The organism is Streptomyces sp. NPDC058289 (assembly GCF_042880975.1).
Taxonomy (GTDB): domain Bacteria; phylum Actinomycetota; class Actinomycetes; order Streptomycetales; family Streptomycetaceae; genus Streptomyces; species Streptomyces stoeckheimensis.
The window spans coordinates 1-57,671 of sequence record NZ_JBHVYI010000043.1 but is presented as its reverse complement, the minus strand read 5'-3'; the positions used below and the strand labels follow the sequence as shown (position 1 = coordinate 57,671).

The window sequence follows — 57,671 nt, the reverse complement described above, 5'->3', positions numbered from 1 at the left end:
GCTCCGGCTCGGCGGGGAGTTCGGCACAGGTGGACCAGATGGTGGTCTCGGTGGGCCCGTACACGTTGAACAGCCGGGCGGTGCGCGCGCGCAGTTCGCGGGCGAGCGGCAGCGGCAGTGCCTCGCCGCCGGCCAGGCCGGTGACGGCGGTGAGCGCGTCCGCGCCGCTCCCGGCCGTGAGCATCACCCGCCATCCGGAGGGGGTGGCCTGTACGTGGGTGACGCCCTCGGCGCCGATCAGTGCGAGCAGGCCGGGGCCGTCGACGGCGAGGCCGTCCGGGGCCAGGACCAGGCGGCCGCCGGTGATCAGCGGCAGGTAGAGCTCCAGCGCGGAGATGTCGAACGAGAGCGAGGTCAACCCGAGCCAGGCGTGCTGCGGGCCGGAGTCGAGCCGGTCGGCGAAGGAGGTGAGCAGGTTGACCAGCGCCCGGTGGCCGACCGAGACGCCCTTGGGGCGGCCCGTGGAGCCGGAGGTGTAGAGGACGTACGCCACGTCGTCCGGACCGGGGCCGGCGTCGGCGTCTGCGTCCGTGGCGGAGGCGGTGGCGGAGGCGGTGGCGGGCTCCGCCGGGTCCTGCGCCGACGGCGCGGGGATCCGTAGGACGGCGGGGGCGGCTGCGGCGACCTCGGGCGAAGGCTCGCGGTCGGCGAGCACCAGAACGGCTCCGGAGTCGCGCAGCACGAGGGCGAGGCGCTCGGACGGATAGCCGGGGTCGAGCGGCAGGTACGCCGCACCGGTGGCGAGGACGGCGAGCATCGCGGCGGGCAGGTCCGCGGTGCGGTCCAGGTGGAGGGCGACCAGGTCGCCCGGCCGGACGCCGGCAGCGCGCAGTGCTGCGGCCAACTGGTCGGCGCGGCAGATCAGTTCGCGATAGCCGAGATGACGGCCGGCCGTGCTGACCGCGATCGCCTCCGGAGTGGCGGCGGCCTGGGCGCGGACCAGGTCGAGCACGGTCCGGTCGGTCGGATAGGGCCGGTCGGTGGCGTTCGGCGCGGTGGTGACGGCCCGGAGCTCGGCGGCGTCCAGTAGCGGCAGGTCGAGCAGTCGGGCCTCGGGCGCGGCGACCGCGCCGGCGAGCAGGGTGCCGTAGTGGCCGGCGATCCGGCGGGCGGCGTCCGGGGCGAGCACGGCCGGGTCGTACTGGAGGCTGAAGTCGATGCCGCCGCCCAGGGGGCCGTGGCCGCCGGGGGCCTCGACGACCTGGAGGTGGAGGGTGTTGCGGGCGGTGCGGTTGTGCACCGCCCAGGCGATCAGGGCACCCGTGCCGGCGAAGTCCAGGTCCGGGCCGCGCCGACGGTAGCCGAGCGAGACCGCGGTCAGGCCGACGCGGGGGCCGAGTCCGGCGACGGCACTGCCGAAGGGGACGCCGCGGTACGGGTAGCCGGCCCGCAGCTCGGCCCGGACGGCGGCGGCGAAGGCGGCGAAGGTCTCCGACGCATCGGCCGCGGGCGCGTGTACGGGCAGCTCATTGACGAACAACCCTATTTCATCGGCGAGTTCGGGTGTCCGGGTGGAGAGCGGCACGGAGACAGGCACCGCATCGCCGCCGTAGCGGCGCAGCAGCCCGTGCAGGGCCGCGAGCAGGAACTCGAAGACGGTGGTGCCGGCGAGGGCGGCCGCAGCGGCCAACTCCCCGGCCTCGGCGCCGTCGAGGCGCCACTCGACCGCCTCGCCGGCCCCGGCAACGGTCGGCGTGCGCGGCGCGCCGGGCAGCACCGGGTCGGTGGCGGCGGCCCAACGCGGCCCGTACCACTCGGCAGCCCTCCGTACGGTGCCCGGATCCGCTGTCGAGGCACCCGGTGTGGCTGGTGCAGTCGTCACGGGTAGGGGTGCCGCGCCGTACGCCGCTGCGAGGTCCCGGGTCAGGACGTCCTTGGAGTTGCCGTCGAACACAGCGTGGTGGGCGGTGACCAGCAGCTCGGCGCTGCCGTCGGCGCGCCGGTGCAGGGTGAAGCGGCTGAGCGGGCCGGTCTCCAGGGAGAACGGGCGAGCGGCCTCCTCCTCCAGCAGCTTCTCCAAGTCGGCCTCGTCAGCGGGTGCTTCGAGCTGCACCAGTTCGGGACGCTGCGCCGCGGGTTCCTGCCAGACCCGGCCGTCACGCTCCACCAGCCGGGCGGAGAGGGCCGGGTGGCGCTCGGTCACGGCGGTCACCGCGCGGGCCAGCGCCGCCATGTCGATCCGGTCGAAGGAGATCCGCACCGGCATGTGGAACGCCTCGCGGGCAAGCCCCAGTCGATCGGTCAGCCAGACGCCCTGCTGGGCCGGCGAGGCCGGTCTGCAGTCGGGCAGGGGGAGTACTTCGGACATCGGCGGCTCACTTAGGACGTCGGAGCAGGGTGGAAGAGCAGCGCACATCAACGTGCGGACGCGGCATGGAGCGCGGAGTAGCGCACGTCAGGACTTCAGAGGTCAACGGCAGGCTGCGGCGAACGGGTTCGGTGACGGCACCGGCCACCGTGTGGACGTCCGACCCTCCCCCGGGGGCCGGCTGATGGCCGTGAGTGGTCAGGACCGCCGGAAATCCGAGGATCGCCGGAGGTGTCCGGTAGCTCGGGCCCCCACCCGATGAAGACAATTGGTCCAGACCTGTCGAGAGATTCGCACAACGCCCATGTACCGTCAAGAGCCGTCCACGGCCCGGAATCAACCACCATGTACGGGCCGAGCTCTACCGACGTCCACCCAAACGTCCGCAGGTGCGCCCATCCCTGACAGTTCGTCAATGCCCAAGCGCCTGACGGTAGATCGCCCGCTGAGCGGTGGGCGGTCGTTGCGACTGCCACGGAAACCGTGTCACGGGCGAGGGGTGGACGCCCTCGGCCTGTCGGCCGGGCGGTAAGGACGGCGACTCGGCGGTTCCGGGTGCCTCGCAGTCGGCTGCCGGCGACAAGAAGAGCGCGCTCGCGTATGCGAAGTGCGTGGAGTTCCGGTCCGGAGGGACGGGGACCCGCGCCGCGGCAACCGGCCCCGCCGGCCGGTGGAAACCCCCAGCGCTTCCCGGGTGAGTGGCCAGACGTGTTCCGCCACGTTTCACAACGTTTTCGGCGCGTGTTCACGCTGCGAGCAGCATCTCGGCAAGGGGTTGCCAAATTAGGCAAATGACTGTCACCATTCTTGCCATGAAGCCTCGTGTACTTGTCCTCGGCGATCAGCAGACCATGGTCGACGCGGCGGTCAAGCTGGGAGCCGAGGTGTGGTGGGCGCAGCGCCCCGAGCGGGTCCGGGCCGAGGAGGCCGTCGCTCCGGTCGTGACACTGCTGACCGACTACACCGATCCGGCCTTCGTCGACCTCGTCGCGCATCTGCACGCACTCCGGCCCTTCGACGCGGTGGTGAGCATCCAGGAGCACGCGCTGCTGTCCCTCGCAGCGCTCAACGAGCGGCTGGGGCTGCGCGGGCCGCGCAGCGAGACTGCGCGGCTGGTCACCGACAAATGGGCCATGCGCGCCAGGCTCGCCGAACGCGGGGTGAGTCCGGTGGCGGCCGCCCTGGGGCGGACCGCGGACGACCTGCGCGCGTTCGGCGCCGAGCACGGTTACCCGTTCATCGCCAAGCCGGTGGCGGCGACCGGCAGCTTCGGCGTGGTCCTGGTGGACCCGCCCGGGGTGGACGCGGTCGCCGCGGGATTCTCGGGCACCGGGGTGAGCGCGTTCCTGATGGAGGAGCACCTCGACGGCCCCGAGATCAGCGTCGAGACCTTCAGCTTCGCCGGCCGCCACGTCGTCCTCGCCCTCACCGACAAGTCGACCGGCCACGGCTTCGTGGAGAGCGGGCACACCATACCCGCCACCCTGGACGAGACCGTCCGCGCGAAGGCGGTCGAGGTGGTCGGGGCGTTCCTGGACGCCGTCGGCCTGACCGACGGGCCGTCCCACGTGGAGGTGAAGCTGACCTCCGCCGGACCACGCATCGTCGAGGGCCACTGCCGCCGCGGCGGCGACCGGATCAACGAACTGGTACGCCTCGCCCACGGCGTGGACATGGAAGAGCTGACCGTGGCATGGGCGCTGGGCCGGACCGAACCCCTGGCCGGACCGCCGCAGGCCCTGCGCGCCTCGGCGATCGCGTTCGCCGAGGCCCCTTGCGGCGAACTGACCGCGGTGACCGGGGAGTCCGAGGTCCTCGCCGACCCGGACGTGGCGGAGGTCCGCGTCCTGCACGAGGTCGGCCGACGGATCGGCCCGGTCCGCTGGTCGGGCGATCGCGCCGGATACGTCATCGCCACCGGGAGCACCCCCGCCCGGGCGGCGGCCAAGGCCGAGGCGAGCGCGGCACGCCTGGTCTTCACTGTGACCCCGCCGTCGGACACTCCGCCGTCGGACACTCCGCCGTCGGACACCCGGCCGTCGGGCACCCGCCCCCAGGAGTCCGCGGCGCCCCCGGCGTCCCCGCCGGCCACGACCGGACCCTCCCCAGCCCCAGCCCCGGCCGCGGACCGCGACCTCAGCCGCGAGAACGACCTCTCCCGGCACGTCGGCTACGAGCGGACGGACGGCGTCTGCGATGACTGAGGTGATCGAACGCAAGGGCGCCGGGCCCACGATGGGCGAGTCGGCCCTGCGGCGCGTCGTCGCCGCCAACTACCTGTTCTGCCAGTTCGGCAAGTTCTCCCTGATGCCGGTCCTCGCGGTCATGCTGACCCAAGGGGGCAAGGGGAACGCGTCGCTCGCCGGGCTCGGCATGTTCGCCTTCCTCCTGTGCATCGGCCTGTCCTCGCTGCCCGTCAGCCGCTGGCTGCCGAGACTGCCGTACTCCGTGACGATGGCGGCCGGCATGGTCTGCTCGGCCGCCGGCTTCGGCGCCCTGGCCTTCACCACCCGCCCCGTGCCGGTCGTGCTCGCGCTCTGCCTCGCAGGATTCGGCAACAGCGTCCACGGTGTCCTCGTACGCGTGCTGGTCGCGGAGAACCTTTCCGCCGAGCCGGCCCGCAACATCGTCTACGCGATCATGCAGATGGCGACCAACGCGGCAGCCGCGCTGGGCCCGTTCATCGCCGGCGCGCTCTACGTCTCCGGTGACAACCGGCCGTTGATCGCCCTGGTCTCCGTCGCCTACCTGGCCGCCGCGGTGACGCTCCTCGTCGGCGTGCCGCGCGGACTGCGCCCGCCGAGCACGGTCCGGCCCGCCGAGGGGTCCCCGGCGAGGCTCCGTGCACTGCGCGACCCGGAGTGTGCGCGCGCCATCGCGCTCACCGTGGCCGGAGCCTTCGTCTACGGGCAGTTCTACTCCGCGTTCGCGCTGTACGTCAGCCTCGCGATCGACTCCCCGATGCTCCGCGCGGTGCTGCTCGGCGGCCCCCCGGTCGTCATCGTGCTGCTCCAGTCCGGGGTGACCGTGCTGGCCAATCGCAGACTGCGGGCCGGCGTGGCGCCGAACACCCTCCTCGCCTTCGGGGTGATCGCCTTCGGGAGCGGGATCGTCCTCCTGGGCGTCGGCCTGCCGGCCGTTGCCGGTGCGGCCGTGGCCATGGCGGTGTTCGCCTTCGCCGAGATGCTCTACGCGCCGATGGTCAGCATCGCGTTCAACCGGCTCACCAAGGTGTCCCCCATCGCCTCCTCCAACCTCCAGGGCGTCTCGCTGACTTCGGGCGAAGCACTCGGCTCGCTGTTCGGCGGCGCCGTCTTCCTGACCAGCTACCACCACGGCGCCGGCAACTGGTACTGGCTGGGCCTCGGCACGGCCGCGATCGTCGGCGTCTGCATCCACCTGGCCAAAGCCCACAGCCCGGCGAAGGCCCGCGGCCAGACGCACATCCACACCGGGGCTGAAGCCCACACCACCACCGCACCTCGGAACGAAGGGCATTGACATGGACCATCTGAAGCGCATCGCGATCCTCGCCGACGGCGAGATCACCCCGAGCACGGCCAAGACCGTGACCGGCATCCTGCGCTACCGCTCCGACCGCGTGGTCACGGTGGTCGACCGCGACAACGCCGGCCGCGACGCCGGCGAGGTGGTCACCGGCGGACTCGGCGCCGGCATCCCGATCGTGGCGGACATCGCCGCCGCGCTGGCCTTCCAGCCGGACGCGGTCCTGCTGGGGACCGAGCCCACCGGCGGCATCCTGCCGCCGCACTGGCGGCCGATGGTCCTGGAAGCGATCGGCCACGGCCTCGACGTGATCAACGGCCTGCACACCATGCTGGCCGAGGACGAGGAGATCAGTGCCGCCGCCGAGCGCAGCGGGGCCCGGCTCTGGGACGTCCGCCGGGAGCCGAAGGAGCGCTACGTCGTCGAGTTCCACGACGACGGCAAGCCCGTCTTCGAGATACAGACGCACCGGCCCGGCTCGCGGACCGTGCTCACGGTCGGCACCGACTGCGGCATCGGCAAGATGACCACGATGCTGGAGATCGAGAAGGAGGCGCTGCGCCGCGGACTGGCGCCCGCCTTCGTGGCGACCGGGCAGATCGGCACCATGATCACCGGCCGGGGCGTGTCGATCGACGCGATCATGGTCGACTACGTGGCCAAGATCATCGAGGAGGAGGTCTGCGCCGCCGTCGAGAACAGCGACCTCGTACTGGTCGAGGGACAGGGCGCGCTCAACCACCCCCGGGGCTCCGGCGGTCCGCTGTTCCTGATGCACGGCAGCCGCGCCGACTCCCTGATCATGTGCCACGACCTGAGCCGGCCGGCCATCAAGTACCTGCCGGACCACCCGCTGCCCTCGCTGGAGCGGGCGATCGAGATGCACGCCGAGGGCGCGAGCTGGGTGTGGCCGGAGGGCCGCTGCCCGATCGTGGGCCTCTCCCTCATCACCGCGGGGCTCTCGGACGAGCGGGCGCGCGAGGAGATCGCCGCCATCGAGGCGGCCACCGGCCTGCCGGCGACCGACGTGGTCCGCTACGGCGCCGAGAAGCTGCTGGACGCGATCCTCGCCGGCCCCACCGCCTGACGCCACCCGGCGCAGTCGCTTTCCCCGGCGGCCGGGGCGGCCCGCAGCGTGATCCGCCGCCGCCCGCCGGGGTTCGCGAGGCGCCACCGAGCTCCCGGAACCGACCGCGCGACGGCGCCCTTCCCCGGCGGTTCCGGTCCGCACCGTGCTGCCTCTTTCGGCCGTGCTGCTCTTTTTGGCCGTGCTGCTTTTTTGTACCTGGAGAGGAAACGTGACGACCACCGTACAGAACGACCTCCGCAGCCTGGACTTCAGCAGGCTCGACCGCACCGTGCGCAAGGAGCTCCGAGAGCTGTGCACGCTGGACAATCACCACGCCCCGTTGGCGCTGCTCTCCGACTACCTGATCCTGGCCGCATCGGTCTGGCTGAGCGTGGGCGTCTCCTACTGGTTCTACCCCGTCGCGCTCGTCCTCATCGGGTCCACGCAGCGGGCCTTCGTGAACCTGCTGCACGAGTCCTCGCACAAGGTGCTCGCACGCAACGGCCGGCTCAACCTCGCCCTGGGCACGGTGTTCTCCGGCTATCTCGTCCTGCACATGTACAACCCGTACCGGCACTCCCACATCGGCTTCCACCACCGGTTCCTCGGCGACCCGGAGAAGGACCCCGACTACAACTTCCACGTCGGCGTCGGCCTCTACGACCACACGCAGTCCGACCGGACGTTCTTCCTCCGCAACATCGCCCAGGCGATCCTCGGCCTGCGGGCCGCGGAGTACGTGACGTACGTCGTCCGCGACCGCATCCTCTTCAAGGCGGACGCGGCCACGGTGTCCATGCCGATCCGCCAGCGCACCGAGCTCGTGCTGATGCTCCTGCAGTGGGCCGCCATCGCCACCGTGTGCACCTGGCAGGGATGGCTGCTCGAACTGCTGCTCTTCTGGTTCGTGCCGCTGTTCACCACGGCCATCGCCATCGGCTGGCTGTCGGAGCTGGCCGAGCACTACCCGCTGCCGGAGAGCGAGTCGCGGCAGATCCTGATGACGCGCAACCGGCACGGCTGGGCGATCGAGCGGTTCCTGCTCGGCCGGCACCACGACAACTACCACCTGGTGCACCACCTCAACACGGGCGTGCCGTTCTGGAACATGAAGCGCGCCCACCGCGTCCTGCTGCGGGACCCCGCATACGCCCGCTGGGACGGACTGTGGGCGGGCATCCTGACCCGGTCCCGCGGCCGGCGAAACCAGGAGACCCTGCTCAGCTACGCCTCGAAGTACCGCAAGTGGCAGCGCGCCGGAGGCGACCCCGAGCAGCTCGGCGTCGCCGACGGATCCTTCGCCGAGGCCGCCGCTCTCGCGCGGGCTTCCTGACCCCGTACGCACAGGACCCACGAGGAGAGCCATGCCCGTACACCTCAATACCGCGGGCGCCGGGCTCATGCCCACCGCCGTCGTGGACGCCATGACCGGCTGCCTGAGCAGGGAGGCGCAGGGCGGCGCGTACGAGACGGAACTGTGGCACGCGGACACGCTCGACAAGGGCGTGTACGAGAACCTGGCCCGCGTGCTCGACGCACCGGCCGAGGACCTCGCCCTGTTCGACAGCGCCACGCGCGCATGGACCGCGGCCGTCACGGCCCTGACCCTGTCGGCGCGGGATCGGATCTGGATCACCCCGTACGAGTACGCGGGCAACCTCATCCTGTGGACCGAGCTGCGGCGGCGCACCGGCGTACGGATCGAGGTCGTGCCCCTGCTGCCCGGCGGCGACCTCGACCTGGACTGGATGCGGAGTTCCATCCGGGAGGACGTGGCCGTGGTCTCGGTCCCGCACGTGCCTTCGGGATGCGGCATCGTCAACCCCGTCGAGGAGATCGGACGGTTCCTGGCCTCCTGGCCGTGCCTGTATCTCGTCGACGCCTGCCAGTCGGTGGGGCAACTGCCCCTCTCCGTAAGGGACATCGGCTGCGATCTACTCACCGGCGCGGGCCGCAAGTTCCTCCGCGGGCCGCGCGGCACCGGCTTCGCGTACATCGGACCGCGCCTGCGCGCCCGGGCGCGACCCCCGTTCCACGATCTGCACGTCGCCGACATGACCTCCGACACGACCTACGAGGTGCACACCGACGGCGCACGAGGGTTCGAGTACGCCGAGCGCTCGGCGGCCGCCGTCCTGGGGCTCGACGCGGCCCTGCAACACCACCTCCGCCGCACGGAGAGCAACGTCGCGCCGTCGGGAGGCACGCTGCGCGACCTGGTGCGCGCGGCGGTCGAGGAACTGCCCGGAACCCGGCTCGTCGACCCCGGAACACACCACGCGTCCATCGTCACGTTCGTGTGCGACCGTGCGCCGGCGCCGCGCCTACGGGACGAACTCGCCGCTCGCGGCGTCAACGTCTGGGTGGCCCAGGGCAGTCACACACCCCTCTTCATGCGCCGCGAGGGAATCGACCACGCCGTGCGCGTGGCGCCCCACTACTACAACACCCCCGAGGACGTCGCCGTGTTCACCCGGGAACTACGGGCGATCGTCGACTGACCGAAGGACCGAACGCAGAGCGCACAGCACAGAGAGCCGAACACAGAACACGGAAGGAATCACGGTGACCACACCGCACGAGGCGATCGACCGGGAGGCGCTCCGGGCCCTCGGCGACGAGCTGATCGACTGGCGTTTCAAGGGACTGCCGGTCTCCGCGGAAGGCGGCACGGTGGCCGAGCTGGCCGCCCGGGGCCTGAACCTCTTCGACGACGGGTTCGTCGGGCCCGTGCTCACGCTCGACGCCGACGCCCTGGAACACAACGTCACCACCATGGCCAAATGGTGCGCGGAGCGCGGCGTCGAGCTCGCCCCGCACGGCAAGACCACGATGGCGCCCCAGCTCTGGGCCCGCCAACTCGACGCCGGAGCCTGGGGGATCACCGCCGCCAACACGGCGCAGCTGCGCGTCTACCGCCACTTCGGCGTCGCGAACGTCCTCTTCGCCAACGAACTCGTCGACGCCCCGTCCCTGCACTGGGTCAGCGCCGACCTGGACCGCGACCCCGGCTACCGCTTCAGCTGCTTCGCCGACTCGCCCGAGGTCGTCCAGCGCATGCACGACGCCCTCACCGCGCTGCGGCCCGCGCCGTCACGGCCGATCGACGTCATCGTCGAGATCGGCCGTACGGGCGGCCGAGCAGGCGCCCGCACCGTGGCCGACGCCCTCGCCACGGCACGCGCGGTCGCCGACAGCCCGGCGCTGCGGCTGGCCGGCGTCGGGGGATACGAAGGCGTCCTCGTCAACGACCCCTCGCCCAGCAGCCTCGGCGTGATCGACGGCTTCCTGCGCCGCATGCGCGAGGTGACGGAACTGCTCCACCGGGAGCGGCTGTTCGAGACGGACACCGTCGTGGTGACAGCCGGCGGCAGCTGCTTCTTCGACCAGGTGGCCAAGGCCCTCACCGAGCCCTGGCCGGACGGGCTGAACGTGCTGCCGGTCCTGCGCAGCGGCTGCTACATCGCCCACGACGACGGCTTCTACCGCTGGATGTCGCCGTTCTCCCGGGAGGCGGCGGGGGAGGGACGGCTGCGACCCGCACTGCGGGCCTGGGGCCGGGTCACCTCGCAACCCGAGCCGGGCCTCGCCCTGGTCACGGCCGGCAAGCGCGACCTGTCCTTCGACGCCTGGCAGCCCGAGCCGCAACTGGTCCGCCGGGACGACGGATCCACGCAGCCGCTGCACGACTGCGTGATCAAGGAGGTGAACGACCAGCACGCCTTCATCCGGCTGGCACCCGGCAACGACATCCGCGTGGGCGACTGGGCGGGCATCGGCCTCGCCTACCCGTGCACCGCCTTCGACAAGTGGCAGCTGATACCGGTGACCCGCGGCGAGACCGTGATCGATCTCGTGCGGACGTTCTTCTGACCCGGTACCGGCGGAGAGAGGCGGGTGGCGGGGTGACCGTGACCGGACGGCACGCAGGCAGCGCGACACGGCTGCTGTGCACGCTGCAGACGGCCCTCGCCGTCCCGGCGGGCGTCCTCCTGGCGGGACGGATGCCCGCCGGCCACGCCGTCGGGGCGGCGCTCGCCGCGATGGCGACGGGCGCGGCCCTGCTCGGCCCGCGCCTGTACTCCCACACCCGGAGAGCCGCCCGCGGCCACCGCCCGCCCGCGCCCGGCCCCTGGACGCGGGCGGTGCTGTCCCTCGGACTCGGCGCGGTCGCGGGAGCGGGCCTGGCCGCGGGGCCGGCCCTGACGGCTCCCGCCGTGGCAGGACTCGTGCTCCTGCTTGCCTGCGCAGCGGCGTTCGCTCCGCCCCCGGCGCCGGCGGGCACCGTTCTCGTGTGGAGCGCCGGGCCGCCGCTCGGCGTGTTCGTCGCCCTCCTCGCCGGTACGGGCGCGGTCTTCGGGGCGCTCGCCGCCCTGAACACGGTGGCGCTCGCGCTGCTCGTGGCGGGGCCGTCCGCGCCCCTCACGGCGTGCGCGGCGCGCCTGGCCCGGCTCCGGCGGCTGCTGCTCACCACCCCCGCGACCCGGGAGCCCTGGCCCGCGGGACAGCGCCGCTGGGTCAACCAGCGGACCCCGTGACAGGGCCCTGGCACGCCGAAGCCCCGCGGGTCTCGCTCCGCGGGGCTCGCATGGCAAGGGCCTGGCCGGTGGGCGCGGGCTTACCGCGTACGGGAGGGCCGGAGGCCGGCGCGCGATCAGTGTTCGGCCGAGTACCACGGCTCGTGGCCGCACCGGAAAGCCGGTGAGCAGCGGGCCAGCGCACCGGGTCGCAGCTCGGTGACGCGGCCGGCGCGGGCGAGTGCGTCCAGCGTCGTACCGCCCAGGTACGCGGCGCCGAGCTCGGCCGCCGTCAGGCTCAGGTCCGCCGGCGCGGTCGTGCGCTCGCAGGAGACGTGCCCGCCGTCGGCGGACAGCCGGAACCGCCCCGTGTTCCACGGACAGAACCGGTCCTCGACTTCGAGGACGACATCCAGCGGCGTTGCGTAGCGGCGCGCCGCGAGCGCCCGGCCGACGTCGACGAGACGCACCCACAGACCGTCCGAGACGGTGGTGCGCAGGGACCGTACGTCGGCCAGCAGGTGCAGCAGCGGCTCACCGGGCGCACCGCGGTAGCGGACCCACGGGTGGACGTCGATGTCGATGAGGTAGCGCCACAGGGCCGCGTACGCCGACCCGGTGGTGGTCACCACCTCGCCGACCTCCACCGCGCTGTGCGGATTCTCGTGGCCGCCTCCGCGCAGCCGGTAGAAGGCATAGCCGCTCACCTCGCCGCCGGGCTCGCTGTGGACGGCGAAGCGCAGGGCCGTCGACCCCTGCCGCGCGTGCTCCTCGTCGTACAGCCGGTCGTTCCAGAAGGGGCCGGGCCGGTCGATGCGGCCCACGGTCAGCCTGCGGGCCGCGTCGTAGAGCTTCTCCAGGACCGGCCGGGCCGTTTCGCGGGGCAGCAGCCGGATGCGGCCCCGGCCGAGGTCCGTACCGGGACGGAAGGCCATCGCCCGGGTGTCGCCCAGGTAATCGGCCTGGTACGAGGCCAGGCCGTAGCCGAAGCGCTCGTAGATCGCCGCCTCGGAGGCGTTCAGGACGGCGATCGGCTCCCGTCCCGCCGCGTGGACGTCGTGCAGTTGCCGGCGCATGAGCGAGGTGAGGATGCCGCGCCGCCGGTGGGTGGGGGCCACGCCCACCCAGACGACGCGGGCGGCGGGAACGATCGCGCCGGGCACCGTCAGCGCCCGCGTGTACAGGGCGGCGCCGCCGACCGGTCGGTCCCCGTCGAACGCGCCGAGGGTGCGGTCGAGTTCGATCGTGGTCCGTTCCACGGCCAGCTGGGACGCCGTCCGGTCCTCGCCGTAGCTGTCGGCGACGGCCAAGGCCCAGGCCTCGAACTCGTCGGCACGGATGGGGCGCAGGGCATGGGGAGGGGCGGGTTCGGGAGGGGTGCGTTCGGGAAGGGCGGAGGGCATGTGGGTCGTACTCCTTCCGGTTCGGCGGCAGTGGATCCGAGGGGCGCCTAGTAGGTGGGCACGGCCCCGGCCCCGGCCCGGGTGCGCGGGGCGGGCCGGGCGAGCCTGCGGACGACCGCGTCCGGGCGGCCGAAACGTCCGCGTGCGTCTGCGTCTGCGTCCGCGTCTGCGTCCGCGTCCACGTCTGTGTCTGCGTCGACCGCCGCGCCGGCCGCGGGAGTGGTGGTGGATCGGGTCACGTCCACGAGCGCCACGGCCCTCCCGAGCAAGGTCTCGTGACGGTTGATCAGAGAAGCCGCTGGCGGTCCGGCAGCCAACGTCACCGTGTCCAGCGTGCGCAGCTGCTGTTGAAGACCCGGACGGACAGCGGCTCCCAGCAGCTCGTCGAAGAGGCCGGACGTGCAGAGGAGTTGGGTCACCCGGTGCCGTTCCACGAGCCGTGCCAGGGCTCCCGGCTCGCGCGTCTGCTCCTCGCTGGCGAGGATCAACCGCCCGCCCGCGGTGAGCGTGGCCCACAGCCCCGCCGCGGCGACCTCGTGGGTGAGGGGCTCTGCCAGCAGAAGGACCGGAGTCCCCGGACACAGCGCACGCCGCGACAGCGTCGCGGCGGACAGCTCGGCATGCGTGACGACCACGCCGCCGGACGCGCCCGCGCCTCGCGGCACGGGAACGGTCACGTACGCGGAACCGTCCGGTGCGCTCACCGGGGTGGCGGCGCCCTCCCGCTCCGGCACCGGCAGGGTGCCGTGCGACTCCACCGCCACGGTGGGCAGCCGCACCGCACCGAGCCCGGCCGGACGGGCCGCGGCGGTGCTCCGTGTCACGACGCAGCGCACCGCCGCGCCGGACAGGGCGGCACGCAGGTCACCGGCCGGCATCGCCGGGTCGAGGGGAACGTAGGCGGCGCCCGCGCGCAGGGCGCCGAGCGCGGCGGCGACCATGGCGGGCGACGGCTCGACGAGCACGCCCACGTGATCGCCGCGGCCCACCTCGGCCGCGGCGAGCCGCCGGGCGATCTGCCCGGCCCACAGGTCGAGTTCACGGTAGGTGACCGCATCGGTTCCGGTGCGCACGGCGGTGCGGGCCGGGACCTTGCGGACGACGGCGGCCACCACGTCGTGCACGGGCGGGTGCGTACGGGCGGGGCCGACCTGGTCGGGCCTGGGCATGTGGACTCCTCCCACTGCTCCGTGATGGATGGGGCGCCATGCGCCACCGGCCACGGCCGGTGGCGCACGGCGCCCGGCGGATGTCAGCCCGCGGTGGCGGGCGCCGGGATCAGGGCCTGCCGGATCAGGGCGTGGGGAGGGGCCGGCACCAGATAGAAGTGGTCGCCGGGCATCTCGTGCTCCCGCAGGCCGCCCCGGGTCAGCTCGGCCCACGGGCGCAGGTCGGCATCCTCGTCGCCGTCCCCGTTGACCGTGGTCACGGGGCACCGCACCGCGAGGTCCGGACGGGGGACGTACGTGCGGAACGCGCGTCCGTCGGCGCGCACATAGGGCAGGACCAGCTCCTGGAACTCCGGGTCGGCGGCCAGCTCGGGATCCGTACCGCCGAGCGTGAGCAGGTGCTCGATGACGGCGGCATCGTCCTCCGCGTCCTGCGCGTCGCCCTCGGCCGGCGGGTACGGCGCGTTGCGCGAGCCCGAAGCGAACAGCCGGACCGGCTCGATGCCCCGGGCCTCCAGGGCCGCGGCGGTCTCCAGCGCGATGGGCGCGCCCATGCTGTGCCCGAACAGGGCCACGGGCCGGTCGGCCAGCTCCGCGACCGCGTCGGCGATGTCGCGGGCGAGCTGCCGCAGGTCGGTCGGCGGCGGCTCGGCGATCCGCTCGGCGCGCCCCGGATAGCACACCGCGTGCACTTCGATGTCGGGCAGAGCCGCGCCCCAGTCGCGGAAGAACGCCGCGGAACCTCCGGCGTGCGGGAAGCAGACGAGGCGGACGCGCGCGTCGGGATCGGGAGCCGCGCACCGCAACAGGCGGGAGGAGGCGGAAGGCGAGCCGGGGGAGGCGGGGGAGTAGGGGGTAGTGGCGGTGGTCATGATGCCTCCTGCTTCTCCGCGGTCCGGCGGCTCGCCCGCAGGGCGCGGGCCCGGCGGGCGGCGTCCTGCCGCGCCCGGGCGTCCCGAGCGCCGTCCGCCGGCTGGTCCGCGCCGTCGCGCAGCAGTGCGGTCTGCGCCGTCACGGTGGTGTGCTGGAACAGCGCGACGAGCGGCGGCCGTTGACCGGTGTGTCGTTCGAGCGCCTCACGGAGCTGGTACATGGCGAGCGAATGTCCGCCGAGGTCGAAGAAGTTGACGTCGGCGGGCACGTGCGTGGTCTTGAGCACCTCGGCCCAGGCCGCGGACACCTGTGCGGTCAGATCGCCGCCGGTGGCCGGGGGCGCCGGGGCGACCGCGACCGCCGCCGGCTGTACGGCGGCCCGCAGGCTCAGTGCGGCCCGGTCCGTCTTGCCGTTGACCGTGCGCGGGAACCGGTCGAGCACCACGATGCGCCCGGGCACCATGGCGCCCGGCAGTCGCGTGGCCAACTGCTGCTTGAGGCACGCCGGGTCCGCCCCAGGGTCCGCTGCTTCGGCGGCGAGGACGAAGCCCACCAACGCGCTGCCCGTGCCGTCCATGACGACAGCCGCTTCCCGGATCCCCGGGAATTCACACAACTGCGCCTCGACTGCGCCCAGTTCCACACGGTGGCCACGGATCTTCACCTGGTGGTCGCGCCGTCCGAGGAACGACAGCGTGCCGTCCGCCCGTTGGCGTACGAGGTCCCCCGTGCGATACATGCGCGCGGTGGGGGAGTCGGTGAACGGGTCCGGGGTGAAGGCCTGCGCGGTGGCCTCCGGCCTGCCGTGGTATCCGCGCGCCACGCCCGCACCGCCGATGTACAGCTCGCCCTCGCCGCCCGGGGGCACCGGGCGGAGCGCCTCGTCGAGTACGTACAGCCGGGCTCCCGGAACCGGTCGGCCGATCGTGACCGGCCCGGGGGCCTCGAAGCGGTGGTAACTGGCCCAGACGGTCGCCTCGGTGGGCCCGTACTCGTTGACCAGCACGGTCCCGCTCGTGCGCTGGGCGAAGTGCCGGGCAACCAGTTCGGGCGGCAGCGGTTCGCCCGCCACGATCACGGTCTCCAGTGAGCGCAGCCGCTCGCCGCCCAGTCGGCGGGCGGCGTCGAGGAGCACGCCGTAGAGGGAGGGCACGCACAGCAGGTGGGTGACCTCGTGCCGCTCGACCAGCTCGACCAGGAGCTCGGGGTCCCGTACCTCGTCGGGGGAGGCCACGATCAGGCATCCGCCTGCCGTGAGCGTCCCCCACAGCCCTGCCACGGAGGAGTCGAAGGCCAGGGGCGAAACGAGGAGGAAGACGGGCTCGCCGGGATAGACGAGGCGGCGGGCCGCGGTGGAAGCGGCCAGCTGGCCGTGTTCGACGACGACTCCTTTCGGCTCGCCGGTGCTGCCGGAGGTGTAGATGAGGTACGCGGGATCGTCGTCGCCCACCGAGGCGGCGGGCGGCTCCTGGGCGCCGCCCGCCGCACCCTCAGACCCGACCTCGGCCCCGTTCTCCGCGGTCTTCCCGGGCTCCGCGGAGAGCACCGGTACGCCGATACCTGCCAGGCGGTCGCCTCCCGCGCCGGTGACCACGACCGCGCTCACCCCGGCGTCGGTGAGGACGCCGGTGATGCGCCGGTCGGGATGCGAGGGGTCCACGGGCACGTAGGCGGCGCCGCGACGCACGATGCCGAGGACCGCCGCGACCATGGCGGTGGACGGCTCGGCGAGCACCCCGACGCGGTCGCCGAGCCCCACGCCCCCGGCGGCGAGCCCGGCGGCTATCCGGCCGGCCCATGCGTCGAGTTCGCCGTAGCTGATGCTGCTCGCGCCGCTGCGCACGGCCGTGCGGGAGGGGACGGTCCGCGCGAACCGGCCCACGAGTTCATGGACCGGGGGTGGCGCTTCACCCCCTGCCGGAGGTGGGGGTGCCGTGGGCACGGCGGCCGACGTCTCGTACCGCGTCAGCGGTGCCATGGTGACTCCTTCGCTGGTCCGTGGAGCTGCATGGCAATTGATATTGCCAGAGGTGTCACGAAGGTGGCAATGTTTTGTCAAACCAGGATGGTCGGGATCCCGGCCCAGGCAACTTCACGGAAGGGCAACAGCCATGACGGAGACTCTTCTCCCTCAGACCGGCGTGACCGTCACGCCACTGACCACGAACGCCGGCGCCGAGATCGGCGGCGTGGACGCGAGCGGCCCGCTCGACGACACGACCGTCGCCGCGATCCGCGCGGCGCTCCTCAAGCACAAGGTGATCTTCCTGCGCGACCAGGACCTCGACTACACGGCCCAGGCGGCCTTCGCGCAGCGCTTCGGCACCCTGACCCTCGGACACCCCATCTACGAAGCGCCCGAAGGCCGCCCGAACCTGCGGGAGATGGACTCCAAGCAGGGGACCCGGGCCAACCACTGGCACACCGACCTCACCTTCATCGAGCGCCCCCCGGCCTTCGCGTTCCTGCACAGCAAGGTGATCCCCCCGGTGGGCGGCGACACCGTCTGGGCCAACGCCGCGACCGCGTACCGGAGCATGCCGCCGGAACTGCGCGACTTCGCCGACCGGCTGCGGATCGTGCACAGCAACGACTGCGACTTCACCGACGACACCGTCATCGAGCGCGGGCACTACATCTCGACCGCCTTCGAAGCCGAACACCCCGCGGTGCGCGTACACCCCGAGACCGGCGAACGGTCCCTGCTGCTCGGCGGATTCGCCCGCCGGGTCGTGGGCTACGGCCCCGAAGCCTCTCGCGACATCATCCGGATGCTGCAGGGCTACCTGACCCGGCCCGAGCACAACGTCCGCTGGCAGTGGAGGGTCGGCGACATCGCCATCTGGGACAACCAGTCCACGGCGCACTACGCCATCTACGACTACGGCAACCAGTACCGGCGCGGGGAGCGGCTCACCGTCGTCGCACCCGTCCCCGTGGGGGTCGACGGCCGCCCGAGCGAGGCGCTGCGCGGCGACACCACCTCGTACAGCGCGGGCCGTGACTGACCCCCGGGGTTCCGGGCCCGCGCCGGTGCCCGGACGGACGACACGGACCGCGCCGTACGGCAGTTGGGACTCCCCGGTCACCGCCGCCGTCGCCGCGGCGGGCGAGGCGCGCATCGAATGGGCCGCCCTGGTGGGCCCGGAGGTGTGGTGGACCGAGCTGCGCCCCGGAGATTCCGGCCGCAGCGTACTCGTGCGCCGTACCCCCGAGGGCGCCGTCGAAGAGGTGCTCGGCCCCGACTGGGACGTGCGCACCCGGGTCATCGAGTACGGCGGCCGGCCCTGGCTCCCGCTCGGTGACGGCCCGGAGGCGGGCTGCGTCTTCACCCACTGGGCCGACCAGCGGGTGTACCGGACGCGGCCCGGCATCGCTCCGGAGCCGATCAGCCCGATGCCCGCGGTGCCTCAAGGCGCCCGCTACTGCGACTTCACCCGTGTCGGCGACGAGGTGTGGTGCCTGCGCGAGGAGGAGATCGGAGACCACCCGGCCGATGTGCGCAGGGAGTTGGTCGCCCTGCCGCTGGACGGGTCGGCCGGCGGGGACCCGGAGGCCGTACGGGTGCTCGCCGCGAGCCACCACTTCATGACCGGCCCCAAGCCGTCACCGGACGGCACGCAGGTGTGCTGGCTCGGCTGGGACCATCCGGACATGCCGTGGGACGGGACGACCGTGATGTGCGCCCCGACGGGCCCGGACCGGGTGTTCGGCGAGGCCGTGGCCGTGGCCGGCGGACCGGGCCTCTCGGTGAGCCAGGCCGAATGGGATCCGGACCGGCCCGGCGTGCTGTACCTGCTGAGCGACCGGGACGGCTGGTGGAACCTCTACGAGCTCGACCCGGGCGGCGCGAGCCGCGCCCTGTGTCCCCGCGAGGAGGAGTTCGGCGACGCCCTGTGGCGCATCGGGGCCCAGTGGTTCTTCCCCATCGGCGGCGGACGGATCCTCGTCGCCCACGGCACGGGCGGCCGCCGACTCGCGGTGCTGGAACCGGACGGCACGCTGCGGGACCTCGACGGCGCGGAGCAGTACACCGAGTGGGCGGTGCTGGCCGCCGACGGCCGCGGACTCGTGGCGAGCGCCGCGGGTCCGCGCCGGCCGCGCACCCTGCTCCTGATCGATCCGGACGCCGACGGGCCGGTGGCCGGGGCAGAGGTGCTGCGCGCTCCCGACACGGCGTACGCGGACCACCTCCCGCCGGGCTACCACGCCGTCTTCCGCGGGGAGGACGGCGAGGAGGTGCACGCCTACGTGTACCCGCCGTACCACCCCGGCCACACCGCACCGGAAGGCGAGCTTCCGCCGTACCTGGTGCAGGCGCACGGCGGACCGACCACCCGCAGCCACTTGGTGGCCGACCTGTGCGTCGCCTACTTCACCAGCCGCGGGATCGGCGTGGTCGACGTGCAGTACGGCGGCTCCACCGGCTTCGGCCGGCGCTACCGCGACCGGCTGCGCGGCCAGTGGGGCGTGGTCGACGTGCGCGACTGCGCGACCGCCGCCCGAGGACTGGTGGCCCAGGGCCTGGCCGATCCCCACCGCCTCGGCATCAGGGGCGGCAGCGCCGGCGGCTGGACGGCGGCGGCGTCCCTCGCCACCGAACCCGATCTGTACGGCGCCGCCGGCATCTACTACCCGCTCCTCGATCCGGAGAGCTGGAGCGACGGCGGCACGCACGACTTCGAGTCCCGCTACCTGGAGAGCCTGGTCGGCCCCTGGCCGCAGGCCGCGGCACGCTACGCCCAGGTGTCCCCGCTGCGCGGCGCCCACCGCATCCGGGCGCCGTTCGTGCTCCTCCAGGGGCTCGACGACCCCATCTGCCTGCCGTCCCTGGCCGAAGCCTTCCTGGAGCGGATCGAGGACAGCGGGGTTCCGCACGCCTACCTCACCTTCCCGGGTGAACAGCACGGCTTCCGCCGGGCGGACACGGTCATCGCCTGTCTGCACGCCGAACTCTCCGTCTACGCACAGGTCTTCGGCTTCGAGGCACCCGGCCTGCCCCGGACCGAGCTGACGGCCGCCCTCGTCGCGGAGCGGGCGGCCTAGGTCGAACCGACCCGGCCGCACCGAACGCAGCCGCCCCCGGACACCCGTCCGGGGGCGGCTGCCGTTCCGCGCCGTGGCGCGCGGCTCAGCCGGCCGCGGCGGCAGGCTCCGGTACGGGCTCCAGGAGGCCGCGCACGAGCTCGATCTGCCCGCTCAGGGTCCTGCCGAGCAGCAGGCCGCGGATCGGCACCTTGACGCCCAGCTCGGTGTGCAGCTTGCGGGCGAGGCGGGTGACGAGCAGGGAGTCGCCGCCGAGCAGGAAGAAGTCCGCCTCGTCGGTGAGTTCCCCATGACCGAGCAGCTCGTGCCAGAGCCGGGGCAGGAGCAGGGCCGGGTCGGCGGGCGGGACCGCGCCCCCGACGGGGACCGGTTCCGGTCCGGCCGCCGCACCTGCCTCGGTCTGCCCGGGGGCGGGGGCGGGAACGCCGACAGAGGCCCGGTCGGCGCCGGCCGGCCGCGCGGTCGCCTCCGGTGCGATGCGACGCGGACCGGCACAGGGATAGCCGGGCAGCCGGATCGGTTCGCCCGTGGCGCACAGGGCGTCGAGCGCGACCGGCTGGCCCAGGGTCCACAGGGTGCCCAGCGCCGTCAGCACCTCCCGGGCAGTGCCCGGTGTGCCGCCACCGGCGGTGAGGGGTACCGCGGTGAGGTCCGCGGCGTCCGCCATGGCGGACAGCGCCCGGCCCGGCCCGACCTCCAGGACGACCGCCCCGGGCAGGTGGGTGGCGAGCGCGTCGAGGGCCTGGGCGAACCGCACGGTGCCGCGGGCCCGTTCGGCGAAGCCGTACGGGTCGACGCCCTCGCCCGGGAGCACGAGCCGGCCGCACGTGGTGGCCCACGGCAGCGCGGGGGCCCGTACGGCGATCCGCGACAGCTCCTCGCCGAGCGGCGCCACGGCCGGTTCGATCAGCGCGGAGTGGAAGGCGTGGCTGGTACGCAGCCGCCGCGCATGGACCCGACCCGCCAGCCAGGACTCGAAGGCCGCGACGGCCTCGTGGGCACCCGCGACCACGCTGGCCGCCGGCGAGTTGAACGCGGCCGGTTCCACGGCCAGGCCCGACGCGCCGATCAGCGCACGGGTCTCGCTCTCGCCGCAGCCCAGGGCCAGCATGGCGCCGGGGGCGCAGTCCTGCATCAACCGGCCGCGCAGGGCCACCAGACGGGCCGCGTCGGCCGGGTCGAGCACCCCTGCCACGCAGGCCGCGGTGATCTCGCCCAGGCTGTGCCCGACCACGGCGGCGGGTACCACGCCGAGCCCGCGCAGGGCCGTAGCGGCGGCGTACTCGACGGCGAAGAGGGCGGGTTGGGCCAGGCGCGTCCGTGCCAGCTCGGCTTCGGGGAAGTCCGGGTCGTACAGGGCGCTGCCCAGGACGCGCGCGAGCTCCGGCTCGAAGGAGGCGAGGCAGTCCGCGAGGGCCGCCGGGAAACCGGGCAGGGCCTCGGCGAACGGCAGGGCCATTCCGGGCCTTTGGCTTCCCTGCCCGGGGAACGCCAGGACGAGCGGCGCGGGCCCGCTCGCGGGACGGCTGCCGCGCACCACGCCGGCGCCACGGGCGAGGCGTTCGGCGACCTCCGCCGGGGTGCGGCCCGTCACCGCGAGCCGCTCGCCGAGTGCGGCCCGACCGGTGGCGAGCGTGCGGGCGACGTCCGCCGTACGCGGCGCGTGCGCCGTCAGATGGCGGCCGAGCCGTTCGGCGGAGCGGTCCAGGGCCGCACCGTCCGCCGCGGACAGCACGATCAGGTGCTCCGCGGGCGGTGTGCCCTCCTCCTCCGGCCGGGTGCCGCGAACGGGCGGGGCCTCGACGAGGACGTGCACATTGGTGCCGCCGACGCCGAAGGAGCTGACCCCGGCCCGGCGGGGCTCGGGGCCCGTCCACGGGGCGGCCGACGTCGGGACGCGGAGGGGCGAACCGTCGCTCTCCAGCAGCGGGTTGAGCCGGGTGAATCCGGCCAGGGGCGGCACGGTGCCGTCCCGGACCACGAGCAGGGCCTTGATCAGGCCGGCGAGCCCCGCCGCGTTGTCGAGGTGGCCGGTGTTCGCCTTGAGGGCCCCCACCGCGATCTGACCGGGACGCGCGCCGGCCTCGCGGAACGCGGCGGAGGCCGCGGACCACTCGATGGGGTCGCCGATGGCGGTGCCCGTGCCGTGCGTTTCCAGGTACCCGATGCTCGCGCCGTCCACGTCGGCCGCGTCCAGCGCGGCCCGGATCGCGGCCTGCTGGCCGCCGGCGGACGGGGCGTAGTAACCGGCCTTCGCCGCACCGTCGTTGTTGACCCCGGTGCCGAGGACCACCCCGTAGGGCTCGGGGCCCTCGGCGAGCGCGTCGTCGAGGCGGCGCAGCACGACGCAGCCCACGCCGGACCCGGCCACCACCCCGTCCGCGCCCTCGTCGAAGGGCCGGCAGCGGCCGGAGGCCGAGTGGATGCCGCCGGACACGCGCAGGTGGCCGGCCTGGGGGTAGGCCATGCCCGACGCGACCACCAGCGCCTGGTCGCACTCGCCGTTCAACAGGGCCTGGACGGCCAGGTGGAGGGCGACCAGCGAGGAGGAGCAGGCCGTCTGCACGGCGAGCGCGGGCCCGGTCAGGTTCAGCTTGTAGGCGATGAGGCTCGCCAGGAAGTCCGGTGCAGCGCCGTGCAGGGCGTCCTCGATCGTCAGCTCGTCCAACAGACCGCCCGCGATCATGCGGTGGAGATAGCCGCTGGCGCTCGCGGACGCGTACACGCCGGTCCTCGTACGGGAGCCCAGCGGATCCACGGCGGCGTCCTCGAGCGCGGTCCACGCGCACTCCAGCATCAGCCGCAGCTGGGGGTCCATCATCTCCGCCTCGCGCGGACTGATCCGGAACAGGGCGTTCTCGAACCGGTCGGCATCGTCGAGATGGCCGTGCACGGGCACGAAGTCCGGATCGTCCACGAGATGTTCGGGCACGCCGGCGGTGACGAGCCGCTGCCTGTCGTACCGCGTGGTCAGTACCCGGCCCGCCTTGAGGGCCTCCCACCATCCGGCCAGGTCCGACGAGCCGGGGAACCGGCCGGAGACGCCGGTCACGGCGATGTCGAGGGAACGGTCGCGCGCCATGTCCTCACCTTTGCTCGATCAAGGAGCGCTCTCCCGGGCGGGAGGGCGGCGGGCCGGTCGGCGCCTTGGAGAGACGATCGGAAACCGGCCCGCCCCATGAGGTTGCCAGAACGGGCAATTTGATGGCAACGTCATTGACAATATGGCAGCGGTGGAGGGCGGCGCGCTGTGGTCGGTCAGACCGTGGCCGTCGCCCCGTAGTTGTCGGAGCTGACGGCAACCCACGGCAACCCGAGGGGAGAGATCGAGCATGCGACCAGATACGCAGTGGACCGAGGGTCCCCCGAACTCCGCGCCCGGCGGCGGACTGCACGAGGCGTTCGCCCGCCGGGCCCGCGCCCGTCCCGGTGCCACCGCCCTCGTCGAGGGCGAGCGCGTGACCACCTACGCGGAACTGGACGCAACCTCGGACGCCTGGGCCGCACGGCTGGCCGGCGGCGGTGTCGGCCGCGGCGACATCGTCCCGATCCTGCTGCCCCGGAGCACCGAACTGGTCACCGCGCTCCTCGCGGTGCTCAAGACGGGTGCCGCGTACTGTCTGCTGCCGCCGGACTGGCCCGACCGGCGCCTCGCGGACGTGCTCGGGCAGCTGAACCCGCCCCTGCTGATCGCCCCCGCCGGCCGGAAGGCACCACCCCGGGAAACGGCACCCCGGGAAACGGCACCCCGGGAAACGGCACCCCGGGAAACGGCACCCCGGGAAACGGCACCCCGGGAAACGGCACCCGGGGAGACGGCACCCGGTGAGGCACCCCCCGCCGAGGCACCCCCCGGTCAGGCCCCCGCCGCGTCCACCACCCCCGTATGGTCGCCGCCCGCCGGGGGCGGCCCCGCGGAGCCCGCCCCCGCCCCCGCCCCCGGCTTCCTTCCCGTCCCGGTCGACGCGGCCGACCCCTGCTGCGTCTTCTTCACCTCGGGAACGACCGGCCGCCCCAAGGGAGTCCTCACCCCGCACCGCGCGACCGCGCGCCTCTTCCAGCAGAACAGCTTCGCCCGGTTCGGCGCCGACACGGTGATGCCCCTGGCCGCCGCGACTCCGTGGGACGCCTTCTCGCTCGAACTCTGGGGGGCCTTGCTGGGAGGCGGAACCTCCCTGATCGTGACGGACCCCTACCTGTCCTCGGCAGGGCTCGCCGACGCCGTCTCCCGGCACGGCGCGGACACCGTCTGGCTCACCAGCAGCCTCTTCAACATGATCGTGGACGAGGCCCCGGACAGCTTCCGCGGACTGCGACAGGTGGCCGTCGGCGGCGAGCGCCTCTCGCCCGGCCATGTCCGCCGCTTCCTGCGCCGCCACCCCGCCGTCCTGCTCCTCAACGGCTACGGGCCGGTGGAGAGCACCGTCTTCGCCACCACCCACCGCATCACCGAAGCCGACTGCGACGCACCCGGCGGCATCCCCCTCGGCCGACCGGTCCCCGGCACCCAGGTGTGGGTGCTCGACGGCAGTCGGCCGTGCGAGGTGGGGGAGACCGGCGAGATCTGCCTCGCCGGCGACGGCCTCGCCCTGGAGTACCTGGGCGATCCCGAGCTCACCGCCGCCAGGTTCGACCACGTGCGCCTCGACGGCCGGGACGTGCGCGTGTACCGCACCGGCGACCTCGGTCACCGGGACCACGACGGCCTGCTCCGCTACGCCGGCCGGGCCGACCGGCAGCTGAAGATCCGCGGCCATCGCGTCGAACCCGCCGAAGTGGAACGCCAGGTGGAGCAGCTGCTCCCCGCCGTACGCCACTGCCGGGTCCTCGCCCGAGGCGACTTTGCCGACGGCACCCTCGAACTCGTCGCGTTCTGCGTGCCCGTGCGCCCCGGCGACCCGCTGGACGGTGCCCGGAGCGCACTGGACCGGTCCCTCGTCTCCTATCAGCGGCCCGCCGCGGTCGTGTCCGTGGACGCCCTGCCGGTGACCGCCCGCGGCAAGCTGGACGAACGGGCACTCCTGGCCCTGGTGCCGCAGCCCGAGCCCCACACCCCCCGTCGGCCGGCCGCGGACGGCGTCCGCCCCGGCGCCGTTCAGGACCCGTCGGTACGCGCCGTCGCCGAGGCCTTCGCCGCCGTGCTCGGCCGTGACACGATCGGCCTCGACGTGCCGTTCGTCCACCTCGGCGGCACCTCGCTCGGTGCCGGACGGGTGTGTGCCCGGATCGCCGCCCGGCTCGGCCGGCCCGTGCCGCTCTCGTGGCTGTACGAGCACCCCACCGTCACCGGCCTCGCCGCACGACTCGCCGACGAGGCCCCGCCACCCCCGCCGCCCGCGCCGCCGGTCGAGGACACCGCCCCGGCGGACGTGCCGCCGACCCCCCTGCAACTGGTCCAGCTGACCCGTCAACTGCTCGACCCCGAGGACCGCACCGGCCACTGCCTGCTCACCTGGGTCGTCGAAGGAGACCTCGACCTCGTCGCTCTGGAATCCGCCGTGGCCGCCGTCCACCGGCGACACGAGGCCCTGCGTGCCGCGTACGTGCTCGACCCCCGCCCGGCGGTACGCCCCACGGACATCCCCGCGCAGCCCCTCGACGTCCTGGACCCGGCGGACGGCGTGGACGGGGCGCTGGACGCCGTGCGCACCCACCTTGCCGAGGAGCTCTTCCCGGACCTCGCAGATGTATGGCGCACCGCCGTCGTCCCCGTCCGCGGCGCGGCCGGGCGTACCGCGGTCTTCGGCTGCGTCGTGCACCACGTCGCCTTCGACGGCTGGTCGGAACGGATCCTCGCCGACGACCTCGCCACCGCGTATCGGGCCAGGCAGCGCCCCTTCCACCGCTGGTCGCAGCAGGTGTTGGCCACCGACCTGGGCACCGGTCACCAGCCCGGCCTCACCGCGCCGGCGGCAGCGCTCGGGCCCCGGCCGTCGCTCGCGACGATCCACCGCCTGCGGCTCGCCCGGCAGCGACAGGCCCGCCCCGAAGAGCAGCTCGCCCGGCTGCGCGAGGAGCTCGCGGGCCTGCCTCCCCTGCGCTGGCCCACGGGGCCCACGGCGCCCACGGCGCCGGCCGGGCCCACCCCGCGCGAGCGGGCGGCGCCCGGCCGGATCGAAGTGGAGCTGCCCGCCGCGGTGCTCGCCCGCATCGATGCCGCCGCCGCGGAGGCCGGCGTCACCCGGTTCGTCGTCCTGTTCCACCAGTGGGCCGCGAGCCTCGCCGAGGTGACCGGACAGCGGGACTTCGCCGTGGGCGTCCCCCTCGCCCAACGTGCCGGAGCCGAACTGGAGCACGTCATCGGCTGCCACATCACCATGCTCTGCCTGCGGATGCGCGGCGCCGCACTGGACGACACGGCAGCCGCCCTCGCGCACACCGGCCGGATCGTGGCGCGGGCCTTCACCACCCAGGACGTGCCGTTCCCGGAAGCGGTGTCCCTCGTCGACCCGCCCGGCGACGGCCGCCCGCCCCTCTACCAGACCCTCTTCGCCTGCCAGGACAACGCGGAGCCGCTGCTCGACCTCCCGGGCGCCCGCACCACGTTCGTACGCGGGCCGTACCTCGATCTGCCCCTCGAACTGCACGCCGAACTGTGGCCCGCACAGGACCGCGGGCTGCGCCTGGACGTCGCCTTCCGGCCGGACGCCGTGGCCGGGAGCACCGCCCGCGACCTCACCAAGCTCTTCACGGAACGCGTGCACACCATCGCCGCAGGAGCCCCCTCATGACCCCCACCGTCCTGTCGCCCGCCCCGCTCGCCGACCCCGCCCTGCTCACCGACCCCGAACTGCACGCCACCGGCGACCCGCACGCGCTGTGGGCGTGGATGCGCACCCACGCCCCCGTCCACCGGCAGCCCGCCACCGACCTGCCCGCCTTCTGGTCCCTGACCCGTCACGAGGACGTCCGCGAGGTCTACCGGGACGCCGCCACCTTCAGCTCGCGGTACGGCGTCCTGTTGCGCCGGGCCGCACTCGGCGACGACCCGGGCGGCGGCCTGACCCTCGCCCTGACGGACGCACCCCGGCACAAGCAGCTGCGCTCCCTGATGGCGGACTGGTTCAACACCCGTGCCGTACGGGGTCTCGAAGGCCACATCCGGGCGGCCACCCGCACCGTGCTCGGGCGGGCCCTGGAGCAGGGGACGTGCGACGTCGTCCACGACATCGCGGGCCGGCTGTCCCTCTCGGTCATCTGCCACATCCTCGGCGTGCCCGAACGGGACCACGAGGCCCTGTACCGGTGGACCAACGAGGCCTTCGAGGCCCACACCTCGCTGGTCGCCCACCCCCGGATCGTGGAGTACTTCGAGGAACTGCTGCTCCAGCGCATGGAACGGCCCACCGACGACCTGATCAGCGCCCTGGTCAACGGCACCGTCGACGGCGAGCTCCTGACCGAGGAGGAGGTCGTCCTCAACTGCGAGAACCTGATCGGCGCCACCGAGAACGGACGCCTCGCGCTCATCGGCGGCGTACAGGCCTTCCTGGAGCACCCGGACCAGTGGCAGAGCCTCTCGGAGGACCGCGGACTGATGCCCGGGGCGATCGAGGAGGTCCTGCGCTGGACCTCCAGCGCCACGCACAGCATGCGCGTCGCCACCCGGCCGTACGAGATCCGCGGACGGCAACTGGACGCGGGGGACCGCGTGGTGCTGTGGCTGCCCTCCGCCAACCGGGACGAGGAGGTCTTCGCGGACCCGTACCGGTTCGACATCACCCGCAGCCCCAACCGGCACATCGCCCTCGCCGCGGGCGAACACTTCTGCATCGGCTCGACCCTCGCCCGGGCCGAGATGCGCGTCCTGTTCACCGAACTGCTCGACGGCGTGCGCCACATCGAACAGGCCGGCCCGGTGCGACGCCTGCACTCCATCCACGTCAACGGCGCCGAGAGCCTCCCCGTGCGCCTCACCGCCGCATGACGTTGCCCGCCCCGTTCACGGCAACCGCCCACCGCAACCGCAACCGCACAGAGGAGTCGCCCACCATGGCGGACACCATCACGACAGCAGGACTCAGCCATGTCTCCGACCCGCCCGGGGTCGCCCCCAGCTCCGGCTACACCCACGTGGTGACGGGAACGGGACGCCTGGCCGCGATAGCCGGCCAGATGCCCTTCGACGCCTCCGGCCGGTTCGTCGGGGCGGGGGACCCCACCGCGCAGGCGCGGCAGGTCTTCCGGAACATGGAGGGTTGCCTCACCGCCGTCGGCGCCACCTTCGCCGACGTCATGAAGCTCACCTACTACGTCACCGACATCGCGCACGTGCCGCTGATCCTCGCCGTCCGCGACGAGTTCATCGACACCGGTCGGCCACCGGCCAGCACGGTCGTCCAGGTGGTCGCCCTGTACCGCCCCGACCTGCTGATGGAGATCGACGCGTTCGCCCTGCTGAGCGCCGAGTGAGGAGCCCCGTGACCGCGTACTCCGCGTACTCCGCGCATCGCCGAGAGCAGGGCACGCAGGCCCCGCCGCCCCCCTTCGACTCCGAACTGGCCGGCCCGCTGGACAAGATCCTCGCCGACCTGCCGATGCCGCTGACCCCCGCACTCGTCCCCGACCGGCGCCGCCGCTCCCTGGCCGGCCGTCTGACCGACGAGCAGATCCGGCGCGGCGGGACCTTCGACGTCGAAGAACGGACCGTGCCCGGCCCGGCCGGCGCTCCGCCGGTCACCCTGACGATCTGCCGCCCCACGGCGGCCACCGGGGCGGTCCCCGTCGTCTACCACACGCACGGCGGCGGCATGGTGGCCGGCAGCCACCGCAGCACCGAACTGGCCGGAGAACTCGACCGCGCCCGGGAACTGAACCTGGCGGTGGTGTCCGTTGCGTACCGCCTGGCCCCGGAGCACCCCGACCCCGCACCCGTGGAGGACTGCTACGCCGGCCTGTCCTGGCTCGCCGAGCACGCCGCGGACGAGGGCTTCGACCCGCAGCGGATCGTACTCAGCGGCAACAGCGCCGGCGGCGCGCTCGCCGCGGGCCTCGCCCTCCTGACCAGGGACCGGTCGGGACCGCGGCCGGCGGGCCAGCTGCTGCAGTTCCCCATGCTCGACGACCGCTGCGACACCTTCTCCGCAGGGCAGATGGAGCAGGTCGGCCTGTGGGACGGACTGTCCAACCAGGCCGGCTGGCAGGCCCTGCTGGGCGACCGGCGCGCCACTCCGGACGTCTCCTCCTACGCAGCTCCGGCCCGCGCCGCCGACGTGGCGGGCCTGGCGCCCGCCTTCATCGAGGTCGGCTCGGTGGAGGCCCTGCGCGACGACGCCCTCGCGTACGCCGCCCGCATCTGGGAAGCCGGCGGAGAGGCCGAACTCCACGTGTGGTCGGGGGCGTTCCACAGCTTCGACGAGTGGGTGCCGGACGCGGTCGTCTCCCGGGCGGCCCACCAGGCGCGGGTGGCCTGGCTGCGGCGGATCCTGGACCGCTGAGCACCGGCACGACCAAAGCCCAACGGCTCCCCGCGCGGTCCTGATCCGCGGGGAGCCGTAGGGCTTCGGTGCCTCGGTGCCTCGGTGCTTCCGTGGCTCGGGGATTGGTCCGGCCGGTCTCAGCCCGTCCGTTCCGGCTTCTCCAGGGCCTCGGCCAGGATCCGCCAGATCTCCGCGGCGAGGTCCAGGTTCGCGTCCCGGTGTGCCTCTTCGCCGAGCTTCTTGAGCTGGGCCAGGCCCTGCTCCCGGTGCCCCTCCTCGACGAGCAGCAGGCTCTCCAGCGTCCGCAGCCGGACCCGGTCGCGGTAGCTCAAGGCGAGGCGGTCGGTTTCCAGCCGGTCCAGGGCGGCCCGGGCGTCCGCGAGACGGCCGTCCTCGAAGGCGAGGCGCGCCTGCAGCGTGAGCAGCTCCTGCTGCTGCAGGGGCGTGCCGACGAGGGAGAGGGCCTTCTCCGCCTCCTCGAGGCAGCGGCGCGCCTCCTCCGTCAGTGCCGGCCGGGCGTGGACGTACAGGGAGGCTGCGGCCAGCCGCAGCCGGGCCCACAGGACCGGATCGACGCGGCTGTCCAGCGAGTCCATGGCCTGCCGGAGGAAGCCGCGGGCCTCGTCGTCGTCGCCCTGGCGGGACCGGACGGTGGCTGCCGACCAGAGGGCCTCGGCCCGTAGCGCGTCCGAACGGTCCGCCACCATGGCGACCAGCTCGTCCACGTGGGCACGGGCGTCGGGCAGCCGGCCGGCCTCGGCCTCGACCGATACCAGCGTCAGCAGCGCCTTGCCGGTGTCCGAGACGGCCAGGCCGGACTCCTTCGCCACCTGATGCGCGGAGACGGCGAGTGCGAGTGCTTCCGGGACCTGGCCGGCCGAGCGCAGACAGCGGGCCAGCTCGGTCCTCGACCGGCACTGCAGGGCCGGCAGTTCGAGCCCGTCCGCGATCCTGGTGGCCTCCTCCAGGGCGGCCCGCTCCTCCGCGCGTTCCCCGCGGCGGTGTCGGAACCGGGCGATCAGCCACAGGGCCTGCCAGCGCAGCAGAGGGTCCTCGTTGCGGGATGCGGCCAGTTCGGCGGCAAGGGCTTCGGCGCCGTCGTCGCCGTCCGTGGAGGCCGCGACGCTCACCGCCTCGCTGAGGGAGCCGCTGCTGTGCGGGGCGAAGAACGCCGAGCGGTCGACTCCCAGCCGCTGCGCGAGGTAGCCGATGACGCGCTCGGTGGGCTGCCGGGCACCGGACTCCAGCCGTGACAGGTAGCCCGTGGAGATCTCCTCGCCGGCCAAGGCCGCCTGGGAGAGTCCGTGCTTCTGCCGCAACGCCTTGAGGCGGACGCCGAAGGACGTCTCGAGTGGCATGTCGCCCCCACATTCAGTGCTCAGGATCCAGTGCTCAGATGCGCATTGTCCCCGTGTAGGCACACAGTTTGACTTATGTGCCTTCATCCTAACCCATTGTGACCAAGCGCGATATGCGACAGAGGTCACTGACTCACAGGGCCTTGTCACTATTGCCAAATCGATTGGCAACTTTGGGAAACATCCTTGTCAAAGGTTAGCCAGGGGTCCTAGATTGGCGTGCATCAGCCGGGCACCGAGTGCCTGTTTCAGCTGGTAAGTCAGTTCTGCAGCGTCCCTCCCGGATTCCCGTCTGAATCGTCTGTATGGAGTAGTCATGCGCATGCACTTCGCCGCCACCGCCACCGCCCTCGTCGTATCGGCCCTGGCCCTGGGTGCCGCCCTGTTCGGCCCGAGCGACATCGAATGGCCGGTCGCGCCCTCCCGGACGTCCGTCGTCGCGCTCTTCCCGGCCGACGCCTCCGGTCAGGTCGTGGCCGGCACGGACGAGATCGAGTGGCCGTAGGCGGGGTGGTCCCGGTTCGGGAAAGCCGACGGTCGGCACCCTCTCGCGAGGTGTGCCGACCGTCGGCTTTCGTCATGCACCGCCAGGAACCGTGCTGCCACGAACCGTGCTGCCACGTGCTGTTCCGCCGCGAACGGTGTCGCCGCGCAAGGGCGCGGGCCGCGCGTCAGTCCTTTCCGACCGCGCCCGCGGCCGTCCGTACGGGGCCTGCCGCGCTATCGGCGACCTCGATCCGGAACCGCCGGCCGATGTCCGCGACCCGTTCGCGCACCTGGACCTCGGTGGCCGCCCGCAGCAGTACGACACCCGCGTAGACGGAAGAGTCGACCGGGCCGTCCAGCCTGTCGCCGACCTTCGTCCCGACCTTCGCGTACACCGCGCCGGGGGCGGCGAGCAGCTCCTGTGCGGCGGTGACCGCGGTGACCGTGCCCACCGGCCGCGGGAGCATGTACTGGATCATGTGGTCGGTGCGCGGCAGCGTGTCGGTGTACACCGGCTCGCTCAGGGAGGTGGACAGGAAGGTGTTCCACAGGTCCACGCCGTACTGGTGCTTCACCTGGTCGGCGATCCCGCCGCCGCCCGGCCGGCAGGCCACCTCGCCGACCAGATGGCCGTGCGGGGTCTTGAAGACCTCCAGATGGGTCACCCCGTCGGTCAGCCCGAGCGCGGCGACGACCCGCTCGTGCAGCGCGGCGACGGCCAGGGTGTCCGGGTGCTCGTCGGGCAGCGTGTACGAGCCGATGACGCCGCCCACGCTGCGCAGCACGGGCTCGAAGTAGCGGGACACCGGAGCGAAGCGGACCCGGCCGTCCCGTACGACGCCGTCGCAGTGGAACTCGGCCTCGATGTCCACCAGTTCCTCGGCCATCAGCGGGTACGGCGCGGTCCGGATCCGCTCCGTGGAATCGTCGTGGGCCAGGAGCCGCAGGTGGTCGGCGTCGTGCACCGGCAGCACGTACTCGGAGCCGCCGCCGCACGACCGCTTCACCACGAGCGGCCAGCCGATCTCCTCCGCGGCGGCCTGCGCATCGGCGAAGCGGTCGATGAGGCGGAACCGGGCCACCGGCAGCCCCGCCGCCGAAAGCCGTTGCTTCATCACGTACTTGTTGGAGAAGGCGTTGGCGACCTCGTAGCCGGACCCGGGGAGCCCGAAGTAGGAGCGGATGTACCCGCCGGCCTGGACGCTCCACTCCGACGGGGACACCACGTACCGGAACGGATTGCGTTCCCGTATGCGCAGCGCCGCCAGCCGTACCTGGGTCAGGTCCTCGATGGTGTCCACCACCTCGACGTCCGCGCCGTCGGCGTAGTAGCCCGCGTACTCGGGCATCGTGATGACCGAAAGGCGTATGTCGTCCCGGCTTTGGAGCATCCGGGCGGCGATCTCACGACTGGAGTTGATCAGCAGTACGTTCTTCATCGCGCGCGACCTCTCGCTGTGATGGAGTGCGGCCCCGATGACGGAGCGACGGGTCCCGCATGTTGCCATATATTTCCAAGAGCTGGCAATATCGAGAGTCTTGCTGGCCCATGCGACCTTGACGGTCGGCATCGTGTGATAGACAGAGCGTGTGCGGCCGATCGCTGCGTGACGTCAGCTTGCCCAACGGGGCGGGGTTTTTGAGCCATTCGACCAGTGGCTCGGTAAGTGTCGATGCGCAACGGGCAAAGCCCGGCGTAGGGTTACCCAATATTGACAGTCTTGCCTACAACGGGCATAATGCCCATCCCTCCTGAGGGTTGAGGCTCTCGCAGAGCGTCAGCCCACGCCTTCCGAGGTGCAGATGCTGGAACAGCCTCATTTCGGGCAACGCCTCCGCGCGCTCCGTGTGGGCCGCGGACTGTCCCAGGCGGCGCTTGCCGGAGACGCGATGTCCACCGGGTACTTGTCGCGTCTGGAGTCCGGCGCCCGACCGCCGACCGCCAAGAGCGTGGACTATCTGGCCGAGCGGCTCGATGTCCCCGTGTCCGCCTTTGCGCGCGAGAAGGGCCCCGTGCTGGGTCAAGTCCTCGCCGCCGTCACCTCGGTGGCCGACGACGGGCTGGACGAGGTTCTGGCCGACCCCCTCGCCGAGGCCCTGCGGGCCGATGGCGGGCAGGATCCCGCCCTGCGCTGGCAGGCGCTGTGGCTGCTCGCCCGAATGCGGGGCAGGCAGGGAAGGTGCGCGGAGGAGTATCAGCTCACCGCCGAACTGCACCGGCTAGCAGACGAGTTGGGCGTGGTGGAGCTGCGCGTCCGCGCGTACACCCAGCACTCCCGCTGCGCGCGTTCCATCGGGCGGATCGCCGAGGCGTGCGAGTACGCCGCCGGCGCCGTGGCTGCCGCCGCGGGTCTGACGCTGACCGACCGGGCCGGCGCCCTGCACGCCCTGGTGTCCGCGGAGGCCGAGGCGGGCAGGCTGGCCGAGGCCGAGGCGCACGCCCGGGAGCTGTGCGCACTCACCGGGCCCGTCGGAGGCTCCACCCACACCAGGGCCTTGTGGGCCGCGGCGACCGTCGGGATCCGCCGGGGTGCGTACCGGGAGGCCGGCAACCTGCTGGAACGTGCGCTGGAGGGCCTGGACAGTCATGAGGACCCGGGGCTCTGGCTGCGGCTGAGGCTCGCAGCGGCGTCGCTGCTGCTGCAGATCGTCCCGCCGCAGACGGCCAAGGCCCGAGCCGCCCTGGAGCAGATAGGCCCGGCGCTGGAGCTCGTGGGAACCGAAGTGCGCCGCCAGGAGGCGTTGTTGCTGCACGCCCAGCTCGCCTGCGCCGAGGGCGATCTGGCCCGGGCGCGCGAACTGTGTGATCAGGCCGAGGCGTTGGAACTGCGGCTGTCCTTCCGCGACCGGATCCGGCTCCAGGCGCTGAGCGGAAGGCTGGACGTGCTGGCCGGCCGGACGACCCAGGGGATCCAGTGCCTGAGCGACCTCGCGCGGCAGGCCGTCGAGGCGCACAACGTCGAACTCGCGGCGGAGACGTGGCGCACCCTCGCGGAAGCCCTGGCAGAGTCGCGCGAGGGGCAGGGCTGACCGGATTCGCCATCCGGACATGGGTATTCACGGACAGGAACCAGGAGGTCGGCCGCGTTGGCCGGTAGCGTATGACAATGAAATCAGTGCAGGTCAGGCCGGCGCGAGAGGAAGACCTCCCGTCGGCGGAGCGAGCCTCGGCGGTGCTGTTCTTCGAGGCCGACCAGAGCAGCAGAAGGGTCAGCGAACCGGAGATCCAACCCCGTTCGGAATCCGGATCCAAGCAGTGGATCGAACGGATGCGGTTCTATCTGGAGGCCGATCCCGCGGGCTGCTGGGTCGCGGTCGACGAGGACGGGGGCGATGGCGACGGCGGCGATGTCGTCGGGTTCGCCATGTCCCAGAACCGCGGTCGCGTGTGGTACCTCGCCACCTACGGGGTGCTGACCCGGTATCAGGGTCATGGCATCGGCCGGAGGCTGATGGACGCGGCGCTGGCGCACGCAGACGGCCGACCGGGGCTGTTCTCCTCTTCGGTCCACCCGGGGGCGACCCGCCGCTACCGCGAGGCGGGCTTCCTGCTCTACCCGCAGATGCGCATGGTCGGCACGGTCGACCGGTCCACGCTTCCCGCGCTCGGCGGGCTCAGGGAGGGCCGGCCCGAGGACCTCGAATGGATGGACCGGCTGGACGAGGAGATCCGCGGGGCCGGCCACGGCCCCGACCACGCCTACATGCTCGACCGCCTCAGGCTCGTCGTGTCCGAGGACCTGCGCCGGCCGGGATACGCGTACATCGACGACGAGGAGAACCGGGCCGTGCTCCTCGCCGCGGCGGAGCCGCTGACCGCTCAGAACCTGCTGTGGGAGGCCCTCGCCGCGTCCCGGGGCGACACGCTCGTCAACTGCATCACCACCGCCAACCACTGGGCCGTCGACGTCGGTCTGGCGGCGCGGCTGGACATCGGCCAGGAGGGCTATCTCGCGCTCCGGGACATGGCCGAACCCGCTCCCTATCTGGCCAGCGGCCACTTCCTCTGACGTTCGGGCCGAAACGGCCGACGAGCCCCCCGGCAGCGCGCGTGACCGACTGTGGTCACGCGCGCTGCTGCGTTCCGGGCGGGGTTCCGACCCTCCTGCGACCTGCCGCTTGCCCAGTGTTGCCAGAAGTGGCAAATGGTGGCAACATTGATGGTGCTACGAGGTGCAACCGGCGACGATCCCTGAGCACGACGTGCGGGAGGATCCGCCTCACCGGCGGGACTTCCCGGCCGCGACGCGCACGGTTCGCGCCCCCACACAGCCCAGAAAGGTCCAAACGCATGACGGACGTCATGACTGCCGACAGTGGTATCGGGGTCGGGGTGAAGCAGCTCGCGGGAAACATCGGTGCCGAAATCACCGGCGTGGACGCCGCGCGCCCGCTGAGTGACTCGGTGGCCGCGGAACTCAGGGAGGCACTTCTCACCCACAAGGTGATCTTCCTGCGCGGCCAGCAGCTCGACTACGACCAACTCGTCGTCTTCGGCCGCAGCTTCGGCGACCTCACGCTCGGCCACCCGATCTACGGAGGCCCGGAAGGGCGTCCGCTGCTGCGCGAGATGGATTCCAAGGGCGAGGGCACGCGCGCCAACCACTGGCACGCCGACTTCACCTACATGGAGAACCCGCCCGCCGTCGCCATCCTGCACAACACGGTCTGCCCGCCGGTCGGCGGCGACACCATATGGGCCAACACGGCCGCCGCCTACCGGGAGTTGTCCGAGGGGCTGCGTACGCTCGCGGACGGAATGCGGGTCGTCCACTCCAACGACTCCGACTTCACCGACGCCACCTACACCGGCGACTCGCGGAGCAGCTACCTGAAGAACGTCTTCAGCGCCGAGCACCCGGCCGTACGGGTCCACCCGGAGACCGGTGAACGCTCCCTCTTCGTCGGTGGGTTCGCGCGCAGCGTCACCGGACTCGGCCCGCAGGCCGGTCGCGACCTGCTCCGGGTCCTGGTGGAGCACGCCACCAAGCCCGAGTTCACCGTGCGCTGGAAGTGGCAGGTCGGTGACCTCGTCCTGTGGGACAACCGGTCGACGCTGCACTACGCAGTCCACGACTACGGCGACCAGCACCGCCGCGGCGAGCGGGTCACGGTCGCCGGCACCACCACGGTCGGGGTCGACGGCAGGCCCGGCATCGTCCTGCGCGGCAACGCCGAGGCGTTCACCGCCGGGGGCGGCTCGACCATGTGACGGAGGCGATGCGGCGGCAAGGGCCCGAGGCCGTTGCCGCCGCATCGTGCTGTCTACGGGGCCACGGCGCGGGCGGACATCCCCGCGGGCGGGCCGTGGTCGACGCCCGCGAGGAACGGGGCGGCGTAGGCCCGCAGGCCGGTGGGGGCGTCGGTGACGAGCCGGGCGCGCAGGGAGCGGTCGCCCGGGGTGTCCGAGGCGTAGCCCAGGATCAGGCACGGATCGCACAGCCGGTCCAGGTTCAGGACCAGGTCGGCCTCGTCGAGGCCGTCCGGGTCGTGGAAGTCCTGGGACGGCACGCAGCGGAACCCCATGCGCACCTTGAAGCGGAACAGGCCCGCCTTGGTCAGGTGGCCGTACAGATTGGGCTCGTCGCCCAGCGTCGCCCAGCGGTAGCCCTTCTCCCGGGCGGTGCGCATCGCGGCGAAGTAGAGGGTGCGGGCGAGGGAGTCCCGGCGCCACTCCTCGGTCACCGCCGAGAACCGGATGCGCACCGCGTCCTGGTCCGGGCATTCGAGGGCGACACAGCCGCCGACCAGTTCGCCGTCCTGCAGGGCGAGGACGGCGAAGTACTTCTCGCGTCCGTCGAGCAGCCGCTCCCGCTGCAGGACGGCGATCGGGATGCCGTACGTCATCGCGTCGACGCGCTGCCGGTAGAGCGTCAGGAACCGGTCCACCACGTCCGGCCCGACCGGGTCGTGGACCTCCAGGGTCAGGGCCCGCTCCGCCCGGGCGCGGGCCCGCCGGATGTCCTGTCGCGCCTTGGTCTCCAGCCGGGAGAGGAACTCGTCCTCGCCGGGGCCCAGTTCCGCCGTCCACGACAAGAAGGCCGGCTTCCGGATGAAGCCGGCCGCGGCGAGTTCGTCGTACGCCTCGGCCGGTGGCGCGGTGGCGCGCACCACGTCGATGTGCCGGTGGGCGCCGAACCAGGGGCGGCCCGCCAGCTCTTCGGGGGAGACGTGGGCGACGGACAGTCCGTGGTGATCGACGATGTCCATGTGCTGTCATCCGTTTCTTGTCGGGGACCGGTCGCCGTTCGCGGTGACCAGGGGAGCGTTCTGCCGGGCAGGCGTCCGGCGGCTTCGCATGGGGGCGAACCACAGGGCCACGGCGAGCACGGCGGTCGCGGTGACGGGCAGGAAGACGAAGAAGGATCCGGACAGGCCCACCGTCAAGCCCAGCAGCAGCGAGGACACCGGCACGGCTCCGGTGACGAACATCCGGATGAGCGTGTTGACCCGGCCGCTGAACTCCGCGGGGATCTCGTGCTGCCGGTAGCTCATCGTGGTCGTGTTGACGCCGCCCTCGCCGAAGCACAGGAGGCAGAACGAGGCCACGACCGCGAGCGGCTCGTCGACGAGCAGTCCCAGTGACCCCAGGGCGGCCACTCCCAGCCAGACGCCGACGCGCAGTCGTCGGCGCCCCTCGCCGGCCGGAACCATGGGGCTCACCCAGGCCCCGAGCGCGGCGGCGACGGCGCCGCAGGACACGGCCATGCCCAGGGCGGCCGAGGACCAGTGCCACCGTCCGGTGCCGACGGTGAGCAGGGTCGGCTCCAGTGCGCCGGCGCCGAGGTTGTAGAGCGCGACGGCCCCGGTCAGCCGCAGCAGGTCCGGGCGCGAGCGGAAGTAGGCGATGCCTTCCCGCAGCAGCGTGCCCACGGACGCGCCGGCCTTCCGGGCCTGCCGGGCGACCTTGGGCAGGAAGAACGCCGTCACGGCGGTGACGAGGAAGGTGGCCGCGTCGATCTCCAGGGCCGGACCGGGCCCCGCCGCGGCGATGGTCAGCCCGGCCAGGGCGGGACCGGCGAACCGTGCCACCAACTGGACCGAGTTGAAGTGACTGATCGCCTGCTCCAGCCGCTCCGGCGGCACCAGGGCCGGAATCAGGCCGTAGTCCCCGGCCACGTCGGAGACCACCTTCGCCAGCCCCATCACGCACAGCGACGTGAACACCAGGGCGATCTGACCGATGGCCAGCAGCGGCGGGATCAGCGCGACGCAGACGCCCTGCACCAGCTCGCCCGCGATGAACAGGCGGCGGTTGTCGTGGCGGTCGATGAAGGGGCCGAGGAACGGCGCGGCCAGGTACGGAGCCGTCTGCGCGGCCATGCTGAGGACGGCGAGCAGGGTGGACCCGGTGGCCTGGATCAGCGCCCAGGGGACCGCCAGGTACAGGAAGGTGTTTCCGGCCATGGACAGTGCCGTGGCCCCGGTCAGCAGCCAGAAGGGTCTCATGAGACAGGGATGTTGCCACATGTTGCCGAGTAGCAGCAATGGATGTGCCTGACGTTGACACGGTGTTGCCATCTCTGCGTCAATGGCCATGCAGCGCACGAGGCATGACGCGCGACGCATGAGGCACGAGGCATGAGGAAGGAAGCGCCATGGAGAACGCAAGCCCCCCGAGGATCCTGATCGTGGGCCTCGACCGCTATGGCATGCGGGCCTGCGTCCGCCTCGGCCTCGACACCACCGTCATCTGCGGAGCCCCGTCCTGGGACGAGGGGCACATCGCGATACCGGACGACGTGGCCGTGCTGCGCGTGGACGACCACACCAACCCCGAAGCCGTCCTCATGGCGCTCGACCGGGCCGGTCTGACCGGCCGGGCCTTCGACGCCGTGTACAGCACCGACGAGGACTCCCTGGTCATGGTCGGCCTGCTCGCCCGGCACCTCGGCCTGCCCTTCACCCCGCCCGAGGTCGCCGTACGGTTCCGCGACAAGTCCGTGCAGAAGCGCGAGATCCGGGCCGCCGGCATCCCCACGGCGGGAGCCGAGGTCATCGACGACGTGCACGACGTCACCGCGATCGACCGGCTCCCCTTCGAGCGGGCCGTGCTGAAACCCGTGGCGGGAGCGGCCACCGAGCGGACCTCCGTCGTCACCTCCGCGGCCGAACTCCGCCTGCGCAGCAATGAATACCGCAGGCAGGCCACCCCGCAGCGCACCTTCGTACTGGAGCAGTTCGTCCGGGGCGAGGAATGGATCGCCGACGGAGTCCTGTACGAGGGCGAACTGCTCTTCTACGCACTCGGGCGGTACGGCGACCCCTGCCTCACGGCCGTGGACACCGGCCGGCCACTGCACTTCCACCACTTCGACCCGGCCGCCGACGGCTGGGCCCACGACCGGGCCCTTCCCGTGATCAAGGCGTCCCTGGAGGCCCTGGGCCTGCGGGACGGGATGTTCCACCTGGAGCTCTTCCACGACCCCGGGTCCGGAACGCTCACCTTCGGCGAGTGCGCCGCGCGCCGCGGCGGCGCCCTGGTGCAGGAGGTGGTGCAGGCCAAGTTCAACGTCGACCTGGCGGAGTGCGCCATCCAGATCGCCCTCGGCCGGCGGCCCGAACTCGACGTCAAGATCCGCCCCGCAGTCGTCGGCGGCGCCTACCTCACCGCGGGCGCGGGCCTGTTGCTCGACTGCCCTTCCGCCGCGGAGGTCACCGCCCTGCCCGGCGTGGAGTTCGTCCGGATGGAACGGCCCGTGGGGGAGTACGCCCCCGAAGTCGCCGGGACCGGCCAGCGGATCGGCCAGTTCATGGTGATGGCGGACTCCGCCGAGGAGCTCCAGGACCGGTTCGTCGAGGTGTGGGACTGGTTCCGTACCAGGCTCGTGGTCGTCCCCGACGGCCTCAAGCCCCGCGAACTCCGCGAGCTGCAGCAGGTCCTGCGCCCCGGGGCCCGGTTCGGGGACGCACTGTGGCAGTGACGTCCGTGCCCGCGGCCGCGCCCCCACCCACGGGCCTGCGCAGGCTCCTTCCGGCCACGCAGGCGCAGCGGATCCTGACCGTCGCCACCTTCGCGAACAGCTTCGGCGGCGGGATGTTCACCACCGCGAGCGTGCTGTACTTCACCCGCGTCGTCGGACTCCCGGCCGGACGGGTCGCGATGGGCCTGTTCGGCGGGGCCATGACGGGGCTGATCGCCGGGGTCCTGGTCGGACGACTGGCCGACCAATGGGGACCCAAGCGCGTCCACATCTCGGTCATGCTCGGCGGCGGGGTGGTGATCTCCTGCTTCACCCTGATCGGATCGTTCTGGTCCTTCTTCGCGGTCTCCCTGGTCGCGGGAGCGATCATCCCCGCGGACGAGGCCAGCAAGGCGCCGCTCATCCGCGGGGTCGCCGACGGCAACCCGACCCTGTTCATCGGCTACCTGCGGTCGGTGACCAACCTCGCCCTCGCCTTCGGCTCCGTCGCGGCCGGCTTCGCCATCCAGATCGACAGCCGGCCCGCGTACCTGGCCCTCGTGGTGTGCCGCGCCCTCGCCTACGTCGGCTGCGGCCTCATCCTGCTGCGGCTGCGCCTGCCCGAAACCGCTCCGGACCCCGCCGAGGAGACGAAGCGGGGCTGGGCCGCGCTGCGGGACCGCACGTACCTGAGCGCCACGCTGGTGAACGCGGTGCTGTCCCTGAACTACGCCGCCTCCGGCTTCCTGCTCCCGCTGTGGATCGTCGGCCACACCAGTGCGCCCCGGTGGATGGTCTCGGCGGTGCTGGTGCTCAACATGGCCTTCGTCGTGCTGCTCCAAGTCCCCGTGAGCCGGGGCGTGCACGACGCCAGGACGGCCGGCCGGCGCATGGCCTGGGCCGGCGCCGCCTTCGCCGCCGGCCTCATGCTCATGGCCTTCGCAGCCGGGACCTCCCCCTGGACGGCCTCGGCCCTGCTGCTCGTCGGCATGGGCGTCTTCGCCTTCGGTGAGCTCTGGTACGCGGCCGCCTCCTACGAGTACTGCTTCGGCCTGGCGCCGGCCCGCCTGCAGGGCCAGTACGCCGGCGTGTTCGGACTGGGCAGCGGGGCCGTCGAAGCCGTCGCCCCCGCGGTGATGAGCCTGCTGCCGCTCGGGATGGGGCTGCCCGGCTGGCTGGTCCTGAGCGCAGTGCTGTTGTTCGCGGGCCTCGGCAGCGGGCCCCTCGTGACCTGGGCAGGTGGACGACGATGAAGCAGACGAAGCAGACGAAGCAGCAGTTGAAGCCAACGAAGCCGACGGAGCCGACGGAGCCGACGCCGAACCAGACCGTGGCGATCGTGGACGGGTACTCGACCGGGAACTTCCTCCTGCCGGCCTTCGCCCGGCTCGGCGTCGAGGCCGTCCACGTCCAGAGCACCCCCGAACTCATCGCCCCCCTCGCCCCTCCGCGGCTCGACGCCTACCGGGAGAACCTCGTCTGCGCGGATCCCGGGGCCACGGCCCGAGAGCTGGCCCGCCACCGGCCGCTGGCCGTACTCGCCGGAGCGGAGTTCGGAGTCCGGCTCGCCGACGAACTGAGCGAGCGGCTCGGGCTGATGACGAACGGCACCCGCTTGTCGGCCGCGCGACGGGACAAGTTCCTCATGATCGAGGCCCTGCGGGGGGCGGGGATCAGGTGCGCACGCCAGCACCGGTCCGCCGAGCCCGAAGAGCTGCGCGCCTGGGCGGAACGGGAGGGCGTCCACCCCGTCGTGGTGAAACCGATCAGCTCCTCCGGGGCGGACAACGTCCACATCTGCCCGGACGGCGACGCGATCGTCCGGGCCGCACGCTCGGTCATGTCGGCCAGGGACCTGTTCCAGCAGCCCAACACCGAGGCCCTCGCGCAGTCGTACCTCGACGGCACCGAGTACGTGGTGGACATGGCCTGCTCCCAGGGAGAGCGGTACGTGTGTGGCGTCTGGGAGTACCGCAAGCGGGACATCGGCTCCGGCCGCCGCATCTACGACCGGGACGTCCTGCTCGACCCGGGCGAGCATCCCGTCCCCGAGCTCGTCGCCTACGTGGACACCGTCCTGGAGGCCCTGGACATCCGGCACGGAGCCGTCCACGCCGAGGTCATCATGACCGCCTCAGGCCCGGTCCTGGTGGAGGTCGCGGCCCGCCTCAACGGCGGTCTGAACGCCGGATTCCAGGAACTCTGCCTCGGCATCGACCAGGCCGCCGTGACGGCGCTGGCCTACGCACGGCCCGGGGAGTTCAAGCAGCGCTACGGCGGCCGGACGTACACCAAACTCATCGAGGCGTTCGTCCACGACACCACGACCGCGCTGCACGGGATCGTCGAAGGCGTGGACGAGGCCGTGGTGCAGCAGATCACCGCGCTGCCCACCGTGCGCGATCTCACCGTGAAGTACCGTCCCGGTCGCCGGGTCCGCCCGACGGTCGACCTGCCCAGCAGCCCCCTCACCGTCTACATGGCCGACGCGGACCCGGCGGCCCTCGAAGCCGACTACAAGGCGATCGGCGAACTCAAGGATCACGTATACCGGTTGGCCGGGTCCGGCCCCGGCGAATGAGTATCCGTACTCATGGTGTGAGCACGGCGGCGCCACCACGATGGGTGACCTGGACGGATGTTCATCGAGGGGGCGGCGGGCATGGGCGTGACGGTGGAGGAACAGGGCGGTGGGGCGGGCCGTACGAGCCGCAGCGAAGCCCTCCGGCCGTTGATCCGGCCCGCCGGCGTGGGCGCGCTGCTGGGCGGCCTGTGCATCCTGGTGGCCTTGCTGCCCTGGGAATCGGATGATTTCTGCCGGAGCGAGGGCTGGGGGTGCCTGGGGCTCTTCCTCACGGTGATGGCGGCCGCACCCGTCGTCGCCACGCTGCTCGGGTGGGTGGTGTTGCGGGTGGTCGGCGTCCGTCCTGCCTGGCGGGTGGCCGGCGTGGGCGGGCTGCTCGGCGTACTGACGGCGATCCTGTCCGGGCGGGTGGGTACCTCGGGCCCATGGCTCTTGTTCGCCGCTCCGTTCCTGCTGGCCGCGGCGTACGCGGCTGCGGCCGCCGTCGCGCTTCCCGGCGTCGGCCCCCTCCGGCGCTGGGGCGTGCTCGCGGGGGTCCTCGTACTGATGTGGCCGTTGACGGGCGTGCTCGGCGATCGGCGGATGTCGGAGTACGAGGAGCGGCAACTTGCCCTCTCCCAGGTCCCGTTGCTGGCCCCCGAGCTGGACGGCTACCGATTGCACTTCGCGCAGGCCGACACATACGGCGGCACGTTCGGCTACCTGCTCCTGCCGTCCTCGGTCCCTACCAGCGCCGCCGACCGCGAGGCGCGCGGCATCCGGGTGACCGTCGGACCGCAGCTGCCCGGCTTTGCGCCTCCGGACGCGTGCGAGGTCAGGTCCGGAAGCGCGCAGCGCGACACGGGCCCCTGCGAACAAGTGGCCCCCGACACCTGGCGCTCGCACACGTACGACTCCGTCCGGTACATCGCGCGACGCCAGGGCGTCATCGTGGTCCTCACCGGAGGAGGCCCCACGGTTCCCGACGGCGACCTGCGCGCGATGACCCGGTCCCTCGAGGTGCGCAAGACCGGCTTCTTCCTCGGCAAGTGAGGCCCGGTCCGTGCGCAGCCGGACCTAGGGGGTGTCTTGCCGATCAGGCCGGATCAGGGAGCGGGGTCCGGCACCGCGCCTCGCCGCGTTGTCGTCACTCGCCGACGCTCCGCGTCGACTCCCTCCTCCGCCTTGCGATCCACGGCACCAGACCCCGCTCCCTGATCCGGCCTGATCGGCAAGACACCCCCTACTCGACGTCGCCGCGCGTGGTGCCCATCGTGAGTCCGTCGACCCAGTTGGCCGACTCGACGCCGGTGATGGTCGAGCCGTACGTCCCCCAGCGGGGCGCGTTGCCCCTGAGGACCCAGGTCCGCACGCCGTGTGGGCCTCGACCCGCTCCCGCATGCGCGATCTCCCTTGACCCCTCGGGCTGCTTCAGCCTAGCGTGATCCGTGGCCGTAGAAAGCGCTTTCTATGCGGGGTTTCCCTCCTGCCGGAGCCCTGTCGGTCGACGAGTCGAGCACCACCCGAAGCACCGAAAGAGAGCGCACACGTGAAGCCACCCCACCCGCCCGTCACGACGCCGATCACGACGCCGATCACGACGCTGACCACGGACAAGAGCGGCTTCCTGCGGAACGGCCACCCGCACCGGATCGTCTCCGCGGCCATCCACTACTTCCGGGTGCACCCCGACCTCTGGGCCGACCGCCTGCTGCGCCTGCGCGCGATGGGCGTGAACACCGTCGAGACCTACGTGGCTTGGAACGTCCACGAGCCCAGACCCGGCACCTTCACCTTCGACGGGCCGAACGACGTGGCGGCCTTCATCCGGACCGCCGGTGATCTGGGACTCGACGTCATCGTCCGGCCCGGCCCCTACATCTGCGCCGAATGGGACTTCGGCGGACTGCCCGGCTGGCTGCTGGCCGACCGTACGATCCGGATCCGTCGCCGCGACCCCGCGTACCTGGCCGCGGTCGACGCGTGGTTCGACACCCTGGCCCCCGTACTGGTCCCCCTGCTCGGCAGCCGCGGCGGGCCGGTGGTGGCGGTGGGCGTCGAGAACGAGTACGGCAGCTTCGGCAACGACACCGGCTACCTGGAACACCTCCGCGACGGCCTGGTCCGGCGGGGCCTGGACTGCCTGCTGTTCACCACCGACGGGGCCGACCACGGGTTCCAGCTCGGCGGCCGCATCCCCGGCGTCCTGACCACGGGAACCTTCGGCTCGCGCCCCGAGAGCTCGCTCGCGACCCTGCGCACGTACCAGCCGGAAGGCCCGCTGGTCTGCGTGGAGTACTGGCACGGCTGGTTCGACCACTGGGGCGAGCCGCACCACACGCGCGACGCGCAGGATGCCGCCGCCACCCTGGACAGCCTGCTCGCCGCGGGCGCCTCGGTGAACATCTACATGGGACACGGCGGCACCAACTTCGGCTGGTGGAACGGCGCCAACCACGACGGCGCCACCTACCAGCCCGACGTGACGAGCTACGACTACGACGCCCCCGTCGGCGAAGCCGGCGAACTCACCCGGAAGTTCCACCTCTTCCGCGAGGTCATCGGCCGGCACACCGGCCCCGTCACCCACGAACCCCCCGCCCTGCCCCCGCGCGTGGTTCCCCGGCTGCTCTCCGTGGGCGAACACGTCTCGCTGGCCGACTCCCTGGACGCACTCGCCAAGCCCGTGCACCACGTCGAGCCGCTGACCATGGAGGAAGCAGGCCAGTCCCTGGGCCTGATCCACTACCGGACCCGCCTACGGGGACCCCTGCCCGAGGCGGCGCTGCGCATCGACGGGCTGGCCGACCGCGCCCAGGTCTTCCTGGACGGACGGGAGATCGGGCTGCTGGAACGTGACGAGCCGCTCGCGGCGCTGAGCGTCGCCGTACCCGACGGGGGAGCGGAACTCGACATCCTGGTGGAGAACCAGGGGCGCATCAACTACGGCCCCCTGCTGACCGATCGCAAGGGCATCCGCGACGGAGTCAGGCTGGACAATCAGTACCAGTTCGGCTGGGAGATCAGGCCACTGCCCCTCGACGACCTGTCGGGACTCGAGTTCGGCCCCGGTGCGCTCCCGGACGGCCCGTCCTTCCACCGGGTCACCGTCGAACTGGACGCCGCAGCCGACGCGTTCATCGCACTCCCCGGCTGGACCAAGGGCATGGTCTGGCTGAACGGCTTCGCCCTGGGCCGGTTCTGGGAGCGCGGCCCGCAGAAGACGCTGTACGCACCGGGTCCCCTGTGGCGCGCGGGCAGGAACACCCTGGTGATCCTCGAACTCCACCGGCCCGGGACCGCCGTCGAACTCCGCGACGCACCGGACCTGGGCACGGAGGCGCCCGCGCCCATCCCCGTCTGGTAGCCGCGCCCGGCGCCGCACGGGCCGGGCCCCGACCGCGGTCACTGCCCGGCATCGTGCCCGCGGAGGTGGCGGACGGGGATCCGGTCCGCGGGCGCACGGCGCCCGGCGAGCCCGTCAGGGCCGGATGGGCCACGGAGCACCGGCGTGCGGCCGCGTCGCCGCCGGAGCCGGTACGGCCCCTGCCATCGTGGGCCACCGCGTCCGTCTTCCCCGGGAGGTACCTCCGTGTCCCTACGCCCGCACGGCCACTCCGGTCGGTTCCGTCCGTCGCTGCGCCTGGCCGCCGCCACCGCCGCGTGCGGCGCCCTGCTCGCCGTCTCAGTGCAGCCGGCACAGGCCGGAGCCGACCGAAACCCGCCCCCCGGGGCCGCCCTCCACCAGGAGCTGCGGGAGCTGGTGGAGCGGCCCGACGGGCCCCCCGGGGTCATCGCCGTCCTGCGCGACGGCGACCGTACGGAGGTCTACCGGGCGGGCGTGGCCGACGTGGAGAGCGGCCGGCCGCCGCGGGCGACGGACCACATGCGGATCGCCAGCGTGGCCAAGGCCTTCAGCGGAGCGGTGGCGCTAGGGCTCGTCGACCGCGGCCGGCTGCACCTCGACGACACGATCGGTGAGGTGCTGCCCGGACAGCCGGCCGCCTGGCACGCGGTGACGCTGCGCCAACTCCTCAACCACACCAGTGGGTTGCCCGACTACTCGAACTCCCAGGGGTTCATCGACATCATCTCCCAGGACCCCCGTCACCGCTTCGACTCCCGCCGCCTGCTGGAGTTCATCGCCGACGAGGACCTCGCCTTCCCCCCGGGCAGCCGCTACGAGTACTCCAACTCCGACAACATCGCCGTCGCCCTCATGGCCGAGGCCGCCACCGGACGCCGGTACGAAACGCTGCTGCGCGAGCTCGTCTACGAGCCCCTGGGCCTGCGGGCCACGAGCCTGCCCCAGGGATACCGGCTGCCCACCCCCTTCCTCCACGGCTACCAGATCGATCCGGAGGAGGGGCCCATCGACGTCAGCGAGGCCGTGGGCGCCTCGGGGGCCTGGGCGTCCGGAGGCATCGTCTCGACGCCGAAGGACCTGACCGCCTTCATCCGGGGCTACGCGGGCGGCGCCCTCGTCTCGGAGCGCACCCGGCGCCAGCAGTTCAGGTTCATCCCCGGCGCCCTGTCCCAGCCCCCCGGCCCCGGCCGCTCCGAGGCGGGCCTGGCGATCTTCCGCTACACCACGCGCTGCGGAACGGTGTACGGCCACACCGGCAACACGGCCGGCTACACGCAGCTCGCGGCGGCCACGGCGGACGGCCGGCGCTCGCTGACCTTCTCGATCACCACGCAGACCTCCCTGACCAACAACCCCGACCTGCTCGAACAGGTCCGGGAGGTCCAGGAGGACTTCGTCTGCGCCCTGCTGCGCAAGTAACCCGGTGCCCGCACCCGTGACCCTGCGCCCGCACCCGCGCCGTTCCCGCGGGTGCGGGCCTCACTCCCATGGGGGAAGCTGGGAAGACCCCGGTGCTGCCGGCGGCACGCAGAGTGGCAAGGAAGGTCTTCCGTGAACGTTTCCGCAGGTGGCCGCCCCGCACACGGATCCCGGCGCAAGGTGCGGACGGCGACCTTGCTGTGCACGGTGGCGGCGCTGACGGCCGCCGTGCTCCCGGCCTCCGCGGCCTCCTCCCCACACACCAGCGGCACCGCCTCGTCGGCCCGGACCACGGATCCACAGGATCCCGTCGTGATCGTCGACTGCTTCTCGCAGGCGCAGGTGCGCCCCGCGGAGTACATCCTCGCCTGTGGTGACGGGAACAACCGGCTCGTCGACCTCCGGTGGGACAGCTGGGGGCCGGGCAGCGCCACGGCCACCGGCACCGACATGGTGAACGACTGCCGCCCGTACTGCGCGGCCGGCCGTTTCCGCGCCTACCCGGTCACGGTGACCCTGAGCCATCCGCAGGCCTGGCCGGAGCACCCCGATCTCCGGCGCTACACCACGATCCGCCTCTTCTACACCGACACCGCACCGGACCCCGTCCCCAAGGACGTGACCTACAAACTGGTGTACTGACGCGAGCCCCGGGCTCCCCACGGGATACGGTCGGCCCCATGGACCTTGATCGACAAGGGTGGCGCCGGTGCCTGCTGAGCGGGGCGGTGTTCGCCGTCTGCATGGCCGGCACCACGTTGCCGACACCCCTCTACGGGCTCTACCAGGAGAAGTTCGGCTTCTCCGCGCTGATGGTGACCGTGGTGTACGCCGTGTACGCCTTCGGGGTGATCGGCGTACTGCTGCTGGCGGGCAATGCCTCGGACGCCGTGGGCCGGCGGCCGGTGCTGCTGGCGGGTCTGGGCTTCGCCGCGGCGAGCGCCGTCTGCTTCCTGTGCGCCGACGGGATGCCCTGGCTGTACGCGGGACGGCTGCTGTCCGGTCTGTCCGCCGGCCTGTTCACCGGGGCCGCCACGGCGTACGTGATGGAGCTGGCACCGCCCGGCGGCGCCTCGCGGGCCACGTTCGTCGCGACGGCCGCCAACATGGGCGGACTGGGCTGCGGTCCGCTGCTCGCCGGAGTCCTCGCGCAGTATGCCTCCTGGCCGCTGTACCTGCCCTTCGTGGTGCACCTCGCGCTCGTGGCGGGCGCGGCCGTCGTCCTGCTGCGGCTTCCGGAGACGGTGCGCGAGCGGCGGCCGCTGAGCACCGTACGACCCCAGAAGCCCGCGCTGCCCCCGCAGGTGCGGGCGGTGTTCGGGCCCGCCGCGACCGCCGCGTTCGTGGGCTTCGCCCTGTTCGGGGTGTTCACCTCCGTCAGCCCGGCCTTCCTCGCGGAATCCCTGGACGTGCACAACCGGGCCGTGAGCGGGCTGGTGGTCGCCCTGGCCTTCTTCGCCTCGACCGCCGGGCAGCTGGCCGTCGGGCGCGTAGGGGTGGAGCGCTCGCTGCCGCTGGGGTGCGCCGTGCTCCTCGCCGGGCTGGCGTTGCTCGCGGGCGCACTGTGGTGGGACCTGCTGCTGTTGGTGGTGCTGAGCGCCCTCGTCGGCGGACTCGGGCAGGGGCTCGCCTTCCGCGGGGCACTGTCCGCGGTGGCCGGGGCGTCTCCCGCGGACCAGCGGGCAGCCGTGATCTCCACGCTGTTCCTGGTGGCGTACACGGGCATCTCGCTGCCCGTGATCGGAGTGGGCGTACTGGAGGGCCCCCTCGGGCTGGAGGGCGCGGGCCTGGTGTTCATCGCCTGCATGGCGGTGCTCGTCGTGTGCGCGGCCGGCTACCTGCTCAGGCGCCCGGCGCGGGCCGCCGCGAACTGAGCACGCGGGACCGGCCGGCCCGGCGGCCGCCCGGCCGGCCGCGCGCGGGCCGCGGAGGACTCACGCGCTGCCGGCGGCCGTGGGGTACGCCACCTCGGCGATGGTGTTCGGGACCGGGACCGGGCCCGGGACCGGGACCGCCCACTGGCGGTCCTGTTCGAAGGTGCGGAGCAGGTCCGCCGCGACGCTCACCGCGATCGTGGCGGGCTCCTTGCCCGTGATCTCGGTCAATCCGATCGGGGTCGTGATCCGGTCGATGGTGCCGGCGTCGTGACCGCCCTCGGTGGCCAGCCGCTGCCGGAACCGCGCCCACTTCGCGGACGAGCCGATCAGCCCGATCGAGCCGAGACCGGGGGTGCGCAGCGCGGCGTCGCACAGCGCGGCGTCCTCGGCGTGGTCGTGCGTCATGATCAGGACGTGGGTGCCGGGCGGCAGCTCCCCGAGCACCGTCTCCGGCAGCAGCGGGGTGTGGTGGACGTGGACCTGTGCCACCGCGTCGACAAGCACACCGAGCCGTTCGCCGGTGAGCATGTCGGGGCGGCTGTCGACGAGGTGCAGGTCCAGGTCCTGGCGGGCCAGGATGCGCGCCAGTTCCAGCCCGACGTGCCCGACGCCGAAGACGGCCACCGCCTGGACCACCGGCAGCGGTTCGAGCAGCACGGTGACGGCTCCGCCGCAGCACTGCACGCCGTGCCGGCTGGTGACCTTGTCGTTCAGCGCGAACTCCATCAGCTCCGGCTCGGGATCGGCCGCGCCGCTCAGCTCGCGCGCCCGGTCGATGGCGACGGCCTCGATGTTGCCCCCGCCGATCGACCCCCAGGTCTCGGTCCGTCCGACGACGAGCTTGGCACCGGCCCGCCGGGGCGCGTGGCCGCGCACGGTCGCGACGGTCACGAGCACGCCGGCTTCCCGGCGTGCCCGCAACCGCGCGACCGCGGCGACCCAGCTCATGTCAGACATTGCTCAAGGCGCTTGCATCGGCAGCGACACCGGTATCCGCATCCGCGAGGGCCCCGCCGCCTTCGGTTGCCCGCCCGTCGCGGAGCGCACCGCCCTTGCGGACCCCTTCGATCGCCCAGTACACCGCCTCCGGCGTGGCCGGCGAGGCCAGCTCCACGCTGATTCCGGCGGGCCCGAACTCCGCGGCCGCCTGGCGCAAGGCTTCCCGCACCGAGAAGGCCAGCATCAGCGGGGGTTCACCGACCGCCTTGGACCCGTAGACGGCGCCCTCCTCGGTGGCGTTCTCCATCAGTCTGACGTTGAACTCCTCGGGCATCTCAGAGAAGCTCGGCAGCTTGTAGGTGCTCGCGGCCTGGGTCAGCAGGCGGCCGCGGTTCGGGCCGTCCCCGGAGTCCCAGCGCATGTCCTCCAGCGTCAGCCAGCCCGCGCCCTGGACGAAGCCGCCCTCGACCTGACCGATGTCGATCATCGGGGAGAGGCTGTCGCCGACATCGTGGACGATGTCCACCCGCCGGATCCGGTACGCGCCGGTGAAGCCGTCCACTTCCACCTCGGTCGCGGCGGCCCCGTAGGAGAAGTACTTGAACGGCGAGCCGTGGAACGCCTTCGCGTCCCAATGCAGGCCCTCGGTCCGGTAGAAACCGGCCGCCGAGAGCTGGACCCGCTGGAAGTACGCGGTGCGCACCAGGTCGTCCCAGGCCAGCTCCTTGTCGACGCCCAGGGCGCGCGCGACGCCCTCGACGATGCGCACGTCCGAGGCGTTCGTACCCAGCTGCGTGCCGGCCACCTGGAGCAGCCGCTCGCGGATCTGCTCGCAGGCGTTCTTCACCGCCGCGCCGTTGAGGTCCGCCCCCGCACTGGCGGCGGTCGCCGAGGTGTTGGGCACCTTGTCGGTGCGCGTCGGGGCCAGCCGTACCTTGTGCAGCGGGATGCCCAGCGTGGTCGCGGCCACCTGCAGCATCTTGGTGTGCAGGCCCTGCCCCATCTCGGTGCCGCCGTGGTTGATCAGGACGGAGCCGTCCTTGTAGACCAGCACCAGCGCACCGGCCTGGTTGAAGGCGGTGAGGTTGAAGGAGATGCCGAACTTGATCCCGGTCATCGCGAGCGCCCGCTTGGTGTTCGGGTGCGCGGCGTTGAAGGCCGCGATCTCCCGCCGGCGCTCTGCCAGGGCGGCGTCGTCCCGGACCTGCTGCCAGATGACGGAGATCCGCTCGGGGTGGGGGACGGGCTGCCCGTACGGCGTCGACTGGCCCTGCCGGTAGAAGTTGCGCTCGCGCAGCTCCATCGGATCCAGGCCGAGCAGCGGCGCGCACCGGCCCATGATGTCCTCGATCACCAGCATGCCCTGGGGTCCGCCGAAGCCGCGGAAGGCCGTGTTGGAGACCTTGTTGGTCTTGGCGATGCGGCCGGCGATGCGCGCGTTGGGAATCCAGTAGGTGTTGTCGATGTGGCACAGCGCGCGGGCCACCACGGGCTCGGACAGGTCCAGGCTCCAGCCGCCGTCGGCGGTCAGGGTGGCGTCCAGGGCCTGGATGCGGCCCTCGGCGTCGAAGCCGATCTTCCACGTGGCGTGGAACCCGTGGCGCTTGCCGGACATGGTCAGGTCCTGGGTCCGGTTGAGCCGTACCCGGACCGGTCGGCCGGTGAGCTTGGCGCCGAGCGCCGCGACGGCCGCGAACCCGTGCGGCTGCATCTCCTTGCCGCCGAAGCCGCCGCCCATCCGCAGGCACTGCACCGTCACCTCGTGGCTGTGCAGGCCGAGTACGTGGGCGACGATCTCCTGCGTCTCCGAGGGGTGCTGGGTGCTGCTCTGGACGAACATCTGCCCGTTCTCGTCCAGGAGGGCGAGCGCCGCGTGCGTCTCGAGATAGAAGTGCTCCTGGTCGGAGAACTGGAACTCCCCGGTGAACACGTGCGCGGAGTCCTCGAAACCGGCGTCGACGTCACCGGTCACCATCATGGGCCGGGCGCCGTGGAAGCTCTCGGTCTCGATCGCCTCCCGCAAGGTGATCACGGAGGGCTCTTCGTCGAGTTCCACCTCGACGGCCGCCGCACCGAGCCGGGCCGCCTCCACGGTCTCGCCCAGGACCCAGGCCACCGCGTGGCCGTGGAACATGACCGTGTCGGGGAACACCGGTTCGTCGTGCTTCATCCCCGCGTCGTTGACTCCGGGCACGTCGGCCCCGGTCAGTACGCGGACCACACCGGGCACGGCGAGCGCCGGCTCGGTGCGCAGCGCCGTGATCCTGCCGTGGGCCTTCATGACCTGGACCGGGTAGGCGTGCAGGACGTCCTTGGTGCGGTGGACCAGGTCGTCGGTGTAGAGCGCCGCACCGGTGACGTGCAGGTTCGCACTCTCGTGCGGCATCGACAGACCGACGACGGGCTTTTCGGGACGCTCGGACAACTGGCTCATGACGACACCGCCTCGGTGGTTTGCGCGTACAGCTTGTTCAGGCTCTGGCCGAGCATCGCGGAGCGGTAGAGGGCGCTGGCGCGGTGGTCGTCCATCGGGGTGCCCTCGGCCCGCAGGACCCGGGCCGCGGCCTCGACGGTCTCCGCCGTCCACGCCTTGCCCTCCAGGGCCGCCTCGGTGGAGAGGGCGCGGATCGGGGTGGCGGCCACGCCGCCCAGGCCGATGCGCGCCTTGCGGACGATCCCGTCCTCGATGTCGAGCGCGAAGGCGACCGCCACGCTGGAGATGTCGTCGAAGCGGCGCTTGGCGATCTTGTGGAAGGCCGTGACGGGCGACAGCGGCAGCGGGATGCGCACCGCGCGGATCAGCTCGCCGGGACGGCGCACGCTCTGCCGGTAGCCGGTGAAGTAGTCGGCCAGGGGGACCTCGCGCTCACCGTCGGCGCCGGCCAGCAGCAGCGAGGCCTCCAGCGCGAGCAGCACCGGCGGGCTGTCCCCGATGGGGGAGCCGGTACCCAGATTGCCGCCGAGGGTCGCACTGTTGCGGATGAGCCGGGACGCGAACTGCGGGAACAGCTCGGCCAGGAGCGGGACGCTGCCGTCGAGACGGCGTTCGATCTCGGTGAGCGTCTGCGCCGCTCCGATCTCGATGTGATCCGACTCGACGCGCAGCTCCCGCAGTTCGGGCAGCCGGTCGACCGCGACCACGCAAGTCGCGCGGCGGGACCGGATGTTCACCTCCACGCCCCAGTCGGTACTGCCCGCGACCACCACGGCCTCGGGCCGCTCGCTCAGCAGCCGCACCGTCTCCGCGAGGGTGCCAGGCCGCAGGAACTCGCTGTCTTCCCGGGTGTATTCGGTGGCAGCGGCTTCGGGCGGTGACTGCTCGCGACGCTGCGCCAGCACGTCGTCCTCGGCGGGCGAACCGACGGCGAACGCGGCATCGCGGATGGGGCGGTAGCCGGTGCAGCGGCACAGGTTTCCGCTCAGCGCGTGCAGATCGAAACCGTTCGGGCCGTGCTCGGAGTCGGTGTCTTCGGTGGAATCCGAGGCCGGTCCGGCGGCCGGGTCCGCGTGTGCGCAGCGGTCGGGCCGATAGTACTCGGAGGCCATGCTGCAGATGAACCCCGGTGTGCAGTAACCGCATTGGGAGCCGCCGCGGACGGCCATCTCCTCCTGCACCGGGTGCAGCGCGGTGGGTACGCCGGCTTCGTCGACGGTGGCGAGACCTTCGGAGGTGATGACCTCCTGACCGTCGAGCGCCAGGGCCGGAACCAGGCAGGCGTTGACCGCCACCCAGTCCGTGGGCTTGTGCACGCCCGGCCGGGCCACGAGCACCGAACAGGCGCCGCATTCGCCTTCGGCGCAGCCCTCTTTGGTGCCCGTGAGGCCGCGGTCGCGCAGGAAGTCCAGCACCGTGGTGTGGGCTGCGGCCGGAGCGATCGGTGTTTCTTTCCCGTTGACCGTGATCCGCGCCGCTACCACGGTACGTCCTCGTTTCGGGGCGCGGTCGATCGGACTGTCCTAGTCGCCATGGCAGGAGCTTTCTCGTTCAGTGGCCGCAGCTCGATGTTCCGGAGCGCGGCGAATCGGCACGCAAGGAGGCGCCGTAAGTGGTGACAGAGTGATGGAAAAGTTCCGGGGCCGCGATCGGGCACGCCGGAAGGGGGCTGTTCAGCAGCCGTGTGCTACGCGACCCGGAGCCCAGGCGATCTGGTGTGCGAGACGAAGCGGTACGGAGATGGTCGACATCCGGCTTCGCCTCCTTCCAGTGGCTCTCGAGTTGGTGCGGTCGAAGTTACGTGCCGAAGGTTGATCGGTCAAGAACCATTGAGGGCGAATCCGTGAAGGCCGCCGTTCGAACAGGGTGCTCCTTCGTACGCGGAACCAGTGGCATAGTCGCGGTAGGGCAGCGGCGTACGGCCGTGGACGAGCAGGCGGGGGCGGGCAAGTGGCTGTGAACACAGGGGCGTTCGAGGAGATCACCACCGAGGGGGAGCTGCGCGAGCTCCTCGGCGAGCCGAGCGCGGTGGCCCTGGGCAAGGAGCGTCGGACCCTCCATGAGCACCACGTGCAGTGGCTCGCACGCTCCCCGCTCTGCCTGATCTCCACCTCCGCCGCCGACGGCACCTGCGACGTCTCGCCCAAGGGCGACCCGGCCGGCTTCGCCAAGGTCCTGGACGACACCACCCTCGTGATCCCGGACCGTCCCGGGAACCGCCGTGCGGACGGCTTCCGCAACATCCTCGCCAACCCCCACGTCGGTCTGCTCTTCCTGATCCCGGGCCGCGGAGACTCCCTCCGCATCAACGGCCGGGCCCGGCTGCTGCGCGACGCGCCCTTCTTCGACGACCTGATCGTCAAGGGACACCGGCCCACGCTCGCCCTGCACGTCGAGGTCGAACAGGTCTACTTCCACTGCTCCAGGGCCTTCGTGCGCTCCGCCCTGTGGAAGCCGGAGACCTGGAACCCGGAAGCCGCACCTTCCCGGGCGAGGATCTCCAAGAGCCTGGAGCGCACGCACGAGTCCCTGGAGTCGCTGGAGCACTACTACGGGCCCTCGTACGACGAGAAGGACATGTACGTCTGACCGGACGGACCGGACCGATCAGCCCCGCCCGGTTTTCCAGCCGCGGGGTGGGGATCGGTACGACGGAGCCCCTCGCTCGCCGAACACCGCGATCGGCGAGCAGGGGGCTTCCTTCACCACGCCCCCTGCGACAGCGAGAGCCGCAAGCAGCCCAGGGAGCGGGTGTCCGCACTCAGCGAACGCACAGTGAATCATTGAAGAGGTAAATCTGCCAGTAGGACCTGCACCTGCAAGCGCTGCGGCCCTGATTGCCTGGTAGGCACCTTGCGGGCGTTCGGTGCGCCGGGTCGTACTCCGGCAACACGGAGCCGCGAACACGTCAGGGCCGTACGCCCCCGGCCGGAAATCATCGGTCCGCCAAACAAACCCCGTGCGGTACAGGATCACCAGAACGAAGCAACGGCAACGTTTTTGCGCGGTCGGCAGGGGATCTCCGCCGTTACGGTTCCCCGGGATCTGGACGGACGCCCAGACGTTCGCCTTCCTTTCCCCGCTGATGAAGGAGAGCTCGACCGATGACTGTTGACACCAGCCCGGAAGCACAGCTGGATCCGCCCAAGCAGTCCAGCCTGGGCACGTCGGCCGCCCGCAACCTTGCCACCACGACCAAGTCCGCCCCGCAGATGCAGGAGATCACCTCCCGCTGGCTGCTGAGGATGCTGCCCTGGGTGGAGACCAAGGGCGGCGCCTACCGGGTGAACCGCCGGCTGAGCTACACCGTCGGCGACGGGAGCATCGAGTTCGTCCAGGACGGTGCCCGCGTCCAGGTGATCCCGCGCGAACTCGGCGAACTGGCCCTGCTGCGCGGTTTCGAGGACGAAGAAGTGCTGGCGGCGATCGCCGGCCGCTGCGTCCAGCGCGATTTCCGTGCCGGTGAGGTGCTGGTCGAGCGGGGCGCTCCCGCCGAGCAGATCCACATGATCGCCCACGGCCGGATCAGCCAGACCTCCGCGGGCAAGTACGGCGACGAGATCTCCGTCGCGGTACTCGCCGACGGCGACCGGTTCGGCGAGAACGCCCTGCTGGACTCCGACGCCCGGTGGGACTACACCGCCACCGCCGAGACCCCCGGCACGCTCCTCACGCTCTCCCGCGCCGACTTCGCCGGAATCCTGTCCTCGGCGCCGCACCTCCAGGAGCACATCCAGCGGTTCAGCTCGCTGCCCCTGCAGCGGCAGAACAAGCACGGCGAGGCCGAGATCGCCATGTCGGCCGGCCACACCGGCGAGGCCGACCTGCCCGGCACCTTCGTGGACTACGAATCGAAGCCGCGCGAGTACGAACTCTCCATCGCCCAGACCGTCCTGCGGGTCCACACGAGGGTCGCCGACCTCTACAACGGCCCGATGAACCAGACCGAAGAGCAACTCCGGCTCACCATCGAGGCGTTGCGCGAACGCCAGGAACACGAACTGGTGAACAACCGGGAGTTCGGCCTGCTCCACAACGCCGCCTTCAAGCAGCGGATCCAGACCCACTCCGGCCCGCCCACCCCGGACGACATGGACGAGCTGCTCTGCCGCCGCCGCGGCACCAAGCTCTTCCTCGCCCACCCCCGCACGATCGCGGCGATCGGCCGCGAGATGAACGCCCGCGGGCTCTACCCGGACCACGTGGACGTGGGCGGACAGCAGGTCCCGGCCTGGCGCGGGGTCCCGATCCTGCCGTGCAACAAGATCCCCATCACCAAGGAGAACACCAGCTCGATCCTCGCCATGCGCACCGGCGAGGACAACCAGGGCGTCATCGGACTGCGCCAGACCGGCCTGCCGGAGGAGTACGAGCCGGGCCTCTCGGTCCGCTTCATGGGCATCGACGAGAAGTCGATCATCTCCTACCTCGTCACCACCTACTACTCCGCCGCGATCCTGGTGCCCGACGCCCTCGGCGTCCTGGAGAACGTCCAGATCGCGCGCCGCAGCGACTGACCGGCCGGAGGACCCGTACGACGACAGCCCGGACCCTCCCGGGCAGGCCGAGCGCGCCCGGGATCCGGGACAGACCACCCACCTCACCAAGGAGTCACGGATGCCCGAGCCCGGGCCTTCCCCTCTGCAGTCGGGCCTGCCCGGCGCCGCTGCCCAGTTCGGGGCCCACGTCCTCGGCAGCGCCCAGGCCCACGCGTCCCGCGGGCTGCCGGCCGGGCCCGCAGTACCCGGCCGGCCCGCAGCGCCGAGCGGGCCCCCAGTGTCGAGCCGGCCCGCAGTGTCGAGCGGGCCCGTAGCAGCGAGCGGGCCCGTAGCGCCGAGCAGGCCCGTAGCGCCGAGCAGGCCCGTAGTGCCCGGCCCGCCCGGCCTGCCGGGCACGTCCGTCCGGTCGGCATCCGCCGCCGCGCCCGCCCCACCCGTCCCGCCCGCCCCGAGCCCAGCCCTGCAACGGCTCCTGGGCGGGCCCAGCGGCCTGGGCACGGCGGGCCTGCACCCTG

At 72.5% G+C, this 57,671-nt stretch carries 41 protein-coding genes (1 of these 41 running past the window's edge); 27 read left to right on the top strand and 14 right to left on the bottom strand.

What is annotated here, in order from left to right; genetic code table 11:
- On the bottom strand, positions 1 to 2,308 hold the 5' portion of the coding sequence (locus ACFVX6_RS22400; RefSeq protein WP_389694037.1) for an amino acid adenylation domain-containing protein. The gene continues 845 nt to the left of window position 1, outside the view; only the first 2,308 of its 3,153 coding nucleotides appear in the window; it begins with the start codon at positions 2,306 to 2,308; its stop codon lies beyond the left edge, outside the window.
- 812 nt (positions 2,309 to 3,120) lie between these two features.
- Between ACFVX6_RS22400 and ACFVX6_RS22395 the strand changes: the two genes are divergently transcribed.
- From ACFVX6_RS22395 to ACFVX6_RS22365, 7 genes are all read left to right on the top strand, one after another.
- Complete coding sequence (locus tag ACFVX6_RS22395) at positions 3,121 to 4,512, top strand: ATP-grasp domain-containing protein (RefSeq protein WP_389694035.1); 1,392 nt, start codon at positions 3,121 to 3,123, stop codon at positions 4,510 to 4,512.
- Complete coding sequence (locus ACFVX6_RS22390) at positions 4,505 to 5,809, top strand: MFS transporter (protein ID WP_389694033.1); 1,305 nt, start codon at positions 4,505 to 4,507, stop codon at positions 5,807 to 5,809. Before ACFVX6_RS22395 ends, ACFVX6_RS22390 begins: the two co-directional genes overlap by 8 nt.
- A 1-nt stretch (position 5,810) precedes the next feature.
- Complete coding sequence (locus tag ACFVX6_RS22385) at positions 5,811 to 6,902, top strand: DUF1611 domain-containing protein (RefSeq protein ID WP_389694031.1); 1,092 nt, start codon at positions 5,811 to 5,813, stop codon at positions 6,900 to 6,902.
- A gap of 211 nt (positions 6,903 to 7,113) precedes the next feature.
- Complete coding sequence (locus tag ACFVX6_RS22380) at positions 7,114 to 8,217, top strand: fatty acid desaturase (protein WP_389694029.1); 1,104 nt, start codon at positions 7,114 to 7,116, stop codon at positions 8,215 to 8,217.
- A gap of 31 nt (positions 8,218 to 8,248) precedes the next feature.
- Positions 8,249 to 9,385: an aminotransferase class V-fold PLP-dependent enzyme gene (locus tag ACFVX6_RS22375; RefSeq protein ID WP_389694027.1), complete on the top strand. Its 1,137-nt coding sequence runs from the start codon at positions 8,249 to 8,251 to the stop codon at positions 9,383 to 9,385.
- 64 nt (positions 9,386 to 9,449) lie between these two features.
- On the top strand, positions 9,450 to 10,757 hold the full coding sequence (locus tag ACFVX6_RS22370) for an amino acid deaminase (RefSeq protein WP_389694025.1): 1,308 nt from the start codon (positions 9,450 to 9,452) through the stop codon (positions 10,755 to 10,757).
- A 32-nt stretch (positions 10,758 to 10,789) separates the two neighbouring features.
- Complete coding sequence (locus ACFVX6_RS22365; protein ID WP_389694023.1) at positions 10,790 to 11,422, top strand: hypothetical protein; 633 nt, start codon at positions 10,790 to 10,792, stop codon at positions 11,420 to 11,422.
- A 116-nt stretch (positions 11,423 to 11,538) separates the two neighbouring features.
- On the opposite strand, the gene ACFVX6_RS22360 is transcribed toward ACFVX6_RS22365, so the two are convergent.
- From ACFVX6_RS22360 to ACFVX6_RS22345, 4 genes are all read right to left on the bottom strand, one after another.
- Positions 11,539 to 12,804: a GNAT family N-acetyltransferase gene (locus tag ACFVX6_RS22360; protein ID WP_389694021.1), complete on the bottom strand. Its 1,266-nt coding sequence runs from the start codon at positions 12,802 to 12,804 to the stop codon at positions 11,539 to 11,541.
- Positions 12,805 to 12,851: 47 nt separating this feature from the next.
- Complete coding sequence (locus ACFVX6_RS22355; protein WP_389694019.1) at positions 12,852 to 13,973, bottom strand: AMP-binding protein; 1,122 nt, start codon at positions 13,971 to 13,973, stop codon at positions 12,852 to 12,854.
- A gap of 83 nt (positions 13,974 to 14,056) precedes the next feature.
- Positions 14,057 to 14,845 carry a thioesterase II family protein gene (locus ACFVX6_RS22350; protein WP_389694017.1) on the bottom strand — a complete coding sequence of 263 codons (789 nt, stop codon included), beginning with the start codon at positions 14,843 to 14,845 and terminating at the stop codon, positions 14,057 to 14,059.
- Entirely contained in the window at positions 14,842 to 16,824 is a 1,983-nt protein-coding gene (locus ACFVX6_RS22345) for a non-ribosomal peptide synthetase (RefSeq protein WP_389694015.1), read from the bottom strand. The genes ACFVX6_RS22350 and ACFVX6_RS22345 overlap by 4 nt, the downstream gene beginning before the upstream one ends.
- Positions 16,825 to 16,957: 133 nt before the next feature.
- Between ACFVX6_RS22345 and ACFVX6_RS22340 the strand changes: the two genes are divergently transcribed.
- Complete coding sequence (locus ACFVX6_RS22340) at positions 16,958 to 17,854, top strand: TauD/TfdA dioxygenase family protein (RefSeq protein WP_389694013.1); 897 nt, start codon at positions 16,958 to 16,960, stop codon at positions 17,852 to 17,854.
- Positions 17,847 to 19,892, top strand: coding sequence for a prolyl oligopeptidase family serine peptidase (locus ACFVX6_RS22335; protein ID WP_389694011.1), 2,046 nt, complete (start codon positions 17,847 to 17,849; stop codon positions 19,890 to 19,892). Before ACFVX6_RS22340 ends, ACFVX6_RS22335 begins: the two co-directional genes overlap by 8 nt.
- Positions 19,893 to 19,977: 85 nt before the next feature.
- Here the strand turns inward: ACFVX6_RS22335 and ACFVX6_RS22330 are convergent, their stop codons facing one another.
- Positions 19,978 to 22,974 carry a type I polyketide synthase gene (locus ACFVX6_RS22330; RefSeq protein WP_389694009.1) on the bottom strand — a complete coding sequence of 999 codons (2,997 nt, stop codon included), beginning with the start codon at positions 22,972 to 22,974 and terminating at the stop codon, positions 19,978 to 19,980.
- 250 nt (positions 22,975 to 23,224) lie between these two features.
- On the opposite strand from ACFVX6_RS22330, the gene ACFVX6_RS22325 reads away from it, so the two are divergent.
- The 4 genes from ACFVX6_RS22325 to ACFVX6_RS22310 all read left to right on the top strand — a co-directional run bounded on the left by ACFVX6_RS22325 (position 23,225) and on the right by ACFVX6_RS22310 (position 29,329).
- Positions 23,225 to 26,623 (top strand): amino acid adenylation domain-containing protein, encoded by a 3,399-nt coding sequence (locus ACFVX6_RS22325; protein WP_389694007.1) that lies wholly within the window; start codon positions 23,225 to 23,227, stop codon positions 26,621 to 26,623.
- Positions 26,620 to 27,819: a cytochrome P450 gene (locus ACFVX6_RS22320; RefSeq protein ID WP_389694005.1), complete on the top strand. Its 1,200-nt coding sequence runs from the start codon at positions 26,620 to 26,622 to the stop codon at positions 27,817 to 27,819. Before ACFVX6_RS22325 ends, ACFVX6_RS22320 begins: the two co-directional genes overlap by 4 nt.
- 65 nt (positions 27,820 to 27,884) lie before the next feature.
- Positions 27,885 to 28,304, top strand: coding sequence for a RidA family protein (locus ACFVX6_RS22315; RefSeq protein ID WP_389694003.1), 420 nt, complete (start codon positions 27,885 to 27,887; stop codon positions 28,302 to 28,304).
- Between the two features lie 8 nt (positions 28,305 to 28,312).
- On the top strand, positions 28,313 to 29,329 hold the full coding sequence (locus ACFVX6_RS22310; RefSeq protein ID WP_389694001.1) for an alpha/beta hydrolase: 1,017 nt from the start codon (positions 28,313 to 28,315) through the stop codon (positions 29,327 to 29,329).
- Positions 29,330 to 29,448: 119 nt separating this feature from the next.
- Here ACFVX6_RS22310 and ACFVX6_RS22305 read toward each other — a convergent pair whose 3' ends face one another.
- Positions 29,449 to 30,669 carry a helix-turn-helix domain-containing protein gene (locus ACFVX6_RS22305; protein ID WP_389693999.1) on the bottom strand — a complete coding sequence of 407 codons (1,221 nt, stop codon included), beginning with the start codon at positions 30,667 to 30,669 and terminating at the stop codon, positions 29,449 to 29,451.
- Positions 30,670 to 30,985: 316 nt separating this feature from the next.
- Between ACFVX6_RS22305 and ACFVX6_RS22300 the strand changes: the two genes are divergently transcribed.
- Complete coding sequence (locus tag ACFVX6_RS22300) at positions 30,986 to 31,174, top strand: hypothetical protein (RefSeq protein ID WP_389693997.1); 189 nt, start codon at positions 30,986 to 30,988, stop codon at positions 31,172 to 31,174.
- 166 nt (positions 31,175 to 31,340) lie between these two features.
- Here the strand turns inward: ACFVX6_RS22300 and ACFVX6_RS22295 are convergent, their stop codons facing one another.
- On the bottom strand, positions 31,341 to 32,594 hold the full coding sequence (locus tag ACFVX6_RS22295; protein ID WP_389693995.1) for an ATP-grasp domain-containing protein: 1,254 nt from the start codon (positions 32,592 to 32,594) through the stop codon (positions 31,341 to 31,343).
- 364 nt (positions 32,595 to 32,958) lie between these two features.
- Between ACFVX6_RS22295 and ACFVX6_RS22290 the strand changes: the two genes are divergently transcribed.
- The 3 genes from ACFVX6_RS22290 to ACFVX6_RS22280 all read left to right on the top strand — a co-directional run bounded on the left by ACFVX6_RS22290 (position 32,959) and on the right by ACFVX6_RS22280 (position 36,367).
- The gene (locus ACFVX6_RS22290) at positions 32,959 to 34,185 is read left to right on the top strand and encodes a helix-turn-helix domain-containing protein (RefSeq protein WP_389693993.1); all 1,227 of its coding nucleotides are present in this window, start codon (positions 32,959 to 32,961) and stop codon (positions 34,183 to 34,185) included.
- Positions 34,186 to 34,262: 77 nt separating this feature from the next.
- Positions 34,263 to 35,165 (top strand): GNAT family N-acetyltransferase, encoded by a 903-nt coding sequence (locus ACFVX6_RS22285; protein WP_389693991.1) that lies wholly within the window; start codon positions 34,263 to 34,265, stop codon positions 35,163 to 35,165.
- 293 nt (positions 35,166 to 35,458) lie between these two features.
- The gene (locus tag ACFVX6_RS22280; protein ID WP_389693989.1) at positions 35,459 to 36,367 is read left to right on the top strand and encodes a TauD/TfdA dioxygenase family protein; all 909 of its coding nucleotides are present in this window, start codon (positions 35,459 to 35,461) and stop codon (positions 36,365 to 36,367) included.
- A 53-nt stretch (positions 36,368 to 36,420) separates the two neighbouring features.
- On the opposite strand, the gene ACFVX6_RS22275 is transcribed toward ACFVX6_RS22280, so the two are convergent.
- Together ACFVX6_RS22275 and ACFVX6_RS22270 are read right to left on the bottom strand one after the other, a co-directional pair.
- Positions 36,421 to 37,365 carry a GNAT family N-acetyltransferase gene (locus ACFVX6_RS22275; protein WP_389693987.1) on the bottom strand — a complete coding sequence of 315 codons (945 nt, stop codon included), beginning with the start codon at positions 37,363 to 37,365 and terminating at the stop codon, positions 36,421 to 36,423.
- Between the two features lie 6 nt (positions 37,366 to 37,371).
- Entirely contained in the window at positions 37,372 to 38,604 is a 1,233-nt protein-coding gene (locus ACFVX6_RS22270) for an MFS transporter (RefSeq protein WP_389693985.1), read from the bottom strand.
- Between the two features lie 149 nt (positions 38,605 to 38,753).
- Between ACFVX6_RS22270 and ACFVX6_RS22265 the strand changes: the two genes are divergently transcribed.
- From ACFVX6_RS22265 to ACFVX6_RS22250, 4 genes are read left to right on the top strand one after another with little or no spacing between them, the layout of a single operon-like run.
- Positions 38,754 to 40,079 (top strand): acetyl-CoA carboxylase biotin carboxylase subunit family protein, encoded by a 1,326-nt coding sequence (locus ACFVX6_RS22265; protein WP_389693983.1) that lies wholly within the window; start codon positions 38,754 to 38,756, stop codon positions 40,077 to 40,079.
- Entirely contained in the window at positions 40,076 to 41,311 is a 1,236-nt protein-coding gene (locus tag ACFVX6_RS22260; RefSeq protein ID WP_389693981.1) for an MFS transporter, read from the top strand. Before ACFVX6_RS22265 ends, ACFVX6_RS22260 begins: the two co-directional genes overlap by 4 nt.
- On the top strand, positions 41,308 to 42,639 hold the full coding sequence (locus tag ACFVX6_RS22255; protein ID WP_389693979.1) for an ATP-grasp domain-containing protein: 1,332 nt from the start codon (positions 41,308 to 41,310) through the stop codon (positions 42,637 to 42,639). The genes ACFVX6_RS22260 and ACFVX6_RS22255 overlap by 4 nt, the downstream gene beginning before the upstream one ends.
- Before the next feature lie 57 nt (positions 42,640 to 42,696).
- Complete coding sequence (locus tag ACFVX6_RS22250) at positions 42,697 to 43,674, top strand: hypothetical protein (protein WP_389693977.1); 978 nt, start codon at positions 42,697 to 42,699, stop codon at positions 43,672 to 43,674.
- Between the two features lie 190 nt (positions 43,675 to 43,864).
- Here the strand turns inward: ACFVX6_RS22250 and ACFVX6_RS22245 are convergent, their stop codons facing one another.
- On the bottom strand, positions 43,865 to 43,993 hold the full coding sequence (locus ACFVX6_RS22245; protein WP_389693975.1) for a hypothetical protein: 129 nt from the start codon (positions 43,991 to 43,993) through the stop codon (positions 43,865 to 43,867).
- A gap of 177 nt (positions 43,994 to 44,170) precedes the next feature.
- On the opposite strand from ACFVX6_RS22245, the gene ACFVX6_RS22240 reads away from it, so the two are divergent.
- From ACFVX6_RS22240 to ACFVX6_RS22225, 4 genes are all read left to right on the top strand, one after another.
- Positions 44,171 to 45,988 (top strand): beta-galactosidase family protein, encoded by a 1,818-nt coding sequence (locus ACFVX6_RS22240; RefSeq protein WP_389693973.1) that lies wholly within the window; start codon positions 44,171 to 44,173, stop codon positions 45,986 to 45,988.
- 225 nt (positions 45,989 to 46,213) lie between these two features.
- Positions 46,214 to 47,407: a serine hydrolase domain-containing protein gene (locus tag ACFVX6_RS22235; protein ID WP_389693971.1), complete on the top strand. Its 1,194-nt coding sequence runs from the start codon at positions 46,214 to 46,216 to the stop codon at positions 47,405 to 47,407.
- Positions 47,408 to 47,539: 132 nt separating this feature from the next.
- Positions 47,540 to 48,049 carry a hypothetical protein gene (locus ACFVX6_RS22230; protein WP_389693969.1) on the top strand — a complete coding sequence of 170 codons (510 nt, stop codon included), beginning with the start codon at positions 47,540 to 47,542 and terminating at the stop codon, positions 48,047 to 48,049.
- Between the two features lie 38 nt (positions 48,050 to 48,087).
- A complete protein-coding gene (locus tag ACFVX6_RS22225) occupies positions 48,088 to 49,281 on the top strand; it encodes an MFS transporter (RefSeq protein WP_389693967.1) in 1,194 nt (397 codons plus the stop codon).
- A 60-nt stretch (positions 49,282 to 49,341) separates the two neighbouring features.
- On the opposite strand, the gene xdhC is transcribed toward ACFVX6_RS22225, so the two are convergent.
- The 3 genes from xdhC to ACFVX6_RS22210 are packed head-to-tail and all read right to left on the bottom strand — an operon-like array spanning position 49,342 to position 54,141.
- The gene (gene xdhC, locus ACFVX6_RS22220; protein ID WP_389694047.1) at positions 49,342 to 50,232 is read right to left on the bottom strand and encodes a xanthine dehydrogenase accessory protein XdhC; all 891 of its coding nucleotides are present in this window, start codon (positions 50,230 to 50,232) and stop codon (positions 49,342 to 49,344) included.
- A gap of 1 nt (position 50,233) precedes the next feature.
- Positions 50,234 to 52,657 (bottom strand): xanthine dehydrogenase molybdopterin binding subunit, encoded by a 2,424-nt coding sequence (xdhB, locus tag ACFVX6_RS22215; RefSeq protein ID WP_389693965.1) that lies wholly within the window; start codon positions 52,655 to 52,657, stop codon positions 50,234 to 50,236.
- Positions 52,654 to 54,141: a xanthine dehydrogenase small subunit gene (locus ACFVX6_RS22210; protein WP_389693963.1), complete on the bottom strand. Its 1,488-nt coding sequence runs from the start codon at positions 54,139 to 54,141 to the stop codon at positions 52,654 to 52,656. The genes xdhB and ACFVX6_RS22210 overlap by 4 nt, the downstream gene beginning before the upstream one ends.
- 466 nt (positions 54,142 to 54,607) lie before the next feature.
- Between ACFVX6_RS22210 and ACFVX6_RS22205 the strand changes: the two genes are divergently transcribed.
- Together ACFVX6_RS22205 and ACFVX6_RS22200 are read left to right on the top strand one after the other, a co-directional pair.
- Positions 54,608 to 55,246, top strand: coding sequence for a pyridoxamine 5'-phosphate oxidase family protein (locus tag ACFVX6_RS22205; protein WP_389693961.1), 639 nt, complete (start codon positions 54,608 to 54,610; stop codon positions 55,244 to 55,246).
- A gap of 515 nt (positions 55,247 to 55,761) precedes the next feature.
- Positions 55,762 to 57,174, top strand: coding sequence for a family 2B encapsulin nanocompartment shell protein (locus ACFVX6_RS22200; RefSeq protein WP_389693959.1), 1,413 nt, complete (start codon positions 55,762 to 55,764; stop codon positions 57,172 to 57,174).
- The last annotated feature ends 497 nt before the right edge of the window (positions 57,175 to 57,671 follow it).

Coding starts and splice junctions, on each gene's coding strand:
- ACFVX6_RS22395 (WP_389694035.1), top strand. CDS start 3,121: ATGAAGCCTCGTGTACTTGTCCTCGGCGATCAGCAGACCATGGTCGAC.
- ACFVX6_RS22390 (WP_389694033.1), top strand. CDS start 4,505: ATGACTGAGGTGATCGAACGCAAGGGCGCCGGGCCCACGATGGGCGAG.
- ACFVX6_RS22385 (WP_389694031.1), top strand. CDS start 5,811: ATGGACCATCTGAAGCGCATCGCGATCCTCGCCGACGGCGAGATCACC.
- ACFVX6_RS22375 (WP_389694027.1), top strand. CDS start 8,249: ATGCCCGTACACCTCAATACCGCGGGCGCCGGGCTCATGCCCACCGCC.
- ACFVX6_RS22360 (WP_389694021.1), bottom strand. CDS start 12,804: ATGCCCTCCGCCCTTCCCGAACGCACCCCTCCCGAACCCGCCCCTCCC.
- ACFVX6_RS22355 (WP_389694019.1), bottom strand. CDS start 13,973: ATGCCCAGGCCCGACCAGGTCGGCCCCGCCCGTACGCACCCGCCCGTG.
- ACFVX6_RS22350 (WP_389694017.1), bottom strand. CDS start 14,845: ATGACCACCGCCACTACCCCCTACTCCCCCGCCTCCCCCGGCTCGCCT.
- ACFVX6_RS22345 (WP_389694015.1), bottom strand. CDS start 16,824: ATGGCACCGCTGACGCGGTACGAGACGTCGGCCGCCGTGCCCACGGCA.
- ACFVX6_RS22340 (WP_389694013.1), top strand. CDS start 16,958: ATGACGGAGACTCTTCTCCCTCAGACCGGCGTGACCGTCACGCCACTG.
- ACFVX6_RS22330 (WP_389694009.1), bottom strand. CDS start 22,974: ATGGCGCGCGACCGTTCCCTCGACATCGCCGTGACCGGCGTCTCCGGC.
- ACFVX6_RS22325 (WP_389694007.1), top strand. CDS start 23,225: ATGCGACCAGATACGCAGTGGACCGAGGGTCCCCCGAACTCCGCGCCC.
- ACFVX6_RS22320 (WP_389694005.1), top strand. CDS start 26,620: ATGACCCCCACCGTCCTGTCGCCCGCCCCGCTCGCCGACCCCGCCCTG.
- ACFVX6_RS22315 (WP_389694003.1), top strand. CDS start 27,885: ATGGCGGACACCATCACGACAGCAGGACTCAGCCATGTCTCCGACCCG.
- ACFVX6_RS22305 (WP_389693999.1), bottom strand. CDS start 30,669: ATGCCACTCGAGACGTCCTTCGGCGTCCGCCTCAAGGCGTTGCGGCAG.
- ACFVX6_RS22300 (WP_389693997.1), top strand. CDS start 30,986: ATGCGCATGCACTTCGCCGCCACCGCCACCGCCCTCGTCGTATCGGCC.
- ACFVX6_RS22295 (WP_389693995.1), bottom strand. CDS start 32,594: ATGAAGAACGTACTGCTGATCAACTCCAGTCGTGAGATCGCCGCCCGG.
- ACFVX6_RS22290 (WP_389693993.1), top strand. CDS start 32,959: ATGCTGGAACAGCCTCATTTCGGGCAACGCCTCCGCGCGCTCCGTGTG.
- ACFVX6_RS22285 (WP_389693991.1), top strand. CDS start 34,263: ATGAAATCAGTGCAGGTCAGGCCGGCGCGAGAGGAAGACCTCCCGTCG.
- ACFVX6_RS22280 (WP_389693989.1), top strand. CDS start 35,459: ATGACTGCCGACAGTGGTATCGGGGTCGGGGTGAAGCAGCTCGCGGGA.
- ACFVX6_RS22275 (WP_389693987.1), bottom strand. CDS start 37,365: ATGGACATCGTCGATCACCACGGACTGTCCGTCGCCCACGTCTCCCCC.
- ACFVX6_RS22270 (WP_389693985.1), bottom strand. CDS start 38,604: ATGAGACCCTTCTGGCTGCTGACCGGGGCCACGGCACTGTCCATGGCC.
- ACFVX6_RS22265 (WP_389693983.1), top strand. CDS start 38,754: ATGGAGAACGCAAGCCCCCCGAGGATCCTGATCGTGGGCCTCGACCGC.
- ACFVX6_RS22255 (WP_389693979.1), top strand. CDS start 41,308: ATGAAGCAGACGAAGCAGACGAAGCAGCAGTTGAAGCCAACGAAGCCG.
- ACFVX6_RS22250 (WP_389693977.1), top strand. CDS start 42,697: ATGTTCATCGAGGGGGCGGCGGGCATGGGCGTGACGGTGGAGGAACAG.
- ACFVX6_RS22225 (WP_389693967.1), top strand. CDS start 48,088: ATGGACCTTGATCGACAAGGGTGGCGCCGGTGCCTGCTGAGCGGGGCG.
- xdhC (WP_389694047.1), bottom strand. CDS start 50,232: ATGAGCTGGGTCGCCGCGGTCGCGCGGTTGCGGGCACGCCGGGAAGCC.
- xdhB (WP_389693965.1), bottom strand. CDS start 52,657: ATGAGCCAGTTGTCCGAGCGTCCCGAAAAGCCCGTCGTCGGTCTGTCG.
- ACFVX6_RS22200 (WP_389693959.1), top strand. CDS start 55,762: ATGACTGTTGACACCAGCCCGGAAGCACAGCTGGATCCGCCCAAGCAG.